Annotated in this window: 29 protein-coding genes; 13 read left to right on the top strand and 16 right to left on the bottom strand. The window is 42.8% G+C overall.

Going from position 1 to position 47,562, the window contains the following annotated elements; translation table 11 throughout:
* Positions 1–476: 476 nt before the first annotated feature.
* Both JI65_RS08885 and JI65_RS08880 read right to left on the bottom strand, forming a co-directional pair.
* On the bottom strand, positions 477–1,115 hold the full coding sequence (locus JI65_RS08885) for an RpiB/LacA/LacB family sugar-phosphate isomerase (RefSeq protein WP_191015383.1): 639 nt from the start codon (positions 1,113–1,115) through the stop codon (positions 477–479).
* 86 nt (positions 1,116–1,201) lie between these two features.
* Entirely contained in the window at positions 1,202–1,939 is a 738-nt protein-coding gene (locus JI65_RS08880; protein WP_191015380.1) for an NAD-dependent protein deacylase, read from the bottom strand.
* Positions 1,940–2,428: 489 nt separating this feature from the next.
* On the opposite strand from JI65_RS08880, the gene JI65_RS08875 reads away from it, so the two are divergent.
* From JI65_RS08875 to gdhA, 6 genes are all read left to right on the top strand, one after another.
* Entirely contained in the window at positions 2,429–3,091 is a 663-nt protein-coding gene (locus tag JI65_RS08875) for an amino acid ABC transporter permease (protein WP_191015377.1), read from the top strand.
* Positions 3,092–3,778: an amino acid ABC transporter permease gene (locus JI65_RS08870; RefSeq protein WP_191015374.1), complete on the top strand. Its 687-nt coding sequence runs from the start codon at positions 3,092–3,094 to the stop codon at positions 3,776–3,778. It begins immediately after the preceding gene.
* A 37-nt stretch (positions 3,779–3,815) separates the two neighbouring features.
* Positions 3,816–4,361 (top strand): ATP-binding cassette domain-containing protein, encoded by a 546-nt coding sequence (locus JI65_RS08865; RefSeq protein WP_340138437.1) that lies wholly within the window; start codon positions 3,816–3,818, stop codon positions 4,359–4,361.
* A complete protein-coding gene (locus JI65_RS17830; protein WP_479694090.1) occupies positions 4,262–4,591 on the top strand; it encodes an AAA family ATPase in 330 nt (109 codons plus the stop codon). Before JI65_RS08865 ends, JI65_RS17830 begins: the two co-directional genes overlap by 100 nt.
* A 104-nt stretch (positions 4,592–4,695) precedes the next feature.
* A complete protein-coding gene (locus tag JI65_RS08860; RefSeq protein ID WP_191015372.1) occupies positions 4,696–5,547 on the top strand; it encodes a cysteine ABC transporter substrate-binding protein in 852 nt (283 codons plus the stop codon).
* A 295-nt stretch (positions 5,548–5,842) separates the two neighbouring features.
* Positions 5,843–7,213, top strand: coding sequence for an NADP-specific glutamate dehydrogenase (gene gdhA, locus JI65_RS08855; RefSeq protein ID WP_191015370.1), 1,371 nt, complete (start codon positions 5,843–5,845; stop codon positions 7,211–7,213).
* A 175-nt stretch (positions 7,214–7,388) separates the two neighbouring features.
* On the opposite strand, the gene JI65_RS08850 is transcribed toward gdhA, so the two are convergent.
* The 3 genes from JI65_RS08850 to JI65_RS08840 all read right to left on the bottom strand — a co-directional run bounded on the left by JI65_RS08850 (position 7,389) and on the right by JI65_RS08840 (position 10,035).
* Entirely contained in the window at positions 7,389–7,796 is a 408-nt protein-coding gene (locus JI65_RS08850) for a type II toxin-antitoxin system VapC family toxin (protein WP_191015368.1), read from the bottom strand.
* Positions 7,793–8,008, bottom strand: coding sequence for a hypothetical protein (locus JI65_RS08845; protein WP_191015366.1), 216 nt, complete (start codon positions 8,006–8,008; stop codon positions 7,793–7,795). The genes JI65_RS08850 and JI65_RS08845 overlap by 4 nt, the downstream gene beginning before the upstream one ends.
* 233 nt (positions 8,009–8,241) lie before the next feature.
* Complete coding sequence (locus tag JI65_RS08840) at positions 8,242–10,035, bottom strand: InlB B-repeat-containing protein (protein WP_191015364.1); 1,794 nt, start codon at positions 10,033–10,035, stop codon at positions 8,242–8,244.
* A gap of 427 nt (positions 10,036–10,462) precedes the next feature.
* Here JI65_RS08840 and JI65_RS08835 point away from each other — a divergent pair, with 427 nt between their 5' ends.
* A complete protein-coding gene (locus tag JI65_RS08835; RefSeq protein ID WP_191015388.1) occupies positions 10,463–11,158 on the top strand; it encodes an SAM-dependent methyltransferase in 696 nt (231 codons plus the stop codon).
* 343 nt (positions 11,159–11,501) lie between these two features.
* Here the strand turns inward: JI65_RS08835 and JI65_RS08830 are convergent, their stop codons facing one another.
* The 3 genes from JI65_RS08830 to JI65_RS08820 all read right to left on the bottom strand — a co-directional run bounded on the left by JI65_RS08830 (position 11,502) and on the right by JI65_RS08820 (position 12,350).
* Positions 11,502–11,771, bottom strand: coding sequence for an ACT domain-containing protein (locus JI65_RS08830; RefSeq protein WP_191015361.1), 270 nt, complete (start codon positions 11,769–11,771; stop codon positions 11,502–11,504).
* Between the two features lie 100 nt (positions 11,772–11,871).
* On the bottom strand, positions 11,872–12,144 hold the full coding sequence (locus JI65_RS08825) for a hypothetical protein (protein ID WP_191015359.1): 273 nt from the start codon (positions 12,142–12,144) through the stop codon (positions 11,872–11,874).
* Positions 12,141–12,350: a hypothetical protein gene (locus JI65_RS08820; protein ID WP_191015357.1), complete on the bottom strand. Its 210-nt coding sequence runs from the start codon at positions 12,348–12,350 to the stop codon at positions 12,141–12,143. The genes JI65_RS08825 and JI65_RS08820 overlap by 4 nt, the downstream gene beginning before the upstream one ends.
* Before the next feature lie 281 nt (positions 12,351–12,631).
* Here JI65_RS08820 and JI65_RS08815 point away from each other — a divergent pair, with 281 nt between their 5' ends.
* Together JI65_RS08815 and JI65_RS08810 are read left to right on the top strand one after the other, a co-directional pair.
* Positions 12,632–14,065, top strand: a complete 1,434-nt coding sequence (locus JI65_RS08815) for an amidophosphoribosyltransferase (RefSeq protein ID WP_191015354.1) — start codon at positions 12,632–12,634, stop codon at positions 14,063–14,065.
* A 1-nt stretch (position 14,066) separates the two neighbouring features.
* Positions 14,067–14,681: a histidine phosphatase family protein gene (locus JI65_RS08810; protein WP_191015352.1), complete on the top strand. Its 615-nt coding sequence runs from the start codon at positions 14,067–14,069 to the stop codon at positions 14,679–14,681.
* Here JI65_RS08810 and JI65_RS08805 read toward each other — a convergent pair.
* Complete coding sequence (locus tag JI65_RS08805; protein WP_191015349.1) at positions 14,678–15,592, bottom strand: EAL domain-containing protein; 915 nt, start codon at positions 15,590–15,592, stop codon at positions 14,678–14,680. The two genes, JI65_RS08810 and JI65_RS08805, sit on opposite strands and share 4 nt — an antisense overlap.
* A gap of 27 nt (positions 15,593–15,619) precedes the next feature.
* Positions 15,620–16,576: a hypothetical protein gene (locus JI65_RS08800; protein ID WP_191015347.1), complete on the bottom strand. Its 957-nt coding sequence runs from the start codon at positions 16,574–16,576 to the stop codon at positions 15,620–15,622.
* Positions 16,577–16,937: 361 nt separating this feature from the next.
* Here JI65_RS08800 and JI65_RS08795 point away from each other — a divergent pair, with 361 nt between their 5' ends.
* From JI65_RS08795 to JI65_RS08785, 3 genes are all read left to right on the top strand, one after another.
* Positions 16,938–18,101: a GGDEF domain-containing protein gene (locus JI65_RS08795; protein ID WP_191015345.1), complete on the top strand. Its 1,164-nt coding sequence runs from the start codon at positions 16,938–16,940 to the stop codon at positions 18,099–18,101.
* Positions 18,101–19,048 carry an HD-GYP domain-containing protein gene (locus tag JI65_RS08790; RefSeq protein WP_191015342.1) on the top strand — a complete coding sequence of 316 codons (948 nt, stop codon included), beginning with the start codon at positions 18,101–18,103 and terminating at the stop codon, positions 19,046–19,048. Before JI65_RS08795 ends, JI65_RS08790 begins: the two co-directional genes overlap by 1 nt.
* Before the next feature lie 117 nt (positions 19,049–19,165).
* Positions 19,166–20,425 carry an extracellular solute-binding protein gene (locus tag JI65_RS08785; RefSeq protein ID WP_191015340.1) on the top strand — a complete coding sequence of 420 codons (1,260 nt, stop codon included), beginning with the start codon at positions 19,166–19,168 and terminating at the stop codon, positions 20,423–20,425.
* Between the two features lie 74 nt (positions 20,426–20,499).
* On the opposite strand, the gene JI65_RS08780 is transcribed toward JI65_RS08785, so the two are convergent.
* The 6 genes from JI65_RS08780 to JI65_RS08755 form a co-directional block, all read right to left on the bottom strand.
* Positions 20,500–21,966, bottom strand: a complete 1,467-nt coding sequence (locus JI65_RS08780) for a hypothetical protein (protein WP_191015337.1) — start codon at positions 21,964–21,966, stop codon at positions 20,500–20,502.
* 66 nt (positions 21,967–22,032) lie between these two features.
* Positions 22,033–23,436 carry a helix-turn-helix transcriptional regulator gene (locus JI65_RS08775; protein WP_191015335.1) on the bottom strand — a complete coding sequence of 468 codons (1,404 nt, stop codon included), beginning with the start codon at positions 23,434–23,436 and terminating at the stop codon, positions 22,033–22,035.
* A 278-nt stretch (positions 23,437–23,714) separates the two neighbouring features.
* Positions 23,715–25,787 (bottom strand): methyl-accepting chemotaxis protein, encoded by a 2,073-nt coding sequence (locus tag JI65_RS08770; RefSeq protein WP_191015332.1) that lies wholly within the window; start codon positions 25,785–25,787, stop codon positions 23,715–23,717.
* A gap of 547 nt (positions 25,788–26,334) precedes the next feature.
* Positions 26,335–27,384, bottom strand: a complete 1,050-nt coding sequence (locus tag JI65_RS08765) for an Rpn family recombination-promoting nuclease/putative transposase (protein WP_191015330.1) — start codon at positions 27,382–27,384, stop codon at positions 26,335–26,337.
* Positions 27,385–27,547: 163 nt separating this feature from the next.
* On the bottom strand, positions 27,548–39,298 hold the full coding sequence (locus JI65_RS08760) for an Ig-like domain-containing protein (protein ID WP_191015327.1): 11,751 nt from the start codon (positions 39,296–39,298) through the stop codon (positions 27,548–27,550).
* A 496-nt stretch (positions 39,299–39,794) separates the two neighbouring features.
* Positions 39,795–46,019, bottom strand: a complete 6,225-nt coding sequence (locus tag JI65_RS08755) for an Ig-like domain-containing protein (protein ID WP_191015325.1) — start codon at positions 46,017–46,019, stop codon at positions 39,795–39,797.
* A 641-nt stretch (positions 46,020–46,660) separates the two neighbouring features.
* Between JI65_RS08755 and JI65_RS08750 the strand changes: the two genes are divergently transcribed.
* Positions 46,661–47,386 carry a TMEM165/GDT1 family protein gene (locus tag JI65_RS08750; protein ID WP_197971929.1) on the top strand — a complete coding sequence of 242 codons (726 nt, stop codon included), beginning with the start codon at positions 46,661–46,663 and terminating at the stop codon, positions 47,384–47,386.
* Positions 47,387–47,562: the final 176 nt, after the last annotated feature.

Genomic DNA, 47,562 nt, shown 5'->3' with positions numbered 1-47,562 from the left:
GCGACTTTTCGGAAACGCACACGTAAAATTTTCCAAGCACAAAATAGCTTTTAGCGTTTCCCAAAACTCGCGCTTTGGCGGGGCCACTTACAGGGGCTTCCGACTCGCCGCGACAAGCACTGCGGCGACTCGGAGAGGCTGTTTTATTGCTCCGCGCGCCGCTCGCAATTTCCAAAAGCCCGGAAATTCATCGATTATTTGTCTGGCAGGCGGAAAAGTGCAGTTATATGGATTTTCAAGTTTGTAAACAGGATTCGAAAAAGTCAAAAAACTACAGATTTTAATACTTTTTTTTAACCAACTATCTGATATTAAAAAAAAGGGGCTGTCCAATAAGTTCTTAACACAGTGTCATTCCGAACTCGTTTCGGAATCTCTACACTATATGAAGCGTAGATACTGAAACAAATTCAGAATGACAATACTTTTAGGACATCCCCCTTCGTCTGAAAACTCTAACTTTTCAGTCGCTTATCTTATGCCAACAAAGCTTTTACAGTCTCTTTTATAGCCTCGTCTTTTGCATCTCGGAAGAAATATTCCTGGAATTTCTCGCCGGCAAAAGCACCTTTTACCAAATCTTTGTCGAGAGACTTTAAAATGTCGGTGAACGGCTTGAATACAGTCGCACGAACGCCGTCAAGAATCTTCTTGTTTCTCTGCTCAGGAACAACGCGCTCCTTTGGATATCCGCCGCCAAACGGCTCAGAGAAGAGCTTTTCAAAAATGTACTCAAGATTCAAATCTCCGCCCCAGCCAAAACCGAGCGCAAACGGAATAGAAATCGCATTTCCGTCGTTAATCTGTGCAAAAGTGTACGCGTCCAAAGGAGTTGCAACGTGACCGCAAATTACGCCAGGAAAACTGTTCAACGCGAGCATTGCGCCCTCGCCAGTTCCGCAACCAGTCACAACAAAGTCAACCGCACCAGAATTCAAAAGCGTAGCCGCAAGAATTCCGTTCTGAACGTAAGTGAGCTGAGCCTTATCATCAGCAGAATACATTCCGTAGTTAACAACTTCCCAACCACGAGGAGCCACAACTTTCTTCAAAGCCGACTCAATCACTGCATTTTTTGCAGCCTGTGAATTCTCATTAATAAGAGCAATTCTCATTTTTTTCTCCCAAAAAATATATTTTTCTTTTCTAACAGATAAAAAGGCGGTTTTGACAAAGCCAACCACCAGTGAAAGCTCAGCGCTTAGACTTTTATCTGCTCAAAGACTTTTCCAAGCGAATCGTGAATCACCAAATCCGCGTTCGCATCGGCGGCAGTCTCGCTTTTGTTAATCAAAACCAAATGATTTCCCCTAAAATAGCGAATCAACCCCGCGGCAGGATAAACCACGAGCGACGTACCGCCAATAATCAGCATGTCGGCCTCAGAAATCGCGTTTATCGCGCCTTCAATAACATTTTCATCAAGACCTTCCTCGTACAGAACAACGTCCGGCTTAACGATTCCGCCACATTTAGTGCAACGGGGAATTTTGTCCTCGGCATTCTCGCTCTCGGCAATAAAATCAATTCCGTACGGAGCATGACAATTCATGCAGAAATTGCGCAAAGTGCTTCCGTGAAGCTCAAAAACCCGCTTGCTCCCCGCTTCCTGATGAAGTCCGTCTATATTCTGCGTAACCACGGCAGAAAGTTTTCCGGTCCTTTCCAGTTCCGCAAGTTTTAAATGCGTAACATTTGGCTTCACATCTTTTATAATCAATTTTTCACGATAAAATCTGTAGAATTCTTTCGGATTTTTGTCAAAAAAAGACCTAGAGATGATAACTTCCGGCGGATACTTCCATTTTTGGTTGTACAAGCCATCCTGACTCCTAAAATCAGGAATTCCGCTCTCGGTAGAAACTCCCGCACCGCCAAAAAAAACAATCTTAGAAGACTCATCAATCATTTTCTGCAACTTTTCAATTTTTTCGTTCATGGCTTCCTCCAAATAAAATTTTTTTTGAATATATCCGAACCCAATCAGCACACATTTGCGTTCAGCTGCGCCCAAAAATTATTTCTGCGTTCAATTTTATCACTTTAAACAAAAAAAGCCGAATTCCTCTGCAGAAATTCGGCCTAAAAAAAATAGGGGATAAATATGCTTTCATGCATCTAACGAAATGTTTCTGCGGGCTGGCAGGGGAACTTGGGTATTTTGATTTCGTTTCAATCTAAAAACATACTTAAATTAATATTAATCTACCTTTTAAAAAATTCAAATAATTTTAAAGAAAAATTAAACTATTTTTCATAAATAACAAAACTTTATACAAATCACATTGACACAGTTTTTTCTCCACAAAATCGGATGAGTTTCCCAAAATGAATTTGAAGGTCGATTAAAAAAAGCATGCTTCAACTAAAATAAGCAGAATTTCTAAAGACAAAATATATATAATTCAGATATACTAACTAGGAAATTATGGATTTTACATTTATTCAAAAATTTATTCCTATGTACCAGGAAGCAGCATGGCTGACACTCCGCATCGCGGCTGCCGGCATTCTGCTTTCAATAGCAGTCGGAACTGTAACTTCGCTCCTCAGATACGAAAAGGTTCCAGTCCTTTCAAAAATCGCAGGAGCCTACGTGGAGCTTTCAAGGAACACGCCTTTGCTCATTCAGCTTTTCTTTCTGTATTTTGCCTGCCCGCGCATTGGCATAAAACTTTCATCCCTTCAGTGTTGCTTGATTGGAATGACGTTCTTGGGCGGAAGTTATATGGAAGAAACTTTTCGGTCGGCTCTGGAATCAGTTTCAAAAAGTCAGATTGAAAGTGCAAAAAGCCTCGGACTCAAAAAAATGCAGATAATGCTGTATGTCGTTTTTCCGCAAGCATTTACGCTTTCCTTGCCAGGCTTGTGCGCAAATATACTTTTTCTGATAAAAGAAACTTCAGTTTTCAGTGCAGTTGCAATGGCGGATTTAATGTATGTGGCAAAAGACCTTATCGGGCTGTATTACAAAACGGAAGAAGCCCTTATGATGCTTGTCGTTTCATATTTTATCCTGTTGATTCCAATTTCAGTCCTGACAGGAATTGCGGAGCGGAAACTTAACTTCGCACAATTCGGGAGGCACTAAATGACGGAAGCAATTTCAACTGCATTCAGCGTGCTTTTTATGGGCACAAATTTTCTCAGGCTTCTTTCAGGGCTTTGGGTCACAATTTGGATTTCTGCCGTTTCGGTAATTTTTTCAATTTTTTTGGGAACGCTTTTAGGAATCGCAATGACCTGGAAAAATCCTCTAATTAAGGCAGTAACAAAAATCTATCTGGAAGTCATGCGAATTATGCCACAGCTGGTTCTTCTGTTCATCGCCTATTACGGGCTGACCCGTTCATTTGGGATTTCCTTAAGCGGAGAAGCAGCTTCGATTCTTGTATTTACGTTGTGGGGAACAGCAGAAATGGGAGACCTGGTACGCGGCACGATTACGACACTGCCAGAACACCAATACGAAAGCGGACGTGCGCTCGGACTTACAGAGCGGCAAATCTTTCTGTATGTAATTGCCCCGCAAGCAATCGGAAGACTTGTTCCGCTCTGCATGAACCTTATAACCAGAATGGTAAAAACCACTTCCCTAATAGTTTTTGTGGGCGTAATCGAAGTTGTAAAAATCGGACAGCAGATTATCGACGCAAACAGAATGACAATTCCAACGGCATCAATTGCAGTTTATGCAGTCATTTTTTTTATGTACTTTCTGGTCTGCGAAGTACTTTCGATTCTGGCAAAGTATATTGAAAAGCGACAAAAAATCTAAAATTCGGATTTTTAGGGATTTCAGAAAGGAATAGAATATGGCACTTTTAGAAATAAAAAATTTACAGAAAACATTTTCAGACGGCGTGACAATCATAGAGAATTTGAGTCTTTCGGTAAAAAAAGGCGAAGTCGTCGTTATTTTAGGACCTTCCGGCTGCGGAAAATCTACTCTTCTCCGCTGTATAAACGGGCTTGAAAAAATTCAGGGCGGAGAAATTCTTCTTGACGGCGAATTGATTTCAAACCGAAAAAAAGACATGCACTTAATCCGTCAGAAAATCGGAATGGTTTTTCAGAGCTATGAACTGTTTCCGCACCTTACGGTTCTTAAAAACATTCTTCTTGCACCAGTAAAAGTGCAAAAAAGAAACCCGGCAGAAGTAAAAAACGAGGCTGAGCAGCTTTTAAAAAGAATCGGCCTTATCGATAAAAAAATTCCTTTCCGCGCCAACTTTCAGGAGGACAAAAACAACGCACAGCGATTGTCCGCGCCCTTTGTATGCATCCTGAAATCATGCTTTTTGACGAAGTTACTGCGGCCCTTGACCCCGAAATGGTGCGGGAAGTCCTTGACCTTATGATGGACCTTGCAAAAGAAGGAAAAACGATGATTATCGTAACTCATCAGATGGCTTTTGCCCGCGCAATAGCAGACAGAATCATTTTTTTGGGTGAAGGCGGCAACATCGTAGAAGAGGCCTCTCCGGAAGAATTTTTTACAAATCCTAAGACAGAACGCGCAAGAAATTTTTTGAAAACTTTTACGTTTGAATCAAGGACAGCTGGAAATGAACACATCCAAAGCGAGTGAAAACTGAAAATTGAGAATTGATAAATTTCACATATTACCTATTGACATACTAGGTAATAAAACGGTACAACTATTTCATTAAATTCTCAAATCAAGGAGTCGATATGAAAAAAATACTAAGTCTCATCGCAATTTCGGCATTGATTCTTGCTTTATTTGCAGGATGCCAGAAAAAGGAATCAGAAGCAAAAGCAGAACCTGTTTCTGAAAAATCTTCAATTGAAAAGATAAAGGAACGTGGAACAATCAAGATTGCAGTTTTCAGCGACAAGAAACCTTTTGGTTATGTTGATGAAAACGGAAAGTACCAGGGATACGACGTTTACTTTGCGGAGCGAATTGCCGCAGACCTTGGCGTAAAAGCAGAATACGTTCCTGTTGAAGCAGCCGCACGAGTTGAAGTTCTTGAAACCAAGAAAGTTGACCTTGTACTTGCAAATTTTACAGTAACGCCAGCCCGCGCAGAAAAAGTAGATTTCGCGCTGCCGTACATGAAATGTGCCCTCGGCGTAGTTTCAAATGACAACGACCTTATAAAAACTCCGGAAGACTTAAACGGAAAAACACTCATCATTGCAAAAGGAACGACGGCAGAAACATATTTTACGGAACATTACCCAGAAGTTAAGTTGCTTAAATTCGACCAGTATGCAGAAGCTTACAACGCACTTCTTGACGGCCGCGGAGCAGCTCTTTCCACAGACAACACGGAAGTTCTTGCCTGGGCAATTGAAAACAACGGCTTTACAGTCGGAATCGAATCCCTCGGAGACCTGGACACAATCGCACCGGCAGTTCAGAAAGGAAATACAGAACTCCTTAACTGGATTAACGATGAAATCAAGTCCCTGGCAAAAGAACAGTTCTTCCACGCAGACTACGAAGCAACACTCCGGGAAGTGTACGGTCCGCAGTCTGATGCAAACAACCTTGTAGTAGAAGGCGGAACCCTCTAATTTTTTAACCCCCTGAGGAACGCCTAATCCGTGCCTGGGCAATATGGCGAGAAAAAGACAAAAATTTATTCTGCCTTTTTTCGTAAATGCTAGACACGGATTTTTATTTTCACTAAACTAACTTGCAGACAAAGATGTCTAAAATAAACCTTGAGGTTTTATTCTGCCCGTCAGAAAAATCGTCGAGTTTTGTTTGAGACATTTTTGTCTTTTTTTTTGCATTTTTTGAATTAAAAAACGCAGACATTAAAAAATCGGGATGCGAAACGCAAACCGAGCCAAGGAGTTACGCGATATGGCTATCAAATCTTTTAACGTTAAGAACGCTTACTGCAAGCGTGTTTGGGAAGAACTTCAGGGTCGCTATGCTGACCAGGAGCATTTTTTGCAGGCAGCCGGTCTCGTTTTGGAGACACTTTCGCCAGTTGTAGACACAATGCCTGAGCTTGAGACCACAGCAGTTCTCGAACGATTTGTAGAACCTGAAAGAATCATCATGTTCCGAGTTCCGTGGACAGATGATCAGGGTAAGCCACACGTAAATCGCGGATTCCGCGTTCAGTTCAACTCTGCAATCGGACCTTACAAAGGAGGTCTCCGATTCTCTCCAGAAGTTGGTCTTGACGTTCTTAAATTCTTGGGATTCGAGCAGGTTCTCAAAAACTCTTTGACAACCCTTCCAATGGGCGGCGGCAAAGGTGGTTCTGACTTCGATCCACACGGAAAATCAGACGGAGAAGTTATGAGATTCTGCCAGTCATTTATGACAGAACTTTATCGCCACATTGGTGCAGATACAGACGTTCCAGCCGGAGACAAAGGTGTAGGCGGACGCGAAGTAGCTTGGATGTTCGGTCAGTACAAGAGAATCGTAAACAACTTTACAGGTGTTCTTACAGGTAAAGGATTGGACTTCGGCGGTTCTTTGATTCGTCCAGAAGCTACAGGCTACGGTCTTATCTACTTTGCAGAGTGCATGCTCAAAGCTGCCGGAACAGACTTCAAGGGCAAGACAGCAATCATTTCTGGTGACGGAAACGTTGCTCAGTACGCTTGTGAGAAAGTTACTCAGTTGGGCGGAAAAGTTATCACACTTTCTGATTCAACAGGTTACATCCTTGACGAAGACGGAATCGACGCTGAGAAGCTCGCTTACGTTATGGAATTCCGTGCTCGCCGCGAAAAGATTGACGCTTACGTTAAAAAATATCCAAAGGCAAAATTCTTCAAGGGCGAAAAGCCATGGGGAGTTAAAGCTGACTGTGCATTCCCATGCGCTACTCAGGACGAAATCTACATGGAAGATGCTGAAAAGCTCGTTGCTAACGGCGTAAAACTCGTTGCAGAGGGCGCTAACATGCCAACTCGTGCAGATGCAATCGCTTATCTGCAGTCAAAGGGCGTTCTCTTTGCTCCAGGAAAAGCTTCAAACGCCGGCGGTGTAGCAGTTTCTGGCCTTGAAATGTCTCAGAACTCAGAGCGCCTCTCATGGACTCGCGAAGAGGTTGATGCAAAACTCAAGCAGATTATGACAAACATCCACGACAACGCTTACGAAACAGCTAAAAAGTTCGCTCCAAGCGCAACTGTAGACTACGTTTCAGGCGCAAACATCTACGGCTTCTTGAAAGTAGCAAGAGCTATGATGGCTCAGGGTCTTGTCTAATAAGTTTTACGCTGACACACTTCGTGTGCAGTATAAAACGCTATGAGCACGACTTGACTTGCGTCAAGCGTGTCAAATTAATTTCTACCCGACATTGCCGTTCGGCAAGCGGGTAAAATCACAGGACGGCTCGCTCCGATTCGGGGCGGGCTTTTTTATGCACTTTTTATTACGTCTACCATGTTTTTAGAAAATCAGTAGGTGAAATTGCTTTTACAGGGGAAAGTGTATAGTCTTTTATATTTCTAGTTATAATTAGTTTTGCTCCTGCCTTTTTCGCACAAAAAGCCTGAACAGCATCCTCAAAATCTTTCATCGGAGAAGAGAAAGCCTTTTTTATTTCCTTTTTGGTGACAGGAAGAATCTTTAATTTTGAGAAAAATAAGGAAAGTGCTTGCTTCTGACTTCCGAAATCTTCAAATGCCTTTTTCGTTATGTAGATAACATCTGTGACCGTCGTTGTTGATACACATGCCTTATACTCTTTGAGCACAACTTGCAATGCTGCGAATGAATCCTGTACGAATTCTTTTCTGTTGTTTATGATGTCAATAATGACATTCGTGTCTATAAGGATTTTCATTTTGACATCCTGCGCTCTGCTAATAATGCGTCAGCATCCACTTCAGGCGGAATAAGACCAACAATTGCATTCAGGGCATCCAGTTTCTCCTGAACTTTGCGGGAAAGTTTCTTCTGTTTTTTCTCCGGCAGAATTTTCAGACCAGAAATGGCGGCTTCGTTTTTGTACTGGGAAGGATTCGCAAAAAAATCTGCGTATGACACTACAAGCATTTTTTCCTCCTTAATTATTATGCTCATCATAGCACAGGCAAAGGGAAAAAGTAATGCAGAATGCTGATTGATTCGGAATTTCTACGAAATCCCACCTGCTAAAGAAAAATCGTTAGATTTTTCAAATCCAGTGACAATTTTTGAAGACAGCTCGCTCCGATTTTGGGCGGGCGGTTTGCGCAAAAAAAGACCTTCTGCAAAACACAGAAGGTCGAAAATTAATTAAGTGCTAATTAGTTCTTTTTCCAGATGGCATAAAGAGTTATGTCATCATAAAAGTTACTAGATAAAGTTATAACACCAGAAGGGTCTATTGAGTACCATGGAGTTCTAGAGTCTTCACTGGTATCCCAACCTTGAAAAGTATAACCATCGCGTACAAATGTGTTTTCGTCAAGTTCTACATAGCGTTCTCCGAAATCTGCCTGCTGAGTTTTTGTTGCCGGATTAGCCGAGCCGTCATTGGCATTGAAAGTAATTGTAAGCTTTTCGTTTCTCCAGATAGCATACAGGTCAGAATCTTTGGTTGGTACAAGTCCTCTATCACTGTTGTTTCCGTAACAGTAATACTGAGGATATTTCGACTCAGAAAATTCAGACCAGCCGTACAAAACCTTTCCTTCGCGCTTGAATATATCTTTTAATTTTGAATTCTTAAGTTCTTCTTTGTATTCAACTTTCATCTGAGAAGATTCAGGAGCAGCACCCTCATAGTTAGCGTGTAAAGTGATAACCGGCTTTTTCACCCATACACCATAATAAGTGGTATCTTTTGTTATTGAAAAATTATCCCACTTTTCTTTTTCGTTATATGTCTTTGTTGCATCTGTACTCCATCCGCAGAAAGTGTAGTCTTCAAGTTTTGCATTGTCTTCTTCTGGAAGTTTAGGATTGATCCAAGTTTTAACACCAGCCGGAAGAGTCTGCTCGTATGTTTTAGGATTTTCAGAACCGTCATTTACATTAAAAGTGATTTTGCAAGGTGCACACCAAACTGCGTAAAGAACAATGTCTGAAGAAAGCGAGACTGAGTTTTTGTCTTTATACAAAGCGCTTGCTGCATCTGCTGACTTTGCCCAACCGCCAAACAAATATCCTTCGCGGGTAAATGTATTTTCCTCGAGCGATTCAGAGTGAGATTCTTTGACTTGTTGAATCTTTGTTGCAGGAGAAGCGCTTCCGTCGTTTGCATTAAATGTTATGGTTACAAGGTTTCCCCATATAGCATACAAGTCTGTGTTATGGTTTTTTGGTTCATAATTTTCGTTTGCACGCCAACCGTAAGTTGCATCTGCAGATAGTCCCCACCCATTAAAATACTTGTTTTCATATTCAAAACTGCAATCAGAAATAATACAGTCCTGATAAGCACCAGACTTGTAATAACGCTCAATTTTCTCGTCTGTGCCGTTATTTGCGTGATAAGTTATTTTGTAAAGTTCATTGATTTTTTCAACCGGCACCCAACATGCTGTGCGGTTTTCGTCACCATTAATTTTTTCTGTTGTGAGCGGATATACTTCTCCAAAGTCGTCTGACCAGCCGGCAAAAACATACCCATCTTTTGTCCACGGGCATTCTGCATATTTTACTTCTGCCTTACCACTCTTTTTATCTACAGGAAAAGTTCCTACAATTTTTTTAGGTGCTTCGCCGTCAGAAAAATCAGATGAAAAATAATAGTTTACTTTGAATTCATCATTTTTCTGCCAGATTGCATACCAAGTTTCTTTGCCCTTTTCTCCGCTTGAATCAGTTTTGATGAAAAACTTTAACAGAATTCTGAAGGTTGATTCTGGATGCTTAGAGTAGCCAAGTAAAGTGTAGCCCTCACGAGTAAATCGTGCCTTGTAAACATCGACTTGAATCACAGTCTTTGAATCTGTATCGTAATTTTCGACAATTTTTTCACCCGAACCGTCATTTTTATCAAAAATGATATTGTAGCCTTTGTCGCTAACAACAAGTTCTGTCTCATTGTTTTTTTCTTGACTTTTCCTCTGAAGAAGAATCGTCAGAGCTACCATCAGAACAAGCCGTGAACAAAACAGCTGCGCTAAAAAGAACTGCTGCAAACTTAATAAGTTTTTTCATAAATAGCTCCTATTTGTTTATAAATAAATTTTTATTAGGATTTAGACTATACATCGGTATGGGAGGGATAAGTCAATAGTGTTTTGTAAAAAAGTGAAAATATTTTTGCATTTTAATGTCATATTATTTTAACATCTCTAAAATATCAAAACTTTTAACAGTCTTAAAAACTTCTGTACAGATGCTGAAACACGTTCCGCATAACAATACTTTTTAATCAGCTCCGACGAAACCTTTTAGCAAGACTCTCGTTTGAATCTTTCTGGAATTTGCAGTATCTTTTTGCCGAGAGATTCAAAACGGAGGTGCACTTTGAGTTGGTTTGAGAATGAGGATTTTTGGAAGAATTACGGGCCTGTTATGTTCGATGCACAACGTTGGTCTGAGGCTCCTGCAGTGGCAGAAAGCATTTGCCGAATCGCGGGGCTTTCTAAAGGTGCAAAGATTCTTGAAGCGGGCTGTGGGCCGGGCCGTGTTGCAGTGGAACTTGCCATGCTCGGACTGAACGTTACCGGAGTCGATTTGATTCAGAGCGAGCTTGACGCCGCCGCGGAGACTGCAAATGACGAGGGCGTTGACATGGAACTGATTCGCGCTGATTTACGCACGTTCAAAACTGAAAAAAAATTTGATGCAGCAACGAGTTTGTTCACTTCGATTGGATATTGCGACACCCCCGAAGAAGACCGACAGATTATCAAAAATATTTATGATTCGCTGAACGACAACGGCTTTTTTATTCTCGAAAGCCTGAGCCGAGAGATTGCCGTAAAAGATTTTACCGAGGGAGAATGGTTTGAGCGTTCAGGAAAAACCGTACTCACCGATTTTGGCGTTGTGGGCGCATGGGAAGGTTTGCGTTCCCGCTGGATTTTAATTGACAATAAGACCGGTGAGCGAATCGAGCATGAATTTGTTCAGCGGCTTTATTCTGCGATTGAATTAAAAAAGATTCTTTTGGAAATCGGTTTTGAATCCGTTGAAATTTACGGCGACTTTGATTTTAGCCCGTACAATCAAAATGCGCGGACGATGGTAATCGTAGCAAGGAAGTAAACTTACCGATATAAAAATCTTAGGGGCATCCACTACAACGCTTCAAAAAATGCAGCTGAGCACTCACTTCGTTCGCAAAGCTCAGAATCATTTTTTTGCTTCGTTTTCGCTACTGCCCCTAAGATTTTTAGTCAACTTATAGTCTTGTTCCGTTACCAAATATGGTAGAAAGGCAGCTTACAAGTGGACTTATTTTCCTAAAGTTGCGAGCACAGCGCGAGCAACAAGACTGACCTTTAGGCTCGCAAAGTGCACCCACAAAAGCGAGAGTTTTCCGCCAGGAAAACTTTCGGGAAACGCACAAGTTGATTTGTTTTGCAAAGCTCAGTTTCTGCGTTTCCGTTTATAGTCTGTTCATTGCGCCAAAAACTTTTTCGGACATCAAATTGATTTCCACGTGCATTTTTTGGCTCGTCTCGTTCAGTGTCGTGCGCATTTCATCGATAGAGACATCTGCGTTCGCAAAGTCAACCATCATCATCATCACGAAGTTGCCAGAAAGAATTGTCTGAGTAATATCAGCAATATTGATTTTATGCTGGGCAAGCAATGCACTCACCTCAGCGATGATTCCCACTTTGTCGCTTCCGACGACTGTTATAATTGCATTCATGGATTCATTTTATATCAAATAGGGAAAGGCTTTCAATCGCCTTGCAGGGAGTTCTAGCCGTGGCGATAAGGACCACGACTAAGTGAGGAATTTTTATCGATTATTTTCGCTTCAAAGTTACTTCAAAACCCTCAATTTCAAAATCTTCTGACAAATCAAGAGTAAACTCACCGTTTGCGATTGTTACTTCATCCGTAGTTTTGTTTTTAACGTCTACGAGTTTTTCCTGCTCGTCATCATATTCTTTTGTTGCAGTACATTTGATAGTGCCGTCTTTTGTAGCATCGCCTGTGTAAGTTCCGATTTCTACAGTGCCGTCAATAGTTGCAGTGCCAGTCCCCTCTTCTCCAGAAGCTACGGCTGTCGCATTCATATCGATTTTATACTCGTTATTGTTGTAAAAACTTGCACGAACTGTACATGTGCAGGTAATGCCATCTGAATCAGTTCCAGCCCCTGTTCCAACATACTGAGCAACGCATTTAAGAGATTCCTCTTCATCGTCGGAGCAAGAAGCAAGACCAAAAGATAGTGCAGCAAGTGCGAAAACACCAAAAAGAATTTTTTTAATGATTTCATCTGAAATCCTCCTAAAAATTATGTTATATAAGATTTAATATATACTGTAACAAAAAAAAGTAAACATACAAAAAGCGCTATAAAACGATTTTTGAAATGCAGATTCTTCGACTTCGCTCAGAATGACAGTTGATGTGCAGATGCGGAATGACAGTGCATAAAAGTTGGCGTGGAAAGCGCACAAGAAGATTTTTACTTCGCAAGCTACCTTTTAGCGTTTCTTATTTTGTTCTATACTAGTGCTTTCCAATTTTTGAAAGTTTTTCATAAGGGGTACGATTATGGGCGGAATTTTCGGAGTCGCTTCTAAAGGTGACTGTTCTTTGGACTTGTTCTTTGGCGTTGACTATCATTCGCATTTGGGAACTCGTCGCGGCGGACTTGCGGTTTATTTGAACGAAAATAAATTTCAGCGGTCAATTCACAACATTCAGAATTCTCCATTCAGGACAAAGTTTGAAAACGACGTTGCGGAAATGAAAGGCCACATCGGAATCGGATGTATTTCTGACTACGAGCCGCAACCGCTTTTGGCTTGTTCCCACCTCGGAAAATTCGCATTGACCACCGTGGGAATCGTTACAAACAAAGACGAAATCGTTCAGGAGCTATTGTCTAACGGCCACATGTTCCTTGAAATGTCCGGCGGTGAAATAAACCAGACGGAGCTGATTCTTGCAATGATTAACACCCAAGAGTCAATTCTTGAAGGAATCAAATACGTTCAGTCAAAAATCAAAGGCTCAATAACACTTTTGGTCGCAACACCAGACGGAATTTACGGCGCCCGCGACAAATTGGGACGCACCCCGCTTCAAATCGGAATCAAAAAAGACACACAGGGAAGCATTCTTGCGCACTGTCTTTCATTCGAGAATTTTGCCTACATGAATCTTGGATACAAAGACATTCACGAACTCGGCCCAGCAGAAATCGTTTACGTTACGGCTGACCGCTACGAAATCTTGCAGCAGCCGCAAAAAGAGATGAAAATCTGCACGTTCCTTTGGATTTATTACGGCTACCCAACGGCTACCTACGAAGGCGTTAACGTAGAAGCAATGCGATACAACTGCGGACGATTTCTCGCAAAACGCGACAAAGATGCAGAAATTCACCCGGACTGCGCGGCAGGCGTTCCTGATTCAGGCACGGCACATGCCGTAGGCTACGCGAACGAGGCAGGGATTCCGTTCACGCGCCCGTTCATCAAATACACTCCAACCTGGCCACGCTCGTTCATGCCTGTAAATCAGGAGCAGAGGAATTTAATCGCCCACATGAAGCTCATTCCGGTTCCTCAGCTCATAAAAGACAAGAGCATTCTTTTGATTGACGACTCGATTGTCCGCGGAACTCAGCTTCGCGAAACCACGGACTTTTTGTACCAGAGCGGCGCAAAAGAAGTTCACGTGCGACCGGCTTGTCCGCCGATTATGTTCGGTTGCAAATATCTTAATTTTAGCCGCTCAAAAAGTGAGCTTGATTTGATTGCGCGCCGAGTCGTAAAGCAGTTTGAAGGCGAAAACGTTTCGGACGAAGTTCTCGCAAAATACTGCGACCCGGACACCCCGGAATACGAGAGAATGCAGGAAGAAATCCGAAAGCAGCTTCATTTTACGACGCTCCGCTTCCACCGGCTAGATGACATGCTCGACTCAACGGGACTTGACCACTGCAAGCTCTGCACATATTGCTGGAATGGTCGGGAGTAGCATGAGAATCTACATTACAAGACACGGCGAAACAGACTGGAACAAGGCCTGGAAACTCCAGGGGCGAACGGACATTCCTCTGAACGCCCACGGAATTGAGCAGGCGCGTCGCACTGGCGAAGGTCTTAAAAAGGCAGGAATTATTTTTGACCGCGTTTATTCAAGCCCTTTGCAGCGCGCGTGCAAGACCGCCGAACTAATAAGCGGTTTTTCCGCGGACAAAATCATAAAGGATTCCCGAATAATCGAATTTTCGTTCGGAAAGGCTGAAGGAACAACGCCAGAAGAACGTAAGTTGATTCCTGAACTTAAGGATTTTGGGAATTTTTTTGAAGCCCCGCAAAATTACAAAGCTCAGCCAGATGCAGAATCTTTTGAAACGGTTTTTGCGCGCACCGCGGACTTCTGGGAAAACGAAATAAAAAATCTTCCCGCGCCCGTGGAAAATGTTCTCGTAACCACGCACGGAGGCACTTTGCAGTCGCTTCTCCTGCACGTTGACGGTCGCCCGCTCGCCGATTACTGGAAGGTACGCTTTCCGAACTGTTCGATGAACCTTGTGGAACTAAAAGACGACAAATTCCGCCTCGTGTGGACTAGCCGCCTGTTCTGCTAACTTTTTTGTTTGCCGTATTTTGCGGCAAACTCATCGGCTGGAAGCGGCTTTGAAAAATAAAAGCCCTGCAGATAATCACAGCCGATGTCCCTCATGGCATTTGCCATCTCTTCGGATTCAATTCCCTCGGCTGTGACCGAAAATTTCATGCGCTTAAAAGCTTGCACGAGAGTCGGCAAAATTTCGTCTTTGGTTTTAAAATAATCCCACACGATTGACATATCAAGTTTTACGTTGACAAATGGCCCGCTTTTTAGTCGGGAAACGTTCGAATATCCGCTTCCGTAATCATCCAGAACAAAACTGAATCCCGTTTCCTTCATGTCCTGAATATGATGCTGAAGAAGCGTATAATCAATCATCGCCTCCTCCGTAAGCTCAAGGTGCAATTTTTCTGCACTAATTTCGTGCAACTGCAATATCGTAGAAAAACTCTCGTTAAGCGAACTGCTCAAAAACTGCACCGGCGAAAGATTCACGTTCAGCCACGAAATTCCCATTGAATCTATATCGTGATTTTTTATAAACGCACACGACTTTTCAAACATCTGCTTTCCCAGCGAGTTGATTCTTCCGTTCCGCTCCGCAACAGGAATAAAAAGTCCCGGCGGAATGAGTTCGTTGTCCTTGTTCCTGATTCTTGCCAGAGCCTCCGCACCAACCAATTCATGCGTCGTTGCGTTGACGATTGGCTGCAAAAAAAGCTCTGCGGTGTTGTGCTCCACGGCGTATTCCACTGCCCTTTTAATTTCGGTTTTTGTCGCAATATTTTTGATTGTCGCGGCCGTAACTTTTACGCTTTCATTGTTAATCGATTCCACCTGCGTGAGTGCCGAAATCAATCCTTTTACAAGCAATTCGGCATCCGTTATTTTTAAGTTTCTTTCAATGTAACCAAACCTAACTTCCAACGTAAGCTCGGACGATTCTTCGGTTTTTCACGGCTTTTTGAACCTTTCGGCAATATCATTTTTGAGAGACTCGTAAACCATACCGTTCTCCCCCACCAATATGAACATTCCTCCGCTTACATAAAAAACCGTGAGCAACGGATAAGTCTTTTTAAGATATTGACCTATCATGTGGATTCCCATGTCCATGCTCATCGTTCCGAAAATCTCGCGCATTTCTCCGTAATTATTTATTCCAATTCCCATAATCAGTTTTACGGATGAGCCTTCCCTTTCTTCGAGAAAATCAACCAGAGCCTTGCTGTTGAACACGCCGGTCCGACCTTCCAGGTGGAAAGTAAAATTGTCGATTGCCGCATAGTTTATGATGATTACAATCAAGCAAAAGCTGTCCATGACCAAATAGGACGGAAAAACTTTTCGTATAACGTAACCGCCCAACAAAATCAGATTGCTCAAAACGACAGTCGCAACGCGCCAAAAAGCAATTTTTTTTCGTTTTAAAAACACTACCCCAAAAGACATAAATATATAGAAGAAAGCAATAACATAAATGATGTTGTACAAAAAGCCCCGGGAATATCCGCTTTTGGTGATTTTAAAAATCGGAGAAAAGAAAACATTTGAGAGCGAAAGCAAAATTCCCAGCGAAAAAACCGTCAACGCGAGAATCATTATCACTTTGTTTTTTTCGATTTTGAATTTAGCGATTGCGCAAGAAAGCGCAAAGAAAAGATACGTTCTCAAAATAAAAAGCACAAAGAAACACACATTCGCAAAGTTCAATATCAAAATCGGAATAGAATTTATGTGCTCAAGAAGATATGAAGAAATCGGGTCGATTATTACGAGCGCAATTTCGGTAACGACTGTGTTTATGAATGCGTTGTGAATTCGTACTTCAAGGCGTGGCTTCATCAAATAAAAAAACAGAAAGGTTATAAGCCCAAAGCAGTTCGGAACAATAAAACTGTAATTCCACATCGTAAACTCCTATTAAGTCTATTTTATTATTATAAAGGAGCTTTTGAGCAAACGCCATTATTTTAAACTCATCGCAAAGAATCTGCTCTGCCGTCCGCTACGCCACTTAAAAATATTGTCATGCTAAACTTGATTCAGCATCTGCAACTTCATGCCAGTTCTTCCGCATTATAAAAAAATTGCAGATGCAGACAATTTTTTTTAGTCCACTTGCCCATAACACGGAGAGTTGACAAAGAGTTGTCTCTCAGGCTAAAAATCATTGCGAATTCTGAAAAATGTATTAAAATCAAGAAAGGTTTTTATTTAAGATTCTCTAAAGGTAAAATCTTTGGAGCCTTCACAGTACAGGAAAAAAGAGTTGACGCGATTAAGTTTTAATTTTTACGGATATTCTCGCGAGTCATACAAGGCTTGCGCCGAAATGATTCGTTCCACAGACAGAAAACACATTTCGATTCTCACATCCTGGTTTTTTCTAATGAATTTTGTGTACCTTGTTTTCTCGTATCTGAATCTTTTTGGTGTGAACGAAGAACGAATTCCCTTTTACTCAGCTTTTATGCTGGTAAGCCTGATGTTCGGGGTTTGGGTTCTTTTTTTTCCAAAGAGCGTTGACAAGCACATCTATTTTGCGGTGCTTTCAAGCATTTTCATGCTGCTAATCTACGGGATTCTTTCGTCAATCGCACAGCCCTACATGCCGGCAACAATGTTTTTAGTGCTTTTGCTTCTCACCTCGCTTTCCTACGTCGGAAGCATGTACATAATGATTTTGATTTCCATTGCGGGAACGGGAATCTTTATTTTTACCTCGTATTCCTACAAAACTTTCTCAATCGCCTATCACGACACTTATAACGTTCTCGTAGTCCTCATGCTCTCGATTCTGCTGCATTACTCATTCCAAAGAATGAGGATTGCCCAGTTCGTCCTTTACCAGCAAGACCTGGAGATTCAGAGAAAACTTGAAATAAAATCGAGTTTTGACTCGCTCACAGGACTTTTGAACAGAGGAAGATTTTTTTCGATTGCGGAAGAAGTCCTAAAAATCAAGTCTGAAGGAATTCTGGCGCTCTGCATAATCGATTTGGACGGATTTAAGCAGATTAACGACACGCTTGGACATCAAATGGGCGACAAAGTTATTCAGGTTGTTGGCAAAACGATTATGGAATGCCTTAGAATCGATATTGTTGACAAAAATATTTCTTCCTGGAATTTGAACCAACCTTTTGACTTTGCAGGTCGGCTAGGCGGCGATGAATTTATCCTGATGCTTCGCGGCAAAAAAGACCGTGAAGAACTGACGGCAAAGCTAAAAGAAATCCTTGAAAAACTGAATGCCACAAGTTTTGATTCCGTGGCAGGAATTCGGGCTTCTGTGGGAGTTGTTGAAGTTTTTGCAAACGTAAAAGACATTGATGTGGCTTACAAAATGGCAGACGACGCGCTTTACGAGGCAAAGCGGAGCGGAAAGAATCAGATTTATTTTTCAAAAAAAGATATAAGAGAGGCAGAATAATGGAACACTTAAAATATTTCTATTCACGGGTTTCTGCCGAATATCTTTTGGTCACCGCAATTGCACTTATTCTGCTGGATTCATTTTTGTATTTTTACTTTCTCATTCTGCGGAACGATGCGATTCATAAATCATATTTTGGAAAAACCGTTGTCGATTCAATAGTCCTGAGTTTGGAACTGTTTTTTTTGGCACTGTCGCTGTACATTTTTAAGAACGAAGAGATTTCTGAATTGTATGCACTTCCAATGTTCAGCATCGCCGCGATTTTTACGCTCATGCTTCTTTGGGGGCTTTTTCAGATAAACGGAATGAGTGCCGGCACAATGGAAATTCTTGAAACCCTCGTCGGAGTAATTGAAGCCGGAGACCTGAATCTTGACGGTCACTCGCTGCACGTTCAGAACCTTGCGATGCTGATTTATGATTATTTGCCGTTGCTTGACCGCGGAAAAATCAACCCGGCGAATCTCCAGTACGCGGCAATATTGCTCGACATCGGTAAGCTCGGCATTCCGCGCGAAATAATCGACAAAAAAGGAAAACTCTTGCCGTCCGAAAGGTCGCTCATTCAGCGTCACCCGGAAATTTGTGTGGAAATTTTGTCCACGCACAAATCATTCTGGGAAGTCGCAACGTGGATAAAATATCACCACGAACGCGTGGACGGGCAAGGTTACTATCGTCTTGCGGGCAAGGACATTCCGCTGGTTTCAAGAATACTTGCACTTGCGGACACTTATTCGGCAATCACGATGGACCGTTCCTACAGGGCAAGCCTGACGCACGAAAGCGCGATAGAGGAATTAAAACTTGTAAGAGGCACTCAGCTTGACACGGAACTGGTTGACTTGTTCTGCACGATTCCAAAAAGCAAAATCGTTGGCTGCATGGAAGACGTAAAAAAGCGAATGCAAAAATATCAAGTCGGCGATTTTCGCTGGTAGATTTTCGTCATTCCGAACTTGTTTCGGAATCTCTGAACTACACCGTGTAGATGCTGAACTAAATTCAGCATGACAAAAAGGAATTTTAAAACGACCTCTAAAAAAATAGGAATGTTTATGAAGTTGATTTTTGGGCACCTAAAAAATATTTTTCTCTTTCTGGCACCACTGCTGATTTTTTCTTCGTGCACAAAGAATTCTGTACGTCAAAATATTCCGCTCTCGGATTTTAAGGGCGAAATTACGCTTGCGCTGCGTTCGGGAACGTATTCTGACGTAATAAAAAAATGCATTCCAGAATTCGAGCAGACCCACAAAATTCACTGCAACGTCCTTGAATTCGGCGAAGACGCTTTGCATTCGGCAATTACCGAAGACAGCGAAAACAAATATGATTTTTGCATGGTTGACGGCTCATGGATGGCGGAATTCACCGCGGACGGGATTCTCGCAAACCTGAGCGAGCTTGACTACGAGCTTGACGATGACATAATTCCTGCGACCAAAACAATTTGCTATCACAATGGCTCGCTGTATCTGGCACCGTATTACGGAAACGTTACGGTTATTCTGTACAACAAAATTATGATAAAAGAGGCAGGTTTTAAGCCCGAAGAAATTGATTCTCTAGATGACATCCTAAAAATCTGCAGATTTCAGAAAAAAAGGCACAATTTGGGATTTATGTACCGCGGCGACACGAACAACAATATCGTAGTTGATTTTTTGCCGATTCTTGCCTCCCGCGGTGCATGGGTCGTGGACAAAAACAACTTTCCGACGATAAACACGATTGGCTTTTCTGATGCCATGGAAAGCTACATGGATTTGCTAAAAACTGGTCGCGCCGCAAAAAAAGAGGACTTAATCGCAGCGATTGCAAACAAATCCGCCGCAATCGGAATCGGCTGGCCGGGCTGGTACACGCCCACAAAAAATTCTTCAATGGATTACATTGCGTTTTCCGGAAAGTTCCATTCGGATTTGCCGGTTTACAATTCAAACATCTATGGAATTTGGGCAGTCGGCATTCCGCAGAAAAGTACCAAAAAAAATTATGCAATTCAGCTTTTAAAATATCTTATGGACAAAGACGTTCAAAAAACGACTGTTGAATACGGCGGTGTTCCGTGCAGATATTCGAGTTTGTCTGACGAAGCAATTCTAAAAAAATTCCCGCAATACAACGCAGTTCGTGAAGCCCTCGAAAACGGCATTTACCGCCCAGTAATGCAAACCTGGCCTCAATTCTACACGATTTTGGGCACTCACATGCGAAGAATCATAAACGGCGAAATTTCCATCTCAAACGGCCTGACACAAGCCCAAATGGAACTCGAAAAACTTCAACTTTCTGACGCAGATAAATACAGATAAGCGCAGATTTGTCACAGACAGTAATTAGTAATGACAATGACAAGTTTTTTCAATGTTTCCAAACTAGTCCAAATCTATTCTAATTTAAGCTCGTAAACGATTCCGTCGTCAAGATAAATTACGGACGAAAAATCTATTACGCTTCCAAGGTAAGTTTTTCCTGAAATATAAATGCACTGTAAGCCAAGTTCGTTCTTGTAAGCGAATAAATTCTGGGAGAACCACCAGTTCACATAAAAATTATAGGATTCTACCGCGGCAACCTCTTTTTCATCAATAAAAATGTGATACTTGCCGTCGGCAGAATTTTTTACAACATAAGGAAAATGACCTTTTTCTTTCCACATTGCAGCCCACAAAACAGAAACATTTTCCAATGAATCATATTTGTTCATTTTGTGAAACGGACCGAACAGCTTGTTTTTCCAGAGAATGAACTTTTCTGAATCGTTGCTAAAAATGCAGGCAAAATCCCTTGAGCCGTCAATTTGAAAAACAACTGACTCAAAGTAAAAAAGCATCTTGAAGCGTTCAATGTCTGGGCCGTCCAATTTACCAAGCTGTTCCAAAAAATCATCAAGAAGATTTATGACTTTTTCTTTTGTTTCCCCAAGAATGTGAAGTTTTATGCCGTCAAACAACTCGCTTGAAACAAAATAAACGTCGTTCGTTCCGGGAACAAATCCAGCGGAGAGAATCTCGCTTTCGAACGGCCCGATTTTTTTGTCTTTAAGTACAACATAGTTTTCATCATCAACAGTTGCAGTAAAAACAAAGTTCTTTCCGTCCGCAGAAAAGTTTGCAAATCCATCAATAGAATCGTAGGGACCGAAGCGTTTTCCGTCGATTACCATATAGCTTTGGTCGTCTCCACTCTCCTCACTTCCTTCTACCGAACACTTGTAAACGCAATGATTTCCTTGCTGATAAACAATAGGCGACGAAAATGACGAAAGGCCTTTTACTTCAGAGCCGTCAACAAACAGCCTTGCGGATTTTGCATCCGAGTTGAAATGATACGGCGCGCCGGCCGGAAAATCTTCGTAAACTGCAAAAATAATCTTGTTTTCGTTAGGTGAATAATCAAACGTAACAGAATACTCAGCATCGGCTAAAAACGGACCGTAAGTGGAGATTCCGTCGGTAAGAAAACTTTTTCCATCTTTTTTGAATGAATAGGCGAATTTTTTTTCATCGTTAGAAAAATGCAAGAATGAAATATGCTCATAAGGCTCCGAAAGGCCTTTTTTAGTCAGAATGTGCTGTTTTTTGTTTTTTACGACGAACTGCGCAAAATCCTTGCACGAGGCTGAAAAAACGATATTTTCGGCCCTCTCGAACGGACCGAATTTAGTTTTTCCGAACACTGTATAAAATGATTCATCGCTGTCCCGATACGTGTAAACGATTTTTTTATCGACAAGCCCCACGAAAGTCGCATTTTTCTCGATTTGACAGATTTTTTTAGGGGTAAGCGCACTTGCTTCAACAAAACAAAGTTCAAAAATAAAAAGCACAAAAAAACTTCTAAAAAAATTCATATTCTATTTTTCTTTCACCTTTTAAGTTTTAAACTTACCCCAAAAAGTGATTTTTTTCGAGTCCCCTTAAATAACACCGAGAACACGCGCTTCCCAAACCGCTTGGTGCGCGGATTTTGATTCCAGCTTTGAGTAGATATTTTTTAGATGAAATTTTACGGTATTCACGCTCACAAAAAGATACTGCGAAATCTCTTCTTTTGATTTTCCGTGCTCCAAAAGTTTTAAGACTTCCATTTCTGTATTCGTGAACGTCGTGTTTTTTTTGAAAACCGGCTTTAAATACAAAGGATGATGAATCGCCATGTTTCTCGCCATTTCCAGGACTTGCATCAAAAACGGGGACTCGCCCTTTTCGTTCGCGTATTCCACAAGAATATGAAAGATTGCTTCTCCCTCGTCAGCCACGAGTCTGTAGAATCCACGGCGTTTTGCAATTTTTAAGGCCCGCTCCAATGCCGCAAAACAAAGTTCCTTTTCGTTCGAGCGGTAAAAGCAGATTGAAAGAAGCAAATCCAGCTCGCACAAATCCATTTGACGGTGCCCTTCGTGCAAAAGCGGGCGAAGTTTTTCTGCGAGCGCGATTGTCGCGGTGAATTTTTTGCTGACGATGTAACAACGGATTTTTACCATGTAGCTGTACGTGTCGAGCATACTGAAATTTGCAAATTCGTCAGGCGCCTTGCTTTTTAGGAATTCTGAACTTATCAGATTGACTCCGCCTTCATCGTAAAAAGCAAGCATCGCTTCCGCAGCGTCCAGATTATTCGAAAATTCAAGTTCGCCTTCTTCCTTTACGAACTGCCGGATTTGCTTTATGTAGCCGCCGTCCGAAATATTCTTGCCGTTCGCAATCAGAATTTTTGACTGCAAGTACAACGCAACGAACAAAAGCCTTCGTTGGCTCGCGGTGTCAAATTCTTTTATCGTCTTGCTTACAAAAACTTCCGCGTTCAAAAGCTCGTTTTTTTGGTAGTAATATTCTGCAAGACAAAGATTGTAGATTGATGGAGCCAGTTCTTTTTCGTAAAGATAAGAAATGCCGTCAATAAAAAGCTCCTTTTTTCGGAGCAAGAATGGAAAGAGCGGCGTAAAATCGTAAACTCCGTTCATAAGGAATGGCCGTCCGGCGGTTAAGAGAACCCGACTGTTGGGATAGGACTTTACTTTTAGCTCATTGAGTATTTTTATAAAATCCACGAGCGCAATTTGCGGATGCACCAATGACAGGAACTGAAAAACCAGCGTACCCTTAAAACTGTTCACTACGTCCCATGCCTTTTCAAGTTCCCCGTCCATCACGAGATTCAAAAAAATCCCGCATTTCGCAAGTGGAAATTCTTTTAGCTCCGCATCAGTAAGGGCATAGTAAAATTGTTTGTCGTTCCGTGAATCGATGAGAAAATAAGTTTTGCAAAAATTAGTCAGTCGGTCACATAAATCTTTTGGCGTTGGTTTTTCATTTTGCATATTTTCTCTTCCTTTTTTTTTAGATTTTTATTTACCAATAATTTAAAGTTCCCCCTGAAATTAGTTCAGGGGGATCGTTTTCCACTTTTCATCCCTTAGTTGCGTTTTCCCATGCCAAAATCACATACCCGATCAGACCAAACTTGCAAGCCCTGTCAGGTTAAACTCATAAAACTATCATGTGAAACTCATAAACCTGTCAGATGAAACTCATAAAACTGTCATGCTGAACTTGTTTCAGCATCTACGTTTGGATTCCGACACAGACAATCCCCCACTTACGCCGTCTTGAACATCGAAACGTCACTTCCGAGCTGAGTTACGTTCATGTCAAGTTCTTCTACGCAACCGTCAAGCTGCATACCGCTTTTCGCAACGTTCTGAACACTCTCCGTCATCTCCGTCATGCTTTCCTGCACGGCTTCAAGAGACTGCCTGAGTTTGTCCATTTCCCCAAGAACGCGGTTACTTCCCTCCGCCATTTTTGCGGAAGCCGAACGCACGTTCTCCGCAGTCTGATCCATGTCGTGAAGCGCGTTAATAACCTGAGACGAATCCTCGTTCTGCGTTTCAAGCGAAGAACAAACCGAGTGAACAAGATTGTCGGTCTCCTGGATGCGCGAAGAAAGCCCGGCAAAAGCCGCACTCGATTCCTGCGAAGCCGTTACAATCTCCACAATGCTGTCTTTTATATTCTTTAACTGTTCTCCGATTGTCTTTGACTGCCTTGAAGAAGTTTCCGAAAGTTTTCGAATTTCGTCCGCAACAACCGCGAATCCCTGCCCCGCCTCGCCAGCGTGAGCCGCCTCAATTGCCGCGTTCATTGCGAGCAAGTTCGTCTGACTTGCGATTGCCGCAATCGCGGCATTAGCTTCCTGCAACATTTGTGACTGCTGTTCAATTTGCGTAATTCTTTCGTTCACTTTAAGCTGCTTTGACATTCCGTTTTTCGCCTCCTGGTCAAGAATGCTGAAAGACGAAGCCATAGTTTCCATAGCGCGGTTGATTTGCTCAATGTTGCCCACAAGCTCATTTATTGAACCGGAAGAATGACGAATGCTCTGAGTCTGAAAATCAATCATCTCGTTAACGTTTGCAATGCTCTCGGCAACCTCTTTTATTACGCTCGAAGTCTCATCAAATCCGTTCGCCTGATTCTGAATCTGCTCACGCACGTTTTTAATGCTGAGCCTGATTGATGTCATAGAATTCGAAACAGACGAAACGCTGCCCTTCATGTTCTGGGAAACCACGTTCAAAGTAGAGCTTGTATCCTTCAGGTTTCCAATCATGCCCTGAAGTTTTTTTGCAAATCCGTTAAAGCTAGAAACTACGGTCTTCATTTCTGCCGTAGAAGTTGAAACTTCGATTCGGCGAGTCAAATCTGCAGCACCGGAAGAAATTTCCGAAAGCGCATTTGCCGTAAGCTGAATCGGAATCGCCGTTCCATGCAGGCTTACAATCATAATCACAAAAATTACGGCAAGAAGAATAAGGAAAGAAAGTACGATAATCTGAATCGTCTTGTAAACAAATGCATTCGCAGCTTCTTGTGAGCGACCATAAATAAAGAACCAACTCGTTCCCTTGATTTTTGTTGATTTGTAGTAGTAGTTGCCTTCTTTTGTTTTGACGGAAAAAATCTCGTCGCTTCCAGAAAGGAAGTTGTCAGAGAACTTACTGTACACACCATTTTCTATAGAAGAAATATTGTCGTCGGCAGTATATTTCTCGTGCGAAGCAAAAAAACCTTTGTTCGTCAGGATGAACATTTTTTCGTCCTCAAATTGACGTTTTCCAGCCATCACTTTTTTTATGGAATCCAGCGGAAAGTCTACAGAAACAACGCCGAGCGAATTGCGGTCTTTGTCGAAAACCTGCTTTGAAATGCTTACGACTGTGCTTTTTGTTTCTGCGTCAACGTAAACGTCGGAATACACAAAATTGTTCGGGTCGGCGATCGCGCCTGTGTACCACGGCCGAGTTACGGGATTCCAGTCGCTGTCGGGCACCCAGCCAGTTCCGTCGTAATAAACGCCGTCAATAACGCCGTAAAATCCCGTTGACTCAACATAGGATTTTGTAAGGTTCGTAAACACATTCAGATTGTCGTGCTCAGTCTCGAAAGTGCCGTTCAAAAACATGTCTGTAAGAGCTTCTAGCAGAACACAGGGCTTTTGCATTTCGGCCATAAGATGCTCAGATGCGGCATCGTTGGCGGCTTTTAGGTTTTCCTTCATTTTTTCGGAGGCATAGAATTTTAGCCTATTTGAAGAAATAATCATCATTATCAAAAAGAATGCAATTGTTGGAATGGAAATCATTACAAGCGAGCGTTTTAAAAGTGTCATACGCTTTCCTCCTCGTTTTTACGCGGGTACAAAAGAAAGTTCAGCAAGAGTTTTAGAATAAAATTGAAATAAAAAAGATGTTCAGATTGTGCGTTGATTGAAAGACAAAACTTTTTTATTTAATGCCGTTAAGCCCCACCGTTTTTAACAGCAATTTTAATTGTAATTCAAGAAATTGATTTTCATACTACCTTCTAGGGTAGTTTTTAATTTTATTTTTAAAATTTGATTTTTTTGGAAGCTATTTAGAGATTTTCAAACAAACTTTGAGATTTTAATACAGTTGACCGCAGATGCTGAAACAAGAAGCATGACGTTTTTGTTCTATTCTGTTCTAGAGTGATTAAAAAAAACACCCGCAGCACCACACAAATGCGACGCGCGGGCGAGATTGGCTAACACAACTCTTTTTTTAGGTAGGCGATTAATGGAATCCTCCATTGCCGGAACGGTAGTCTCTTTCGCGGATTTCCTGCCTGTACTGCGCAATCCAGTAATCTTTGTTCGCGCTGATGTTCGAGAGTGATTTCTGTGCATTCATAGTTCGCTATTCGCCCAATTTTTCCGCAAGCGCACGAACCTCCTCAACAGAAAGACCGCATGCCTGAGAAATTTGCTCGATTGTGCCAAGGTGCATTGAAAGCAGATTTCTAGCATTAGCGAGAGCAGCATTTTTTGTTCCTTGTAACAATCCCTGCTGTATTCCTTGCTGCAATCCCTGTTGTATTCCTTGCTGTATTCCCTGCTGCAATCCCTGCTGAATTCCTTGCTGTATTCCTTGTTGCAATCCCCGGCGTTCGGCGGCACTTAGGCCGGAACGGTAGTCTCTTTCGCGGATTTCCTGCCTGTACTGCGCAATCCAGTAATCTTTGTTCGCGCTGATGTTCGAGAGTGATTTCTGTGCATTCATAAGCCCTGCCTCCTTGTTTGTGAGTTTCTGAATCAAATCCTGTTTTTTGGGATTGTCGGCAAGTTTAAGGAAAATAGCCCAATTCTCAAGTGGCGTATTCGTTTCAAGAGTTTTTTCCAAGCCTTTTGCCTTCGGAAGTTCTATAAAAATGATGTTCAGCGTGTTTGAAAGCTCCCGCCCGTCATTTGTCCGCATGGCATATCGGCTCACTGGATTCTTTGAGCCTTTCGAATTGCCATTGTTTTTGGAAGATTTGCACTTGTAATTGAAGTTCAGGACGGAAATCTGGTAGACGATCGGTGCTTTTTCCCAATCGTCCCCCTTCTGGAGGTATGTCGTCTCCAATCGAGCCACCTGATACTCCGCGCGCTTTCCGTAGTCATATTCCTGGTCAGAGGCCTGCATCTCAATGTCGGCCGTAAGTCCGTCTTCAAACTGACACAAAATATCATAGGTTACACCACGCTGTCCGTCAAATCCAACCGGAGAGTCATTTGCTTTAAGCTCGTATTTTTTGATTTTCCGCTCCGTCGCCGCCTCAAGAAAAGAATGCAAAGCCGCTCTCGATTCAGGTGTCGGCTGCGTGAACAGAGCCTTGAACGTGCTGTCAATGCGCGGATTGAGCAGCGCGCCGTGTTCCATTTGTGAGACATATTCTTCTTGCGTCTTGAAGTCGTCAATCGTCATAATGTTATTTTACTTTGGATTATCTGATTTGTGTAGAGGTCGCTTTCGGTTGCCATGCATGACAGTTGTTTTGTTCTGTTTGAAGGTGCACAAAAAAAACGCCCGCACAGCCACAGAATGCGGCGCGCGGGCGGAGGAAAGCCACTCAGGATGAAGGAGGAGCTTACCTCATCTGGGCGGTTTCAACACAAGAACCGGAGCCGTCCTGTACCTGGTAAGCAAGAATACCATTTGCTGTACCGTTACCATAAGTCTTACTCCAGTTAGTTCCATTGTACAAATTATCTCCTGTTGCAGAATAATATTCACTTTTACCTGTTACAGAGTTTTTAATCTGACCTTTTTTGCTGGTTCCATTATCAGCTGTATATTTCCAAACACCGACATTAATCTTTTCTTCCTGATTAACTACCATGTTTGAATAACAAGGAACAACTGTAACCTCCCAGGCACCTGTAAACATATCATCTTCGTCTACGCCTGCAGGAGCCGGAGCAGATGTATCTACAACATATGCGTACTTAGGCTTTTTGTGAGTACTACTGTAATAACCAATATACGGAATGCTGTTTCCGTCTGAATCAAGAGCAACATCAAGAGTCAAATGTTCTCCTACAGTACCGTCTGCATCTACTGTACAGGTTTTAATATCAGCCTTAGCAGTAGAATATGAATCTAGATATGCATACTTCAAATCACCGTCACCTGCAAATGCCGCAATATGAATGTGATTTTTAGCATCAACCGCAATCTGACACCATTCACCGCCTTCATCAAAGATTGTTTTTGGAGCTGACCAGTTTGCAGCTGTAGCATCTTTACTGTTCAAGTTAGCAATTGGATTCACCTTATAACTGTAGAGCAACTGATTTTCATATGCATCATACCATACCATCACAACTACATCTGTCGTTCCATCTTTTGCAACTGCAATTCCAAGATATTTTCCAGGTCCACGTCCAGGAATAGATTTGCTTGCTACAACCTGAACATTATCAATATTGTATGTCTGAGATGACTCCCCATATTGTGAACAATACTGATCAACAAACTGTCCTGAACTTCTGTTTTTAGTTCCTTTTATTGTACCAGCCTTAAAACGGATTTCATCATTCATTGCGTCATAATATGCATGATACAAGTTTGTATTATTTCCATTTTTTGCAGAAGCAAATTCAGGGCTTTGAATACGTTGTTTGTTCATAGAGTATTTTGTTACTCCATTCACAACTTCAGTCTGTCCTACCTTTTCAAGAGCAGCACCATTTGTAACTTGTCCTCCACCGGTTCCATAGGTACTTCGTGCATCCTGTGAGCCAAGTCCCCAGCGCTGAACCCACATAGTGTAAGAGTCTATTGCTGGAGGAGTAGAAGTATTTGAGTCACCACCGGCACCAGAACCGTATGTGTAGCCCATTTCATCAACATGGAAACCAACAGTTACTGTAGCAAGACAGTCATATCCGCCGCTCCAGTAATAGCTTGAGAAGTCTCCGCTTGGTTTACCATTTACATTTACATTTCCACCCATATTCCACCAGAGGTTTCCATTTGTAAATGCAAAGTTCGGCTGACCGCTTACCTGATTAATCTTCATTTTAGTTCCACCGACAGTACCACTGAATGGAACAGCAGCCTTATCGTTGAATTCCCAGACATCAAAGATTACATCATCAGTAAGAGTATTATTATTATCACCGTTTCCGTTTCGGTTATACCAGTTAATATTATTTGTACCGGCTGATTCGGCATCGCCACTTGCGTCATTGTTGTTAAGGTTGTTAATGACAGGTATAGAATTAACCGTTGCCGTCATCTTGCCAGAAGCCAATGAAGCAACATTAAACATAATCTTACTCATTTCAGATGCACTTGAAGCTGTTGAACTAACAGATGTGCCTCCAGTAACACTTAAAGTAGCATGATTTAAGTTAAATCCTTCAAGCGTAACAGTTTCTGAAGAATAGTTGTTCATTGCACTACTCATATTTGTTACAACAGTCTGAACCGGATAATGTCCAAGAGCAGTTCTGTTTGCAACGGATGGATTTGACTTCTTTTTCTTGCTCAAAGCTGTAGTTACCTTTACAACATACGGCACAACATCCATCTGGTAAGTCGGAACGTTTGTTGTTCCATCTGTTACAAGACGTTTTCCTTCCGCATCTGTTGTTGCGGCTGTTACTGTAGTTGCTGTTGTCTTGCCGGCAGCATCTTTTGCTGTAACAGAGAGAGAAACATCTTTTGCAACGGCTGTTGTTCCAAGAAGCTTTTCTGTATCAAGAGAAAGTGTCCAGTAAACCTTGTGTCCCTTCTGCCCAAAGTAAACGTCTTCTTCCCAGTTTCCGTAATATTTTGTATTTCCCTTAGAATCTTTCTGCACATCAGAAACTGTAAAGATATATCCGTCATCTGCTAATGTTGTTGCAGGAACGTTCCAGCTTGATGTTGTTGCATCATAAGTTGCAGCGACTGCAGTTTTGTATGAGCCAAACTTAACAGTCAGTGATGCAAGTCTTGTATTGTCGTATGCAGTTCCGCTAACTGTAATCTTTCCAGAAACTTTTGGATCTTCGCCAAGCTGTGTCTTCAAAGCCGTATCAACTGTTGTTCCGTCAGCTTTTGTAATCTCAAGGTCTTTTTCAAGTTCAATATGTCCCTTAAGGTCGGTGAACTTAGAAGCAGCCGTTGAATCATAAATTGAGTTATCCGTGATGCTATTCCAATAGAACGGATTTACAACAACAGTCGGAGCAGTTGAGTCAGTCTGCGCAAGTTTGAAATTCTTTACGAAAAGAACTGAAGACTGAGAACTTGTTCCCTGGACTGTTTCTTCCGTTGAGTCCCAGAATGTAAATGACATTCCCTTTGAAGTAGCATCTGAACCAAGTTTATCTTTTGCAACCACAAATGCCTGCATTCCGTATGACGGATCACTTCCCTTAAATGTTCCGTTCACACTGTCGCCGGTAAAGCTTACAGAAACATCAACGATTCCTGTATCTTCATCTGTTGTTGTAGTTTTTACACCTGCTGCAGAAGAGGCAATCAATGTACCAGCAGCAGAAGTTCCAGTTGTCCTATTTGCATTTTCTGCTGAATCATTAAGAACCATTCCAATATTGCCGTTGCCACCTGTAAATTCAGGAATCACGGCAAGACCATTCTTGATTGTAAAGATTCCATTTGCATATTTTGCCCGGTTCTTTTCATCCTTTGCAGTAAAGTCAAGTTCGTATTCAGACTGTTCCTTGCCTTCTGCCGCAAGAATGTTGTATTCAACAATTTCTTGAAGTGAAGCAGTGTTTACAAATTTTCCGTCACCACTCAAGTCAGTTCCAAAATAAACTTTTGCAATGCGTGGTGCGTTGTTTGTAATCTTTGTTGGAATTGTTTTGCCTGTTACGTTTCCAGCTTTATCAAAAGCAAGAATTACAATATTTACAGGACCGTCCGGAATGTTCGTAGAATGAATTGTAGCATCCCATGTCCATACACTTCCAGTCTTTGAGAAACTTTCTGGCATAAGGTCGCCGTCATCACCCTTTGCAAATACAAACGGATTATCTTTATTATTTTTTGTCTCTTCTTTTGCGCTGTTGTCGATAACCTGCGCAATCGGGAAGTATGCATCAAATGAGGTTGTTTTTTCCTGTGTAAGAGATGGAGTAAATTCAACTTTCTTTCCATCAACTTTTGTAATCTTTCTGAGAACGCCATCAATTTCCACAAGCCCACCAGCGCGAACATGAGCATCATAAGTTCCCGTCGTTGTAAATTCATCTGTTGTTGCAGTTCCTGAATATTTATTTGTATAAAGTTCATATTCAGCAGCACCCTGCGTAAATTTACGCACAGTAAGTCCAGTCATCGGAACCTTTGAGCCAGTGCTGAGCATAGGGTCAAAAATTACTGCATTAAGCGGATTTGTTTTGCTTGTATCATCAGAAGCATATTTTGTTACTCCAGTGCCGTCTATGTTTCTTGAGAAATAAACTACAACTCGTTCAACTCCAGAGCCTGTATCTGTAGATTTTCCGCCTAAAGTAAAGATATAGTTCGAATCTTTAATTTCTTCTGGAGTTTCGCTAGTTATGTCATAAGAAGCTTCGGTATCGCGTTCAAGTGTAGGAGCTTTCTCATCAATCTTGAATTTGAATACTTGAGTTGAAGTATGCTCTCCATCATTTGCGTTCACCGTAATTTCCACAGAATCATCATCTTTTGGAATCGGAATATAGAGACGGACACCGTTTTTGTTTATTGAAGTATCCTCTACATTTTCTTCAACAAAGTAGTCGGTTCCCTTTGTGAGTGCCGTTCCGTTCTTGAGAACTGAATAGCCGGTAACAGAAGTCTCATCGAGCAATGTTGCAACGAGAGTCCAGTTTCCGCGGAGGTACATGTCATCTTCGTAAGTCTGGCTTGAAGTGTATGAACCTGTCGGAACGCCAGAAATTGCTTTTTCTCCCTTTGCGTACTGATTTACGGCAGAAGAGATTACAGGAGCCGTGTTGTCTACATGAATTGCAATTACATTGTCGCCAGTCGTCCATGCACCGAATTTGCCTTCGGCATTCACGCCGCAGGCACGGAGCGTGATGTCCGTTGTCTTTCCGGATTCAGGGTTCAGCTCCCCATTTGAATTGAGCTTGATATTCCAAGAAGCAGTTCCGGTCGCCTTGATTCCCCACCATGCCGCAAGAGCATCGTTTGAAGCGAAGCCGAATTTTTTGAGTTCATCTGCCGAGAACGTAGTTGAAGAAGTATATGATGTTCCAGAAATTTCATTTATTACGTCATACGCACTTACGATTGTGTAACCGTAACCTTTTTCGGCAATTGCTTTAGAAGCCTTCTCTTTGTCCGCAGTAGTAAATTTTCCATTTGAATCTGCAATCTGGTAGTAAACAGCCTTTACAGTCGTTGTTCCAGAAGGAATCTCCGCAGAACCTGTGGCGCGGATTGTGCCACCGAGAACTGCAAAAGGCTCTGTTTCAGACTTGTAGTTTTCATTTGTAGGATATGTAAATTCAAGCTTCGGCTTATCCCAGTCGGGGTTGTGCTTGATTACGTAATCTGTTTTTACATGAATATTTCCTAATGCGTCGGTTACCTTGAACCAAACAGGAAGTTCGTAAATCGAATTTGATGCATAATCCGGGTTCTGAGCAAAATCTTCTGTGTCAAATTCAGTAAATAGAGGATTTCCTGCTTTGTAACTGTATTTTGACGGGTCTGAAGTTGTTTTATCAAAGCTTCCGTCAAAATTGAACTGCCATGCAGAAAGTCCTGTATCTGCTGCAAGCGATTCTGCTCCGCCGTTCCAATTGAGTCCTTTTAAATATCTGAGTCGCTCTGAAGCTTCGGCTTTGTTTTTAGCTGCATCAACTTCGTTTTTAGTAGGAACAATCCAGTGAATGTTTGCAATTCCTGCTGAACCTGTATCGCTTGTAGTTCCAGAAATTTCGACAGAACCAGTAACTTCTTTTCCAGATTCAGGAGTTCGTATAACAATAGCTGGTGCCGAGTTATCAATATTGAACGTGAATGACTGGTTTCCTGTAAGTCCAGCCTTGTCGTAAGGAGTAATGTTAAGGGTTACAGTTCCCGTCGGAACAGAAGAGATGTTGATTTCGTCTGTAGTCCATGTCCATGAAGTGTCAACTCCATTTTCTGTCTGCGCCCAACTTGTGCTGTCCTTCGTATATGTCACAGAGTCGTTTTCAACGAGTTCAACTCCGGCAATGTATTTTTTGCCTTCTTTTTCATCCCATTCTGTAGCCTTGTTTGCAATGTAGTGAGTATTGCCTTCAGCATCCTCGTAATAAAGATCTGCTGTAAGACCCGCAATTCCCGAAGCGTCGCTTGCAGTAATCGTAAAGCTTATCTCACCTTTCTTTGAGCCTCCAGCTACGTAGGCTGAACTTAAAGTAATATCTGTCGTAGAAACCGTAGTTCCGTCCTCTGCTTCTCCAAAATCAGAAACAGTTGTTCCTGAAACCCTCGGTGATTTTGAGTCCGATTTATATGTAAGTTTCGATTCACTATCTGTTGCAGCGTCCGTCTTATACTGGAAGTACGGCTGTTTAAGGGAAGAATCATTTTTTGTATAGAAAATTCCGCCATCAGAGTCTTCTATATAGAAGTAAACCTCTTTTTCTCCGTCGTCCTTATTTTCAGGAGTGAAAGTCCATTCGCCACTTGTCTCAGAGAATGAAGTTTCTCCTTCAATCTTTGATTCGTCGATTTTTCCGTCAGAACCGAGAACAATCTCCTTTCCGGAAGCCTTGAACACTGTTACGACGGCAGAAGAAGTTGAGTCGTCGTCGGAAATACTTCCAGCAATCTGCGCGTTTGTTCCGTACTTGAGGAAGTATTCAGAACCACTCTTCGTAATGTTAGTAACTTTTACTGTTGGGCGGTCTGAGTTCTGAGAAACGACAACTTTTACAGAATCTGATTTACCTTCGTTTCCTGCAGTATCTTTTGCAATGGCACGCAAGTAATATGTTTTGTCGACATCAGCAGAAAGTTTTATCGTATCAAAATTTTCGGCAGAGAAATTATATGTGCCGGAAATTGCATCCATTATTGATGCAGCGTCCGTCCAGTCAGAATCAGTCGCAGAGTCCGTTTCTGCGTATTCAATTCTGCAGATTTCGGCAAGCATGTTCTCGTCGTTCGCAGTTCCGCTTAGCTTGATTTTTCCATTAATCTGAATTCCCTCGTCAGTCGAAGCGTCGCTTGGATTGTTGAGCGTCACTATCGGAGCAGTATTGTCGAAAGTGATTGAGAACACGTTCGAGTCGGTGTAGTTTCCGGCATTGTCGAAAATGCGCGCGTAAACGGTGCCCGATTTTGAGATTTTGTCCTTTCCGATTGTGAACGAAGCTTTTCCGCCTTCCAGCGTTGCCTTGTTTGCCTCAACTTTTGTAGCAGCCGAGATTTTCTCATACGGAAGGACGTAAACGGATTCGATTCCGCTTCCGCCTGTCTCGTCAGTCACTTCGAACGAAACGAAGATGTCCGAGTTTCCGTTAGAAAGATATGAAGTCGATTCCGAAGCGTTTTCAGAAGAAGAGCCGATTTTTACGCTGCCTTCGGTAAGCTCAGGCTCTTTCGTGTCGATGCTGAACGGTCCGAGAACGGTGCTTGTCTGTGAGTTTCCCGCATTGTCCACGACAGTGACGCGGATTCTCGTTTTTCCTGACTCAACGCCAGAAACCGTTCCGCTCCATGATTTTGTTCCCGCAAGGTCTGTCTTTCCGCCCCACGAATTTCCGTCATCACTTGTTTCAAAATACACTTCGGAAATTCCAGTTCCGTCGCCGTCGCTTGCAGTTCCGGCAATCTTGAGGTCGTTCGTCTTGTACCAAGCTGTTCCGCCAACATCAACCGAAGAAGTTGCAACGTGAGGAATTACGTTCGTCGTGTTCGAATCCGACGGAGAGTCGTTTCCGAATGTCGGAGCCACAGTGTCTATCTTGATTGAGCGAGAAATCTGCGTCGTTTTTCCCGCGACGTCGGTCGCCACAATCGCAAACGAGTAGCTTCCGTCTGCAAGATAGTTTTCTTTTGCTTTGTTTGATTCACCGACAACAAAATCCTTCGTCCAGCTAGATTCTTTTCCAGAAACGGAAACACTCCAAGTTTTGTCATTTCCGTCCGAAATCACAAGGCTCTTGAGTCCGTTCGTATCGGAAACAGTTCCGCCCAATGTAAATCCGCTGTTCGTCGTGATTCCGCTTGAGCCAACTTTGCTTTCCGAAACAGACGGTTTTGCCTTGTCAAAGTAGAATGAGCGCGGCTCGGTCGTAGTCTTGTTTCCAAAGTAGTCTTCCACGCTCGCAGAAATTTTGAACGAACCTTCAGTGTCGAAAGCCGAATTGAATGTGACGGCCCCCGTCGCGCCTCCGTTCAGAACGCTGTAGGCAGAGCTTGCAATAGCGTTTCCAGACGCGTCTGTAATCGTGTATGTTATTTTTGACGTGTCGATTCCAACTCCGTCGTCCGAGTACGCGATTTTTGCGCTCGGTGCGCTTTCAAAACTCTCGCCGTCGGCAGGGCTTGTAAAGTCAACTGTCGGAGCTTTTGTGTCGAGATTGACCGTGACGGATTTTGAGAATTCGCTTCCAACATTGTCCTTCACGGTAAGCGTGTATTCGTATGAGCCATCGGCAGAATCAGCTGGCATCTTGTATGTCCAAGCACCCGCAGAAGTTCCGCCTGTCGTAAAGCTGAGCGCGGTTTCACTGCCGCCGTCTTTTTTGACGGTGAGCTTCGGCTTGTTTTCTTCCGAAACATCAAGATTCGTCTCGATGATTTCTCCGCCGAGAGTGAATGTCTTGCTTGAGTAGTAGATTTTTCCGAATTCAGCTTCGCTTCCGGAAAGTTCCGTCTTCGACTGGTTCAGGACTTTTCCGTCAGTTGTAATTTTAACGGTTGAAGTCGGTACAGCCTTGTCAATCGTAAATTTTGCAAATTTGTTGAATATCGTCGTATTTCCAGCGTTGTCCTTCGCCGCGAGGAACGCGTAGAGAGTTCCGTCATCGTTCTTCGTCTGAGAAATGTCGAACGTCACGTTCCAACCGTCGTTCGTCTGGTTGAGACTCTTCCATTCAGCCGAATCGTAAGAAGTCGGAACAGTATTGCTTTCAGAAAGGCAATAGCCGAACGATGCGATTCCACTTCCGGCCGCGTCGTCACTTGCATTTGCTGTGAGCGTGACGAAATTCGACTCGTCGAGTTTTACGGTCTGGTTTTTGAAATTCGTTCCGTCGATTGTCGGCGCAATCGGGTCCATTCCGAATTTTACGGTCGTGCTTCCCGTCTGGCCGTATTTGTCCGTGGCGGTGATTCTCAATGTATAGCTTCCGCTCTTGTCTTTCGGCATTGAAGAAAGCGGGAACAACCATGAAGTTCCGCTCTTGGTTGCCGTGAGCGTTGCCGGCTGAGGAGAAAGCGCGTTGAGTTCTGAATCCAAGAATGTTGCCGAAATTTCAGTTCCGTTTTCAAAGCCCTTCGCACTCGGTGAAATTGAGCCGGAAATCTTATCGCTTGGAGAAAGATATGCGGCAACACTGTCCGCAGTAACAGTCGGCGCACCGTTGTCGATTGCAACGAAGAATTCTTTTGACGTTGCAATGCCGTATGCACCCGATGCATTCAAATCAGTCTTGATATAATTTTCGTCGGTCGCCTCAACCTGAACTTTGTATACTCCGACCTTGCTCGGCAAAGTCAGAGTCTTGCTTCCCGATGTAAACGCTTTGTTCGGCGTAACAGTCTGCGAATAATCATCAATCTCGTTTCCGGCAGAATCCTTTACCGTAATCTTGTAGCTATTCACTCCGTCATCGTCACTGAACGTTACGGAAAGTTTGTTGCTCGTCGTAAGGAAAAGGTTCTTGTCAACGTTGATTTTCGATTCAGCATCAACCTCTTCAAACGCATTTCCGAGCGTAATCTGCGGGCGGTCAGTTTCCTGATAAATCAAGAAGTCTTTTCCGTTGTTGTATGTATTTGAAGAATACTCGCCCTTGTTTCCAACTTCATCTTCCGCAGTGAGAATTACACGGATTTTTATCGGCTGGTCTTTCTCAATAACATGTGCAGCTAGCATGCCCTGCGTTACATTCGCAGTCATAAATTTAATGTCAATTGAGTTCGAAGTTTCAAGATGTCCGTCGTAATATACATCACGTCCTCTTGTTGCAGCTTCCAGATGGCTGAGAATCGAATTCTTATATTTTCCGTCAGCATCTTTTTCTGCAATGTCCGTATTCAAATCACTAGTCGCAAGAATGTCGTATGTGACAGCCTTCAAATTCTGCTCGACAATGGAACCCATGATTCGGATTGTTCCGTTGATGTAAACGTTGTCTGCCGCATATCCGTCGGATTTTTTAACAACATCGCTTACGTCGCTTCCGCTTATGGTCGGGGTAATCGTCGTGATTTTTACTTCCGGGTCCGTCGTGTCGAGCTGAACCATAGTGCTCATTGTAACATCGTGTCCAGAAGAAGACTGTCCGTAAACGCTCAAAGTATATTTTGTAGCATCTTTAGTGTTAGAAATAAAGTCTGGAATCTTAGAAGGCGTAAAGTTCCATACGCCAGTTTCTGGCTTATATGTGAACGCTTCGCTCATGTTTTCAGGCTCACACTTCCATGCGTTATTTATGTAAGCAACCGTAATTTCCTGCGAAGCAAGATTTGAATTTGAGCCACTTGCAGCGGTAATAGTTGCTGTAAGTTTCGCCACAGTCATAGAATCACTGTTGACTTTTGCAGTTCCTTCAAAAACAACAGTGTTGGCACTTACGAATGTGCCGTTTTCAGGAGAGTTAAATTCGATTGTAGGAGCAATACCAGTTTCGTTTCCGGCAAATCCATAAACTGTGTTATGAGAGAAGGGAACATCATCAACATCGTAACCAGTTACGGCAAGAATATAATACTTGTTGATTTTTATGTCACTCGGCAAAGTGACTGCAATTGCTTCAACATCAACAGATTCACCGTTGTATTCGTAATAGTCAAAGAAGCAAGACCAGCCAAGTTCTTCGGCAACGAGAGCTTTATTTTCATCAGAAATTGTTTTTTCATCATCATTTTTGGCATTTGCCTCAAGTTCTGAGACTTTGCTTGCAAGCTTTTGTATATCTTCTTTTATTACAGCTTCGTCCGTAGGTTTTGAGTCATATTTTTTAATCCAGACTTTTACGGTTGAAGGGTCAACTTTTACGCCGTCAAGGCCGGAGTTTACAGTAACGTTTACAGTGTTTCCGCTCGAAGCAGACTGAACTACAGCGTTTTCCCCAAATCCGAATGTGTAGCCAGAAACCGTGTACGTCGGGTTTGACTCTGGGTTCAAAGAGAAAAGGAGTTTGCTGTCCGTATCGGCAGAAGTGTCCGTCGTTTTTGCAGCAAGGATTTCAAGGGCTTCTTCGTTCGAAACAGTTCCGTTCAAAACGTTTTTAAGGTCAGCGGCAGAGAGTCCGAGTCCTTTTTTTGAACTCATCAAAGCAGTGTAAACGTCGTCGTAAAGATAGAGTTTTGAAGTCGCATTTCCGAGAGAATCGTTTTTAGTTTCAAGTGCACTTCTCTCGCTTCCAGTAGGATTCTGATAGATTTTTGCGCTGTCCGTAAGAGTAATTTCTGCATAGTACGTCTTAGTTCCACTGTCTTCAGGATGGAGCTGAGAATAGCGGGTTCCGTTTCCGTACTGAGCGATTGTTACGCTCGTTCCGCCCGCAGTCGGAATTTCTTCGGTGCGGAATGCTTCAAGAGCCTCGCCGTCGTAGGTTTCGCTAGAAAGAAGTTCGTTTGAATCCGCATCGTAGATTTTTACGTCCATGAGCGCAATCGTGTGGTCGTCGGCAATAGTTCCGTCAATCGTAAAAAGAGAGCCGTATTTTGAGGCATCCTTTTTTCCGTCATTTTTAACGCCCGGTTTTGAAATAATGAACACAGGAGGAGTGTTGTCTATGTCGAATGTGCGGGAAGTTTCGCCAGAAGAGTGGTTTGCCTCGTCGTAAGCCGTAACGCTCACCTGATACGTTCCGTCCAAAAGTTCGTATTTTCCTGTCTCGAAATTGAATTCGTTCAACGAAACTTGCCAAGTGCCATTTGCGTTTACAGTGGCAGTTTTTGTGGTTTTCGTCGCCTTTGTGGCCGTATCGATTACCGAAACAGACACTTTTGAAACGCCTTTATCGTCGGTCCATTTTCCGTACAGCACGAACGAATCTCGTATCGTTGCCGCAATCGGAGGATACGCAATTTCAAGCGTCGGTGCCGACGTATCAACCGATTCACCAAGACCTACATCACAAGACGTAGCAACAAAAAGCGAAAATGCTCCTGCAAAAATCGCAAGAACCTTCTCCCACAAGCTTCCACTTTTCATAACAAAAATCTCCTACTTTTTTATCTATAATTACGAATCATTATGCTTAAGATTGTTTCAAAGCTATTATTAAAGAATATACAGTTTTAAAAATCCGCGTTATAAAACATCTTTTTATACTATATACGGAAACAAAAACTAATCTTAAATCGACATAAAAAAATAGAGATTTTAGACATTTAACAATATTTTATTTTAAAAAATTCAGATAAAAAAAAGGCAAAAAAAATACCCGCAGAGGAAAGCCCCCGCGGGATTTTCGGTCATTTGACCGCTTGAAAACTTGTCATTTCCACGCTTGCAAAACTTGTCATTTCCACGCTTGCAAAACTTATCATTTCCACGCTTGAAAGTCTGTCATTCCGAACTCGTTTCGGAATCTCTGCACAATACAGGTAGATGCTGAATCAAGGCGACCGCGAAAACGAAAGCGGTCGAGTTCAGCATGACAGCACTGTGCATTCCTCGCATGGCAGAAAACTCGAACTTCGCCCTACTAGAAGACGTATGCTCTTAATCCAACAGAAATCTGAGGAACGAGCGTCTTGATGCTGTCGCTTGCAACGTCCGACGGAATGAACCAGAACTGGCCTTCCGTGTACATTGAGAACGTTCTGAACATGCTAGCCTTCTTGTCTCGCGTTACGCGCGGGAATTCGAGCTGGCAGAGGAGCGCACTCAAAATCTGGTCAGAACCAGAACCAGACTCGCTAAAGTGGCTGAAGTTTGCACCAACAGACACGTTCAAGCTGAGCCAATCCCAGTCAGGACCAAAATAATACCTGAACGGCATGTAGTAAACGTTCGCAAGGAGCTTCATACCGAAGATGTTTCCACCGTATCGCTGGTCTGTCATTGAGAACGTGTTTCGCTGGCTCTGGGTGAACTGACCGAACTGAGCCTGGAGCTTAACGTTGTCATCAAAGAACGAAAGACCTGCACCAAAACTGTAGAGCGAAGCGCCCCAGAAGCTTGCGTCAAGGTACAATCCCTGAATGAATCCTGGAATCTCGTAAGCTGCCTTGTCGCCTTTTCGGAGGGCAAGGTTAACTCGCTTCAACGCAACGTCGTCAGAAGTCAAACCGCTGAACTCAAGAGTCTGGTTGTATCGTCCTCCGGCACCCGGGCTTATGAGCTTGATAGTAGGCTTAGTGCTATCAACCTGAACAATACAGCGTGTTACCGCAACTTCGCCGTTAGCCATCGTTGCGCGCACGAGAAGGAAGTGGTAGCCTTCGGCAATATCTTCATTCTCTACACGGAATTTCCAGTTCTTCTTTTTAGAAATCTGCTGGAACGTTCTTCCGTTGTTAAAACTAATCTCAACCTTCGTAACGTACTTAGACTCGTAAGCGTCAACAAGCTCTTTCTTTGCACCTTTTGCCTTAACAGCCTCTTTTTCTGCCGGGTCAATATTGTAGCCAGAAGTTCCCCGAATGTACGGTCTGTCGAACGCAAAGTCGCCGTAAGTAAAGTTGTCGATTGAAATCCACGGTCCGTAAGGATTGTATGTAAGATACTGCTTGTTAGAAGAAATCGGGCTTGCAGTTTCAAATCTAGCCTGAACCTGAATGTCGTGCTTTCCGGCAACCATTTCATCCGGCGTGATTCTGAACTTAAAGTATCCGCTTTCGCTGAGTTCAGTCTCGCTCACTTTTTCGCCGTCAACATACAAATCGAGCGCAGTGATTTTTGACTCACTCTTTGCAGTACCGTAAATATTAAAGTTACCCTGAACGAATTCACCGTTCAACGGATAAAGCAAATCAACCTTCGCGACAGGAGCCGACTTGTTCAAGAAAATATTTCGGCTTACGCGAGTAATGTTCTCGGCAGCGTCCGTACCTGTAAGCTCAACGTTGTAGAATCCGTCGTCGAGGGACGAAATATCAATTACCTGCGTGATGATTGAATCCGGCACGAGGTCCGTCTTTGCAAGTTTCTGACTTACAACTTTGCCTTCAAGGCTTCGGATTGTAATATACAGCGTTTTAAGACCGATATTGTCCGTCGTCTGTCCCGCAAAGAACAACTTTCCGGTAGAAGTTGAATCATCGAGCGGCAAAGTAAGATTCAAAACAGGCTTTGTGTTATCAATGTTTATCAAACTTGAATAAAGACCTTCGATTCCGTACCAGTCAACAACCTTTACGAAGAGAACGTGAGTTCCGTCCTCAATTACGCGGGTGTCAAACTCGTACGTCCATGCGCACTCAGTCTTTTCGTGAGCATAGTCGCCGATTGCCTCGTTCCAAGTGTTTCCGTTGTCGGCAGAAACATAAATCGCACGGATACCGTTTTTATCGGTAGCAACACCGTTGACTACGATTGTGTCCTTTACGGTCTCGTCCTGTTTTGGAGAGATTACCGTAACATTGTCCTTTGTCTTTGGCTCTTCAAGAGAAATCTTGAAGTTTCGAACGAACTCAGGACCTTTTACGCCGTTAATATCTTCCGCATAAACCGTAATCGAGTGCTCGTTGTCGGTAAATTCAAAGATATTCTTTTTGATTGCGAAGCTTGAACCAATCTGATTGTTGAGCTGATATTCGCCATCATCAAATTTGTAATAAACTTTTGGACCTGCGTAAACAACGCCGTTCTCATCTTTCTTGAATCCATCGTCATCAAAAATAACGCCTGAGAATTCAAGTTCTGGATTGTTCGGCGTAAGAACAGCGTCCTCGGCCGGCAAGTGAACTTCCGCAATCGGAAGGTCGCTCTGTTTGTCGATTACAAAATCAAACTTCGTGACTTCCGTTACGTTGCCCACTGCATCAGCAAATCTGAACGACATTTTCTCGTCAATCTGCTTGTCGGCGGTTCCGATGTTCGTAACAATCATCGGAGCAAGCGTAAGCTCAACTGGCGGCAGAGCTGGAGATGGAGCCGGGGCTGGAGCTGCAGCACGGTTTCTACCACGCCCAGCAGCCGGAGCCGGGGCCGGAGCTTCTGCTTTTGGAGGAACGTACTCAGCTTTTGCAAGAAGTCCGTTATCCTTTACGATGAATGCAATCGTGTTTTCACCGTTAATAACATCCTCTGCGGCAGGAACGATAACCTGAACCTCCGGAGGAGTCGTGTCTTTTTGGATTGCAGTCTGGTTAAAGCTGATTTTTCCAGAATTGTCGGTTACACGAACGTTAAGAGTAACAAGTCCGTCCTGCAATTCAGAAAGTGCAAGTTTTGCAGAATATTCATCAGAATTTGACTTTCCTGCAATTTCTGTCCAGCTTTCGCCCTTGTTGAGCGAATATTCAACCTTTGCAATTCCGTTTTCGTCAGTTGCTTTTACAACGAGGTCAGTTTCATTCTTAACCCAAAGCTGGCTTTCTGGAGAAAGAATCTCAACTTTAGGCGCATTCGTATCAACAAGAAGATTCAAAGCCGTCGTCGTATATTCAATTCCCTGACTGTCGCGAACTTTTAGCGAAACATTTTTGTAAGTTCCGTCTTTGTTCGCAACGAGATAAACGTAATTTCCGTTATTTTCGTCAACGCTAACCGTCAAGTCAGGATTGTTCTGTGCAAGAGAAGCAGTTACAGGACCGAGCACGTTTGCGTAAGCCGCGAATTTTGCGCCCGAAGCAACGATGAACGTGTCGTGGGTGTTGTCAAAAACAACATCTTCCTGCGGAATCCAGTAAACTTTCTTTGCGTTGTCGATTAAGTCAGCCTCGCGGGTTCGGAGAACAGAAACAAAACCGCTGTAAGAAGCCTCGGCAGAACCAGCTTTTGCAGTAACCTTAATCGAAGTGATTCTTGAAGGCAAATTGTTGAGCGGAATCTGAGCCTCGTAAAGTTTTTCTCCCACAGGAACTACAGTCGCCTTTCCTTCCTGCTTTTCATCACCGCCAGGAACTTTTTCTCCGCTAATAACGTAAGAAACGTCAGTAACAGGGAAGTCCGACTCAATTGCCACAGTCGCCGTTACAGGAGCAACTTTTTGCGCGCCGAACGGAAGAACTACGTTCATTCCGCTAGAATAAGCGTACTCGCCAATTTTTGAGATGAATACCTTTGCACCGCCAGCTTTTTTTGCAGTGTATTTTGAAGAAGCGTTGATTTTTGCAGGATTTGCAGGATCTGCAACCGAGAACGAAAGCGCGTTGTCGCCGCTCTTCATGTCGGCACGTGCAAATCGCTCGTGAGTTTTGTCAAGCTCGCCCTGATAGATTCCAAGCGCATAAGCGTCTACGCCGTCTGCCCAAACCACAGAAGGAGATTTTGCGCTCAAAGTTTTGCCCTTAGCGTCAACAGCCGTCAAAACCGGCATTTTTCGAACGAATACAGAATTTGCAGCCTTCTTGCCATTGTCAGCAATGATTTCGATTACATAAAGTCCGTTCGCAAATTCATTTTCAGGAATATCAAATTCAAACGCACCGCGAACAAGTTTTAATTCAACAAAATCGCCCCACTGCGTTGCCTGAACAGGCTCAGTTCCAGTCACATAACTCAGATTCTGCGTCATAACTTTAGCAGAGAAAATTCTGTAACCAACAGACTGAACGTCAACCGTAGAAGAAACTTTTCCGGCAATGTGAATTTTCTTTTCCTCGCTAGAAACAGGCTTTGCCTCAGTCGGAGCAGCATCCTCGCCCTCCGAAGAAACAGCCACAGGAGCCGGAGTTTCACCTTCAACAGCAATGTCAAAATAGTCGCCAGTGTCCAAAGTGACTACAGGAGCCGGACTGTCAGAATGAAACTGGAGCTCACGGCTTTCGTAAGAAAGGTTCTGCTCAGTAACGACGCGAACTTTTACTTTTGCGGAGTGTCCTTCTGCATTTCCCGCGCGGAGAGTTATCAAATTTCCGGAGAAATCCAAAGAAGCGAACGGAGTTTCCGGAACGATTGTGGCAGACTTGATTTTTCCGCCAACAAAATATCCCGAAACAGGATGATTCTTGTCATTCGTAATATTTCCGTCAGAGTCAATTCGGCTGTCATCAAAAACAACGGCAGGCTCTTTTACAGAAATCTGAGTCAAATCGGCAACGTTAAGAACGAACTTTCGCTCAGTCTCACGCTCGTAAATATCAACAGCCTTAACCGTTACTCGAACAAGTCCCCACGGTGCGTCAGAAAGAGGAATAGAAACGTCAACAGATTTTTGAGGAGCCTTAAGCTCAACATTTCCATCTTTTACGCCACTCTGTCCCCATTCAATTTTGTACGAAACCGAAGCTACGTTTGAGGCACTTGAAACAACAGTCTTCAAAACAGGATTTGATTCAGGATGTACGTTCACGCCGTAAGAAGCAGGAACAGAACCAACAGAGCTTTCGAGAGTTCCCTCGTTGAATTCCGGCTTTTTGCCCTTAGAAACGAAAGTCACCGTAACAGGATTTCCCACAACGCCATGAATGTCAGTAGCCGTAATCGTTACAGTATGCGGACCGGCAGCCAAATCCTTGTCGTCGGCAAGCCGAGCATAAAAAACGCCCTGCGCTTCAAGAACGGCAACTTCGTCATTGTCAAGATTGTAAGAAATCGAAGCCGGACCATCGTCATCAGTCACGATTCCGCGGATATACATTGAACCTGCGTCCCCACAAACAAGCTCGTCAGCAGCAGGATACTCAATGGCAACGACAGGTTTGTCATTTTCCTGATTCAACGGAATCGTAAGTTTTTTTGTAACGACGTTTCCAACAGTGTCAGTCGCAGTAATAACAAAGTCGCAAGATTTTGCGGTGGAATTTCGGGTGTCAACTTCCGTGAACCAATAAGGATTTCCAGGAATCAGCTCAAAAGAACCAGATGTTTCGCCAAAAGTCCAACTCAAAGTCTCTAGGCCAATCGTATCTTTTGCGTATCCCGCAATTCCGAATTTTCCGTTGCAGACCTCGCCCTCGACCGGCGAAACGATTTTTACGTCAGGAGGCGTATTGTCAATAAAGTACAAGAATGAATAAACGCTCTGCGAACCCATTTTGTCAGTGGCCTTGAACCAAACGACAGACGGTCCGTCATTGAATTTTCTTGTATCAACAGGAAGATCAAAAAGATATTTGTCCCCATTCTTTTCTTTTGAGATTTTTGTTTCGGTATAATTTTCTCCGCCGTCAAGCGAGTATGCCAGAGTCTTTATGCCGTTTCCGTCGTAAACAGTTCCCTTCAAGTTGACTTTTCCAGAAACCAACTCACCAGGCTCATAATTCGTAACCTGAGTCACAGGCTGTCGTCGGTCAAGATTCCAAGTTACTTTTGCGATTTTTTTAGGCTTGCTCTCAGAAGAAAGTCCGTTTATATCAATTCCGTACACTTCGATAGTGTGCGGTCCCTCATCAAGTTTGTTCGTATCAAGGTAATAAGACCAGAATTCCCGTCCTGAAGCCGTCTGAGGATTCTCGCGGTCTCCATCAAGAATTAATATTACTTTTGAGACACCATCATCATCAACACACGTACCAACAATGTTCAGATTGCCTGGAACGCGCATATCGTCCACAGGATTTGTAATACCTGCAATCGGATAGTCAGAATCAGGATCGATGTAAATATTGAACGGTCCTCCAATAGCGGTGTTGCCACCTTTATCCTCAGCAGTAATTACAATGTTATATTTTCCAGGCTTCTTTTGATTAATATCAAAATTTTCCTGCCAGCTGTCCATGTTCTCAACTTCGCGCTCCGTAATGTCACGTTTCGCAAAAGCGGAAGAAACAACTGAAAGGAATAGAAGTGGAACCATAACAAACTTAACCAAGTTTCGCATACTCGACTCCATTCATTTTTTTTTATCGTTTTCTCGAAGAGATTTTTAGAGATTTTGGATAATTTAACTATCTTATCATTAATTTTCGGTAGTTTTCTTAAATCCTCTTAAAATTCATAGTTTTTTTAACATTTTTTTAGATATAATTTTGGCTTTTTACAAAACCCGTCATTCCGCCCCCCCAGTTTAGAACTTCCCACACAACACAACAACTGCTGCAGAATCTTAGGAGTTCAGCACGGCAGAAAACTCGGCATTCGGACTTTTAGAAAAATCTCGGTGGACTTTTCATCTGTTTTTTACAATATGGGCATCTCGAAAAACTTAAAATTTGGATGTTTTTTGAGTTGCCTGCAAGTTTTAAGTTCTTAAAATAGCAGGACTTAAAACATCGCATTTTCAAAGTTACTTCTAAAAATTTAGAGGTTCCCCTATTTTAGTTTAAAATAACTGAAAATTGCATAATTCAGTTATTTTAAACTAATCTTTTTTAGCCTTTAACAACAAAGTACAAAGCAATATAATCAGTTTTCTTGTAAAATACAGAAAAGTACAGATTTTTCAATTTTATATAAGACGCAATCGTCCAAAAATTAAACTTTTCTTCTATATAAATACATTTGATTAAAGGTGATTAAATTATGTCTAGCATGGTTCTTTTTTTTACAATTCTTTTTACAACCTTCATAATGGAAATGGGCGACAAAACCCAGCTAATGCTGTTAGCGCTCACGTCAAAATACAAACTGAGAGACATCATTCTTGGAACGGTCGTTGCCATTGCAATCCTTAACGCGCTCGCAGTTCTCGCAGGCGGCGTTGTAAGCAAATTCATTCCTCTTTGGCTCATTAAATTCCTTGCCGCAGGGGCCTTTTTATTTTTTGCCGCAACAACTCTTCTTTCAGAAGACGATGAAGAAGAAAACGCACAAAGCAGCAAATTCAGATTCGCCCCGCTTGCCATTTTCTGCACGTTTTTTGTTGCTGAACTCGGAGACAAAACCCAGCTCACTGCCATAAACTTTGCGATGGACAACGGATTTGAAAAAGCCATAATTGTCTGGTGCGCATGTTCCATCGGACTTTTCGCCGCCGACATGCTAGGCCTTCTCCTGGGCTATTTCTTAAAAAGTAAAGCGCCAGACGGATTCTTAAAACTTATCGCCTTCGTCCTTTTCACGATTTTTGGCTTTATGACACTGCCCGTCGGACTTTACAACATTTTTGCCGCCGAAGTGCAAGAAGATGCGACCCTAAAAACAATGCTACTTTCCACCCCAAAAGTCCTACCGATTTTTGCCGCAATCGTCATAGCCTTCGCTGGAATCTGCATTATCCTCTGGCGAAGGCACAAAAGGGAGCGGTAACGGGAGCGGTAAGGTTAACTTGAAATCTTTTAAATCGGTTTTACCGCTCCCCAACAGTTTTTCGAAGAAAAACTGTTGCTTTGGTGGGGGCACTTGCAGATGTTCACGAAACGCGGCGGCAAGCGAGGCCGCGTTTCGTGGGTGCAGTTTTGTCGCTCGCGCGCCGCGAGCAACTT

It is taken from the genome of Treponema zioleckii (genome assembly GCF_014737315.1).
GTDB lineage: Bacteria > Spirochaetota > Spirochaetia > Treponematales > Treponemataceae > Treponema_D > Treponema_D zioleckii.
The sequence above is the reverse complement of the archived record's forward strand: the minus strand, read 5'-3'. Positions and strand labels throughout refer to the sequence as shown.

Excerpts from the sequence above, each read along its gene's own strand:
- JI65_RS08785 (WP_191015340.1), top strand. The coding sequence starts at position 19,166 with ATGAAGTTGATTTTTGGGCACCTAAAAAATATTTTTCTCTTTCTGGCA.
- JI65_RS08850 (WP_191015368.1), bottom strand. The coding sequence starts at position 7,796 with ATGAAAATCCTTATAGACACGAATGTCATTATTGACATCATAAACAAC.
- JI65_RS08825 (WP_191015359.1), bottom strand. The coding sequence starts at position 12,144 with ATGAATGCGACAGCCGTAGCTTCTGGAGAAGAGGGGACTGGCACTGCA.
- JI65_RS08820 (WP_191015357.1), bottom strand. The coding sequence starts at position 12,350 with ATGAAATCATTAAAAAAATTCTTTTTGGTGTTTTCGCACTTGCTGCAC.
- JI65_RS08765 (WP_191015330.1), bottom strand. The coding sequence starts at position 27,384 with ATGACGATTGACGACTTCAAGACGCAAGAAGAATATGTCTCACAAATG.
- JI65_RS08860 (WP_191015372.1), top strand. The coding sequence starts at position 4,696 with ATGAAAAAAATACTAAGTCTCATCGCAATTTCGGCATTGATTCTTGCT.
- JI65_RS08750 (WP_197971929.1), top strand. The coding sequence starts at position 46,661 with ATGTCTAGCATGGTTCTTTTTTTTACAATTCTTTTTACAACCTTCATA.
- JI65_RS08810 (WP_191015352.1), top strand. The coding sequence starts at position 14,067 with ATGAGAATCTACATTACAAGACACGGCGAAACAGACTGGAACAAGGCC.
- JI65_RS08815 (WP_191015354.1), top strand. The coding sequence starts at position 12,632 with ATGGGCGGAATTTTCGGAGTCGCTTCTAAAGGTGACTGTTCTTTGGAC.
- gdhA (WP_191015370.1), top strand. The coding sequence starts at position 5,843 with ATGGCTATCAAATCTTTTAACGTTAAGAACGCTTACTGCAAGCGTGTT.
- JI65_RS08760 (WP_191015327.1), bottom strand. The coding sequence starts at position 39,298 with ATGAAAAGTGGAAGCTTGTGGGAGAAGGTTCTTGCGATTTTTGCAGGA.
- JI65_RS08865 (WP_340138437.1), top strand. The coding sequence starts at position 3,816 with ATGGCACTTTTAGAAATAAAAAATTTACAGAAAACATTTTCAGACGGC.
- JI65_RS08780 (WP_191015337.1), bottom strand. The coding sequence starts at position 21,966 with ATGAATTTTTTTAGAAGTTTTTTTGTGCTTTTTATTTTTGAACTTTGT.
- JI65_RS08775 (WP_191015335.1), bottom strand. The coding sequence starts at position 23,436 with ATGCAAAATGAAAAACCAACGCCAAAAGATTTATGTGACCGACTGACT.
- JI65_RS08830 (WP_191015361.1), bottom strand. The coding sequence starts at position 11,771 with ATGAATGCAATTATAACAGTCGTCGGAAGCGACAAAGTGGGAATCATC.
- JI65_RS08875 (WP_191015377.1), top strand. The coding sequence starts at position 2,429 with ATGGATTTTACATTTATTCAAAAATTTATTCCTATGTACCAGGAAGCA.
- JI65_RS08755 (WP_191015325.1), bottom strand. The coding sequence starts at position 46,019 with ATGCGAAACTTGGTTAAGTTTGTTATGGTTCCACTTCTATTCCTTTCA.
- JI65_RS08790 (WP_191015342.1), top strand. The coding sequence starts at position 18,101 with ATGGAACACTTAAAATATTTCTATTCACGGGTTTCTGCCGAATATCTT.
- JI65_RS08835 (WP_191015388.1), top strand. The coding sequence starts at position 10,463 with ATGTTCGATGCACAACGTTGGTCTGAGGCTCCTGCAGTGGCAGAAAGC.
- JI65_RS08885 (WP_191015383.1), bottom strand. The coding sequence starts at position 1,115 with ATGAGAATTGCTCTTATTAATGAGAATTCACAGGCTGCAAAAAATGCA.
- JI65_RS08840 (WP_191015364.1), bottom strand. The coding sequence starts at position 10,035 with ATGGTAGCTCTGACGATTCTTCTTCAGAGGAAAAGTCAAGAAAAAAAC.
- JI65_RS08770 (WP_191015332.1), bottom strand. The coding sequence starts at position 25,787 with ATGACACTTTTAAAACGCTCGCTTGTAATGATTTCCATTCCAACAATT.
- JI65_RS08870 (WP_191015374.1), top strand. The coding sequence starts at position 3,092 with ATGACGGAAGCAATTTCAACTGCATTCAGCGTGCTTTTTATGGGCACA.
- JI65_RS08880 (WP_191015380.1), bottom strand. The coding sequence starts at position 1,939 with ATGAACGAAAAAATTGAAAAGTTGCAGAAAATGATTGATGAGTCTTCT.
- JI65_RS08845 (WP_191015366.1), bottom strand. The coding sequence starts at position 8,008 with ATGCTTGTAGTGTCATACGCAGATTTTTTTGCGAATCCTTCCCAGTAC.
- JI65_RS08800 (WP_191015347.1), bottom strand. The coding sequence starts at position 16,576 with ATGTGGAATTACAGTTTTATTGTTCCGAACTGCTTTGGGCTTATAACC.